66 protein-coding genes and 2 pseudogenes (1 of these 68 running past the window's edge) are annotated in these 57671 nt (G+C 40.1%); 19 read left to right on the forward strand and 49 right to left on the reverse strand.

Features of this window, described 5'->3' with window-relative positions; genetic code table 11:
* Positions 1–36: 36 nt before the first annotated feature.
* From B9T33_RS02245 to B9T33_RS02385, 30 genes are all read right to left on the reverse strand, one after another.
* Positions 37–477: a hypothetical protein gene (locus B9T33_RS02245; RefSeq protein ID WP_086177339.1), complete on the reverse strand. Its 441-nt coding sequence runs from the start codon at positions 475–477 to the stop codon at positions 37–39.
* Complete coding sequence (locus B9T33_RS02250) at positions 470–952, reverse strand: hypothetical protein (protein WP_086177340.1); 483 nt, start codon at positions 950–952, stop codon at positions 470–472. The genes B9T33_RS02245 and B9T33_RS02250 overlap by 8 nt, the downstream gene beginning before the upstream one ends.
* Before the next feature lie 7 nt (positions 953–959).
* A complete protein-coding gene (locus tag B9T33_RS02255; protein ID WP_086177341.1) occupies positions 960–1154 on the reverse strand; it encodes a hypothetical protein in 195 nt (64 codons plus the stop codon).
* A gap of 9 nt (positions 1155–1163) precedes the next feature.
* Positions 1164–1547, reverse strand: coding sequence for a DUF4054 domain-containing protein (locus B9T33_RS02260; protein WP_086177342.1), 384 nt, complete (start codon positions 1545–1547; stop codon positions 1164–1166).
* An 8-nt stretch (positions 1548–1555) separates the two neighbouring features.
* Positions 1556–1942: a hypothetical protein gene (locus B9T33_RS02265; protein ID WP_086177343.1), complete on the reverse strand. Its 387-nt coding sequence runs from the start codon at positions 1940–1942 to the stop codon at positions 1556–1558.
* A gap of 13 nt (positions 1943–1955) precedes the next feature.
* On the reverse strand, positions 1956–2951 hold the full coding sequence (locus B9T33_RS02270; protein ID WP_086177344.1) for a DUF2184 domain-containing protein: 996 nt from the start codon (positions 2949–2951) through the stop codon (positions 1956–1958).
* Between the two features lie 6 nt (positions 2952–2957).
* Positions 2958–3428 (reverse strand): hypothetical protein, encoded by a 471-nt coding sequence (locus tag B9T33_RS02275; protein ID WP_086177345.1) that lies wholly within the window; start codon positions 3426–3428, stop codon positions 2958–2960.
* Positions 3429–3442: 14 nt separating this feature from the next.
* Positions 3443–4630, reverse strand: coding sequence for a DUF2213 domain-containing protein (locus tag B9T33_RS02280; RefSeq protein ID WP_086177346.1), 1188 nt, complete (start codon positions 4628–4630; stop codon positions 3443–3445).
* Between the two features lie 71 nt (positions 4631–4701).
* Positions 4702–5064, reverse strand: a complete 363-nt coding sequence (locus B9T33_RS02285) for a hypothetical protein (RefSeq protein WP_086177347.1) — start codon at positions 5062–5064, stop codon at positions 4702–4704.
* Positions 5065–5127: 63 nt separating this feature from the next.
* Positions 5128–5937 carry a phage minor head protein gene (locus B9T33_RS02290; protein WP_086177348.1) on the reverse strand — a complete coding sequence of 270 codons (810 nt, stop codon included), beginning with the start codon at positions 5935–5937 and terminating at the stop codon, positions 5128–5130.
* Positions 5912–7270 carry a DUF1073 domain-containing protein gene (locus B9T33_RS02295; protein WP_086177349.1) on the reverse strand — a complete coding sequence of 453 codons (1359 nt, stop codon included), beginning with the start codon at positions 7268–7270 and terminating at the stop codon, positions 5912–5914. The genes B9T33_RS02290 and B9T33_RS02295 overlap by 26 nt, the downstream gene beginning before the upstream one ends.
* An 8-nt stretch (positions 7271–7278) precedes the next feature.
* Positions 7279–8805: a phage terminase large subunit gene (terL, locus tag B9T33_RS02300; RefSeq protein WP_086177350.1), complete on the reverse strand. Its 1527-nt coding sequence runs from the start codon at positions 8803–8805 to the stop codon at positions 7279–7281.
* On the reverse strand, positions 8783–9262 hold the full coding sequence (locus B9T33_RS02305) for a DUF2280 domain-containing protein (protein WP_086177351.1): 480 nt from the start codon (positions 9260–9262) through the stop codon (positions 8783–8785). Before B9T33_RS02305 ends, terL begins: the two co-directional genes overlap by 23 nt.
* A 53-nt stretch (positions 9263–9315) precedes the next feature.
* Positions 9316–9957, reverse strand: coding sequence for a putative metallopeptidase (locus B9T33_RS02310; RefSeq protein ID WP_086177352.1), 642 nt, complete (start codon positions 9955–9957; stop codon positions 9316–9318).
* Positions 9958–9971: 14 nt separating this feature from the next.
* Complete coding sequence (locus B9T33_RS16435) at positions 9972–10127, reverse strand: hypothetical protein (protein ID WP_171263555.1); 156 nt, start codon at positions 10125–10127, stop codon at positions 9972–9974.
* A gap of 119 nt (positions 10128–10246) precedes the next feature.
* Complete coding sequence (locus B9T33_RS02320; protein ID WP_086177354.1) at positions 10247–10456, reverse strand: cold-shock protein; 210 nt, start codon at positions 10454–10456, stop codon at positions 10247–10249.
* Positions 10457–10825: 369 nt separating this feature from the next.
* Positions 10826–11095, reverse strand: a complete 270-nt coding sequence (locus B9T33_RS02325) for a hypothetical protein (protein ID WP_086177355.1) — start codon at positions 11093–11095, stop codon at positions 10826–10828.
* 115 nt (positions 11096–11210) lie between these two features.
* A complete protein-coding gene (locus B9T33_RS02330; RefSeq protein WP_086177356.1) occupies positions 11211–11609 on the reverse strand; it encodes a hypothetical protein in 399 nt (132 codons plus the stop codon).
* Between the two features lie 58 nt (positions 11610–11667).
* A complete protein-coding gene (locus tag B9T33_RS02335) occupies positions 11668–12420 on the reverse strand; it encodes a hypothetical protein (protein WP_086177357.1) in 753 nt (250 codons plus the stop codon).
* 119 nt (positions 12421–12539) lie between these two features.
* Complete coding sequence (locus B9T33_RS16440) at positions 12540–12686, reverse strand: hypothetical protein (protein ID WP_171263556.1); 147 nt, start codon at positions 12684–12686, stop codon at positions 12540–12542.
* Between the two features lie 499 nt (positions 12687–13185).
* Positions 13186–13455, reverse strand: coding sequence for a hypothetical protein (locus tag B9T33_RS02340; protein ID WP_086177358.1), 270 nt, complete (start codon positions 13453–13455; stop codon positions 13186–13188).
* A gap of 393 nt (positions 13456–13848) precedes the next feature.
* Positions 13849–14268 carry a hypothetical protein gene (locus B9T33_RS02345; RefSeq protein WP_086177359.1) on the reverse strand — a complete coding sequence of 140 codons (420 nt, stop codon included), beginning with the start codon at positions 14266–14268 and terminating at the stop codon, positions 13849–13851.
* 242 nt (positions 14269–14510) lie between these two features.
* Positions 14511–15008 carry a hypothetical protein gene (locus B9T33_RS02350; RefSeq protein WP_086177360.1) on the reverse strand — a complete coding sequence of 166 codons (498 nt, stop codon included), beginning with the start codon at positions 15006–15008 and terminating at the stop codon, positions 14511–14513.
* Complete coding sequence (locus B9T33_RS02355; RefSeq protein WP_086177361.1) at positions 15005–15415, reverse strand: DUF559 domain-containing protein; 411 nt, start codon at positions 15413–15415, stop codon at positions 15005–15007. The genes B9T33_RS02350 and B9T33_RS02355 overlap by 4 nt, the downstream gene beginning before the upstream one ends.
* Positions 15415–15699 carry a helix-turn-helix domain-containing protein gene (locus tag B9T33_RS02360; protein ID WP_086177362.1) on the reverse strand — a complete coding sequence of 95 codons (285 nt, stop codon included), beginning with the start codon at positions 15697–15699 and terminating at the stop codon, positions 15415–15417. The genes B9T33_RS02355 and B9T33_RS02360 overlap by 1 nt, the downstream gene beginning before the upstream one ends.
* Complete coding sequence (locus B9T33_RS02365; RefSeq protein WP_086177363.1) at positions 15696–16643, reverse strand: helix-turn-helix domain-containing protein; 948 nt, start codon at positions 16641–16643, stop codon at positions 15696–15698. Before B9T33_RS02365 ends, B9T33_RS02360 begins: the two co-directional genes overlap by 4 nt.
* The gene (locus B9T33_RS02370; RefSeq protein WP_086177364.1) at positions 16640–16945 is read right to left on the reverse strand and encodes a hypothetical protein; all 306 of its coding nucleotides are present in this window, start codon (positions 16943–16945) and stop codon (positions 16640–16642) included. Before B9T33_RS02370 ends, B9T33_RS02365 begins: the two co-directional genes overlap by 4 nt.
* Positions 16942–17205: a hypothetical protein gene (locus B9T33_RS02375; RefSeq protein WP_086177365.1), complete on the reverse strand. Its 264-nt coding sequence runs from the start codon at positions 17203–17205 to the stop codon at positions 16942–16944. The genes B9T33_RS02370 and B9T33_RS02375 overlap by 4 nt, the downstream gene beginning before the upstream one ends.
* Before the next feature lie 60 nt (positions 17206–17265).
* Positions 17266–17712 (reverse strand): phage regulatory CII family protein, encoded by a 447-nt coding sequence (locus B9T33_RS02380; RefSeq protein WP_086177366.1) that lies wholly within the window; start codon positions 17710–17712, stop codon positions 17266–17268.
* A gap of 21 nt (positions 17713–17733) precedes the next feature.
* Positions 17734–17991 (reverse strand): hypothetical protein, encoded by a 258-nt coding sequence (locus tag B9T33_RS02385; RefSeq protein WP_086177601.1) that lies wholly within the window; start codon positions 17989–17991, stop codon positions 17734–17736.
* A gap of 100 nt (positions 17992–18091) precedes the next feature.
* Here B9T33_RS02385 and B9T33_RS02390 point away from each other — a divergent pair, with 100 nt between their 5' ends.
* From B9T33_RS02390 to B9T33_RS02420, 7 genes are all read left to right on the forward strand, one after another.
* Positions 18092–18799, forward strand: a complete 708-nt coding sequence (locus tag B9T33_RS02390; RefSeq protein WP_143223989.1) for a LexA family protein — start codon at positions 18092–18094, stop codon at positions 18797–18799.
* Positions 18800–18892: 93 nt separating this feature from the next.
* Positions 18893–20026, forward strand: a complete 1134-nt coding sequence (locus B9T33_RS02395) for a DNA cytosine methyltransferase (protein WP_086177603.1) — start codon at positions 18893–18895, stop codon at positions 20024–20026.
* Between the two features lie 15 nt (positions 20027–20041).
* Positions 20042–21853 carry an ATP-binding protein gene (locus B9T33_RS02400; RefSeq protein WP_086177367.1) on the forward strand — a complete coding sequence of 604 codons (1812 nt, stop codon included), beginning with the start codon at positions 20042–20044 and terminating at the stop codon, positions 21851–21853.
* 282 nt (positions 21854–22135) lie between these two features.
* Positions 22136–22489 (forward strand): hypothetical protein, encoded by a 354-nt coding sequence (locus B9T33_RS02405; RefSeq protein WP_228145766.1) that lies wholly within the window; start codon positions 22136–22138, stop codon positions 22487–22489.
* Positions 22489–23166 (forward strand): ERF family protein, encoded by a 678-nt coding sequence (locus B9T33_RS02410; RefSeq protein ID WP_086177369.1) that lies wholly within the window; start codon positions 22489–22491, stop codon positions 23164–23166. The genes B9T33_RS02405 and B9T33_RS02410 overlap by 1 nt, the downstream gene beginning before the upstream one ends.
* A 15-nt stretch (positions 23167–23181) precedes the next feature.
* Entirely contained in the window at positions 23182–24363 is a 1182-nt protein-coding gene (locus tag B9T33_RS02415; protein ID WP_086177370.1) for a hypothetical protein, read from the forward strand.
* Between the two features lie 140 nt (positions 24364–24503).
* The gene (locus B9T33_RS02420) at positions 24504–24767 is read left to right on the forward strand and encodes a helix-turn-helix domain-containing protein (protein ID WP_086177371.1); all 264 of its coding nucleotides are present in this window, start codon (positions 24504–24506) and stop codon (positions 24765–24767) included.
* 12 nt (positions 24768–24779) lie between these two features.
* On the opposite strand, the gene B9T33_RS02425 is transcribed toward B9T33_RS02420, so the two are convergent.
* Together B9T33_RS02425 and B9T33_RS02430 are read right to left on the reverse strand one after the other, a co-directional pair.
* Positions 24780–26051, reverse strand: a complete 1272-nt coding sequence (locus B9T33_RS02425) for a tyrosine-type recombinase/integrase (protein WP_086177604.1) — start codon at positions 26049–26051, stop codon at positions 24780–24782.
* A gap of 617 nt (positions 26052–26668) precedes the next feature.
* Positions 26669–27082 (reverse strand): DNA breaking-rejoining protein, encoded by a 414-nt coding sequence (locus B9T33_RS02430; RefSeq protein ID WP_086177372.1) that lies wholly within the window; start codon positions 27080–27082, stop codon positions 26669–26671.
* Between the two features lie 237 nt (positions 27083–27319).
* Here B9T33_RS02430 and B9T33_RS02435 point away from each other — a divergent pair.
* Positions 27320–28272, forward strand: a pseudogene (locus tag B9T33_RS02435) (IS5 family transposase).
* A 60-nt stretch (positions 28273–28332) separates the two neighbouring features.
* Here the strand turns inward: B9T33_RS02435 and B9T33_RS02440 are convergent.
* Positions 28333–28761, reverse strand: coding sequence for an I78 family peptidase inhibitor (locus tag B9T33_RS02440; RefSeq protein ID WP_086177373.1), 429 nt, complete (start codon positions 28759–28761; stop codon positions 28333–28335).
* Between the two features lie 581 nt (positions 28762–29342).
* Complete coding sequence (locus B9T33_RS02450) at positions 29343–29573, reverse strand: hypothetical protein (protein ID WP_086177375.1); 231 nt, start codon at positions 29571–29573, stop codon at positions 29343–29345.
* 230 nt (positions 29574–29803) lie between these two features.
* Between B9T33_RS02450 and B9T33_RS02455 the strand changes: the two genes are divergently transcribed.
* Positions 29804–30280: a CinA family protein gene (locus tag B9T33_RS02455; protein WP_086177376.1), complete on the forward strand. Its 477-nt coding sequence runs from the start codon at positions 29804–29806 to the stop codon at positions 30278–30280.
* Positions 30281–30359: 79 nt separating this feature from the next.
* Entirely contained in the window at positions 30360–30977 is a 618-nt protein-coding gene (locus B9T33_RS02460) for an aminotransferase (protein WP_086177377.1), read from the forward strand.
* A gap of 58 nt (positions 30978–31035) precedes the next feature.
* Here the strand turns inward: B9T33_RS02460 and prpC are convergent, their stop codons facing one another.
* The 5 genes from prpC to B9T33_RS02485 form a co-directional block, all read right to left on the reverse strand.
* Positions 31036–32172, reverse strand: coding sequence for a 2-methylcitrate synthase (gene prpC, locus B9T33_RS02465; RefSeq protein ID WP_086177378.1), 1137 nt, complete (start codon positions 32170–32172; stop codon positions 31036–31038).
* A gap of 2 nt (positions 32173–32174) precedes the next feature.
* Positions 32175–33059, reverse strand: coding sequence for a methylisocitrate lyase (prpB, locus tag B9T33_RS02470; RefSeq protein WP_086177379.1), 885 nt, complete (start codon positions 33057–33059; stop codon positions 32175–32177).
* A 38-nt stretch (positions 33060–33097) separates the two neighbouring features.
* Positions 33098–34735 carry a long-chain fatty acid--CoA ligase gene (locus B9T33_RS02475; RefSeq protein ID WP_086177380.1) on the reverse strand — a complete coding sequence of 546 codons (1638 nt, stop codon included), beginning with the start codon at positions 34733–34735 and terminating at the stop codon, positions 33098–33100.
* A 232-nt stretch (positions 34736–34967) separates the two neighbouring features.
* The gene (locus B9T33_RS02480) at positions 34968–36803 is read right to left on the reverse strand and encodes a DUF1302 domain-containing protein (RefSeq protein WP_086177381.1); all 1836 of its coding nucleotides are present in this window, start codon (positions 36801–36803) and stop codon (positions 34968–34970) included.
* A gap of 133 nt (positions 36804–36936) precedes the next feature.
* Positions 36937–37530, reverse strand: a complete 594-nt coding sequence (locus B9T33_RS02485) for an RBBP9/YdeN family alpha/beta hydrolase (RefSeq protein WP_086177382.1) — start codon at positions 37528–37530, stop codon at positions 36937–36939.
* Between the two features lie 296 nt (positions 37531–37826).
* Here B9T33_RS02485 and B9T33_RS02490 point away from each other — a divergent pair, with 296 nt between their 5' ends.
* Complete coding sequence (locus B9T33_RS02490; protein WP_086177383.1) at positions 37827–38837, forward strand: AraC family transcriptional regulator; 1011 nt, start codon at positions 37827–37829, stop codon at positions 38835–38837.
* Between the two features lie 374 nt (positions 38838–39211).
* Here B9T33_RS02490 and B9T33_RS02495 read toward each other — a convergent pair whose 3' ends face one another.
* The 7 genes from B9T33_RS02495 to B9T33_RS02525 form a co-directional block, all read right to left on the reverse strand.
* Positions 39212–40240, reverse strand: coding sequence for a YeiH family protein (locus B9T33_RS02495; protein ID WP_416202577.1), 1029 nt, complete (start codon positions 40238–40240; stop codon positions 39212–39214).
* Positions 40237–40560 (reverse strand): Rieske (2Fe-2S) protein, encoded by a 324-nt coding sequence (locus B9T33_RS02500; protein ID WP_086177384.1) that lies wholly within the window; start codon positions 40558–40560, stop codon positions 40237–40239. The genes B9T33_RS02495 and B9T33_RS02500 overlap by 4 nt, the downstream gene beginning before the upstream one ends.
* A complete protein-coding gene (locus tag B9T33_RS02505; RefSeq protein WP_086177385.1) occupies positions 40557–41210 on the reverse strand; it encodes a DsbA family oxidoreductase in 654 nt (217 codons plus the stop codon). Before B9T33_RS02505 ends, B9T33_RS02500 begins: the two co-directional genes overlap by 4 nt.
* Entirely contained in the window at positions 41207–42553 is a 1347-nt protein-coding gene (locus B9T33_RS02510) for an MFS transporter (protein WP_086177386.1), read from the reverse strand. The genes B9T33_RS02505 and B9T33_RS02510 overlap by 4 nt, the downstream gene beginning before the upstream one ends.
* A 119-nt stretch (positions 42554–42672) precedes the next feature.
* On the reverse strand, positions 42673–43722 hold the full coding sequence (locus tag B9T33_RS02515; protein ID WP_086177387.1) for a 3-keto-5-aminohexanoate cleavage protein: 1050 nt from the start codon (positions 43720–43722) through the stop codon (positions 42673–42675).
* A 57-nt stretch (positions 43723–43779) separates the two neighbouring features.
* Positions 43780–44628 carry a TauD/TfdA dioxygenase family protein gene (locus tag B9T33_RS02520; RefSeq protein WP_086177388.1) on the reverse strand — a complete coding sequence of 283 codons (849 nt, stop codon included), beginning with the start codon at positions 44626–44628 and terminating at the stop codon, positions 43780–43782.
* 18 nt (positions 44629–44646) lie between these two features.
* Positions 44647–45633: a quinone oxidoreductase family protein gene (locus B9T33_RS02525; RefSeq protein ID WP_086177389.1), complete on the reverse strand. Its 987-nt coding sequence runs from the start codon at positions 45631–45633 to the stop codon at positions 44647–44649.
* Between the two features lie 345 nt (positions 45634–45978).
* Between B9T33_RS02525 and B9T33_RS02530 the strand changes: the two genes are divergently transcribed.
* The 3 genes from B9T33_RS02530 (at position 45979) to B9T33_RS02540 (ending at position 48414) form a co-directional block, all read left to right on the forward strand.
* Complete coding sequence (locus tag B9T33_RS02530; protein ID WP_086177390.1) at positions 45979–46860, forward strand: LysR family transcriptional regulator; 882 nt, start codon at positions 45979–45981, stop codon at positions 46858–46860.
* 201 nt (positions 46861–47061) lie between these two features.
* Positions 47062–47763 carry a CoA transferase subunit A gene (locus B9T33_RS02535; protein ID WP_086177391.1) on the forward strand — a complete coding sequence of 234 codons (702 nt, stop codon included), beginning with the start codon at positions 47062–47064 and terminating at the stop codon, positions 47761–47763.
* Positions 47764–47766: 3 nt separating this feature from the next.
* On the forward strand, positions 47767–48414 hold the full coding sequence (locus B9T33_RS02540) for a CoA transferase subunit B (protein ID WP_086177392.1): 648 nt from the start codon (positions 47767–47769) through the stop codon (positions 48412–48414).
* Positions 48415–48551: 137 nt separating this feature from the next.
* On the opposite strand, the pseudogene B9T33_RS16555 reads toward B9T33_RS02540, so the two are convergent.
* The 3 genes and pseudogenes from B9T33_RS16555 to B9T33_RS02550 all read right to left on the reverse strand — a co-directional run.
* Positions 48552–49054, reverse strand: a pseudogene (locus B9T33_RS16555) (transposase); the annotation flags it as partial.
* Positions 49055–49196: 142 nt separating this feature from the next.
* A complete protein-coding gene (locus B9T33_RS02545) occupies positions 49197–50885 on the reverse strand; it encodes an AMP-binding protein (protein WP_086177393.1) in 1689 nt (562 codons plus the stop codon).
* 97 nt (positions 50886–50982) lie between these two features.
* Positions 50983–51618, reverse strand: coding sequence for a TetR/AcrR family transcriptional regulator (locus tag B9T33_RS02550; protein ID WP_086177394.1), 636 nt, complete (start codon positions 51616–51618; stop codon positions 50983–50985).
* 145 nt (positions 51619–51763) lie between these two features.
* Between B9T33_RS02550 and B9T33_RS02555 the strand changes: the two genes are divergently transcribed.
* The 5 genes in view from B9T33_RS02555 to B9T33_RS02575 are tightly spaced (at most 35 nt apart) and all read left to right on the forward strand, a layout consistent with a single transcriptional unit that may run on beyond the window.
* A complete protein-coding gene (locus tag B9T33_RS02555) occupies positions 51764–52936 on the forward strand; it encodes an isovaleryl-CoA dehydrogenase (RefSeq protein ID WP_086177395.1) in 1173 nt (390 codons plus the stop codon).
* A 35-nt stretch (positions 52937–52971) separates the two neighbouring features.
* Positions 52972–54573: a carboxyl transferase domain-containing protein gene (locus B9T33_RS02560; protein WP_086177396.1), complete on the forward strand. Its 1602-nt coding sequence runs from the start codon at positions 52972–52974 to the stop codon at positions 54571–54573.
* Positions 54574–54585: 12 nt separating this feature from the next.
* Positions 54586–55380 (forward strand): enoyl-CoA hydratase/isomerase family protein, encoded by a 795-nt coding sequence (locus B9T33_RS02565; protein WP_086177397.1) that lies wholly within the window; start codon positions 54586–54588, stop codon positions 55378–55380.
* 19 nt (positions 55381–55399) lie between these two features.
* Complete coding sequence (locus tag B9T33_RS02570; RefSeq protein WP_086177398.1) at positions 55400–57394, forward strand: acetyl/propionyl/methylcrotonyl-CoA carboxylase subunit alpha; 1995 nt, start codon at positions 55400–55402, stop codon at positions 57392–57394.
* Positions 57391–57671, forward strand: the beginning of a protein-coding gene (locus B9T33_RS02575; RefSeq protein ID WP_086177399.1) for a hydroxymethylglutaryl-CoA lyase. The gene runs 619 nt beyond the window's last position; only the first 281 of its 900 coding nucleotides appear in the window; its start codon is at positions 57391–57393; its stop codon lies beyond the right edge, outside the window. Before B9T33_RS02570 ends, B9T33_RS02575 begins: the two co-directional genes overlap by 4 nt.

Below are 57671 nucleotides of genomic sequence, written 5' to 3' on the forward strand. Positions count from 1 at the left end.
CCGCCGTATTGGCGGTTATGAAATTTATGAATTGCTTTAGGTAGTGGTGAGGATCCGAATCGGAATGATGGCAATCCCCTGATCATCGAGCATGTTTTCAACTGCTTCAAAAACTTCGATTGTGCCTTCGATCCAGCAATGTTCGACCAATCCACCTAAGGTTTGGTATTCACACACCTCTGGATGATCTGGTGCAACGGCTAGGCGAACCTGATCAATCATCTGATTTAACTGAACAGACGGCGGAATAGTGGAATCTGGTTCATAAATGTAGATATACACTTCTGCTTCAAGTTCAACCTTAGCATCCAGGCCTTTTACTGGTACTTCAGTTTGATTGCCTTGCGTCACGAATAAAGCAGGACGGTCATCAGGTGCAACGTGATTGAAGTGCTTTAAGCGCCGACTGGTGGTTTTAATCCCCTCGATGCCTGACAAGCGATTAAACAATGCCTGGTAAATGGCTTCACTATTCACTGCTCAATCCCCTTTCAATTGCAGCATCAATATTCTTCGGCACGATCTTCGCCACTTCATCCAATGAATCACGCATAAAACGGCGCTCTTCCATATCCACTTTACGTGAATGGGCTTTGATCATGATTTGACGTGGTGTGATCGGCTGACCAAAGACTTTCTTGATCATCCGAAGATGCGCCTTAATGGCCATCGCACCTTTAAGCCCAAATTCATGAGCAAAGGCATACGGTACCAAAGCACCACCTGCACCGACTGTACCCTCGATCCAGTCCTTATCCTCTTCCACCTTAGATGAAACGGATCCTCTTAAACGCCCAGACTGCACATTCAAACGCTGACCTGTCAGCATGTCTTCTTGAATGGTGCGCTGAAGTTTAAGTGTGAGTGCATTTACCGTGCGCCGTATTTCAGCACGTACACGTTCATTGACCTCGTTAAAATCAACATCAGCATCAACACGGTAATCACTCATACATCACCTACTTTGCAGCAGCAGTTTCCTTTTTAGGTTCTGCTTTGGTTTCAGGTACCGCACGTGTAAAACCATGTGGTGCCAAGATGTGCGCAATGTCAGCATCTGACTCGATCACACCTTTTTCAACCTTGTATGTGGTGCCTGCAATTTCGAGCGCAGTCGCTTTGAAATTTTCAGGCGCTTGATACTTAAATGACATGCCTTGCTCCTAAACAACGAAAGCACCAACGCCCAAACGATTGGGATTGGTACCATCATTGCCAACTGGAATTGAATTTTTTAATGCCAAGTAACGCTGGCCATAAATGCTTTGGTTATAAAACGCATCGGTACCCGAACGTGAAAAGCTCACGCTCTGACCTGCAATGGTCATACTCGACGCATCTGAAAAGCTGTTACCTGACTTTGATTTGAGTGCAACCTTGAGAATATGTGCTGCATATAGACCCACAGCACGTTCTTTCAGATCACCAAATTCAAGTGACTTCACAACGAGATCCGCTTCTTCTAATGCGTCTGCAATTTCTGCATCCGATAGATTCATCAGCGCCGTGTCGTACTTAAACTTCAACTTAAAAGCTTGTGGGTCCATAGCTCACCTTATTCAGTCACTTGAGCAAGTTTTTCTTGCAACTGCTCAAGGGTTTCATCTTCAGCAAAGGTGATTTCAAGATCAGTCAGTGCCTTACGCACATCATCAATTGTGAGCTCAGCAGGTTTGGATTCATCCTTGCCTTTGCCATCGTCAGTTTTACCTGATTGAGCACCTTTACCACGACCTGAAGCAGGTTTTGAATCACCAACTTCTGCAATTTCTTGAATGCTTAGCTCACCAGCATCAATCAAATGCTTAGCAAATTTATTCTTTTGCAAAGCTTTGTGGTGATTGGCTTCAACTACTACGGCGATACCTTTAGGTAAAGTCACCAGGCCTGCAAAAACAAAAGCGGCATTAGAGCCGCTGTATGTGTATGAATATTTAGCCATATTGTTTTTATCCTTATGCATGGTCAAGGTAGCGAAGCGAATCAACACGCTTCAACCAAACGCCTTGGTATTTATAGTGGCCTGGCACAAGTACATCCAGGCCTTTAGGTTGCGCCGTCAAGAACTCAACGCTGTTTCCTTTGAATTGGATACATGATGGATCACGGCGATAGATGATTGAACGGTCAGCATTTGCAGTACCTTTGCCATTACCACGACCAGAACCACGGATGGTTAATGGCTTGCCCTGAGTTGTGAAGATGTTATTTTCTTCAATGTACTTTAGGAATGTTTTACCGCCTGAATCTGGCACGACACGTGTCGATAGATGCGTATATTGTGCTGATGCCATGAGATAGGTATCAGGCTCAATAGATGCATCACTATCAAACAAGTCTGAAGAATCGGCCAATGAGCTATTGAAGTCAGATAACACCTCTTCAATAGTCGCCGTAGCCCAATCATGCTGACCTGTCACAATGGTTACGCCTGTTTGGTTCAAGAAGCCGTTCACTTGCTCAAGCTGTCCACTGGCATTGGCTTTGCTATAGCCATACCAGGCCACATTAGACATGTGCTTTTCAGCCGCTAAATTTGCGGCCTGGACTTTGTCAGTATCAAGCTGAACATTCATTTTCTGCGCAGTGGCTAATTCAACAATTGAATACTGATAGCCAATTACACCAATTTTTACTGGCAGGCTTACAGTGTCGTATTCCACTTCTGCAAGCGGGATATCATCACCAGTACCCGCATAGTCTTCACCTAAGCCCACGCCTTTTTTACGAGACAGAATTTCGCCGCCACCATAAACAGCCTGGACGTCAGTCACAGGAATGTACTTGGCATAATCAAGAACCTGTGCAAGTTGTGGGGTGATTTCATTCTGCTCTTCAATCTTGACGAAGAGCTGTGCTAATGCATCCATATTGAAAGCATCACCGACCTGGTACTGAATCGCGCTTGCTACAGGCGTTAAACGCGCTTTCATTTTTGCTAATTTGCTCATGTGTTATTAAGCTCCACGAAGATTAAGAAGGGCTAGGCCATCGACACCAGTCACGGATTCCCATGCTGCACCAGGTAATTCGGTGCCATCTGCCGATGCTGAGGAAAGTGAACCTAACGGCGCTGCAGTCGTACCATTGGCAGTTTTCACATAAACCTTGGCAGTGATGTCTGTGACAGGTGCTGTAGGTTTGACCCAAATCGCACCTTCAAACATGACTGGCAACATATCAGCCGCTTTATAGGCTTCTTTACCAGCCGCCGTTTTGCCTGTTTTGCCTACGCCGTGGCGTACCACGACACCAAAACGTGTCGGTGTAGCGCCTGCCACAGCCGTTACAGATTTGCCATCAGTCGTGCGGACAACCACATTACCTTCATTGACTAGAGTTAGACCTGAAAGCGGTAATGACAGTACGACTTCTTTACTGGTCAAGCGGCCACGCTGACCGACAACCGCATTTAATTGCTGAACCATGATTCAAGTTCCCCTTAAATTGTTTTGTATGCCGCAGACTTGTCAAAACCTGTCTTTTCATTCGGGTCTTGATTGTTGTTTTGCTGCTGTTGCTGTTGATGTAGTGCATCACCGACTGCATTGCCTGGTGTGGTTGATTTCAGTGCTGACAACGCACGGAATACCGTGTCGACCTGATCAGGCTTAGCGTCACCCACGGCGATACCACCCAATACAGCAGTCACTAACGCATCACCTGCTTTGGCTGCAATCACATCACGTTTGATTTGTTCACATGAACAACCTTCTGTTTTAAGGCCTGGTACCAATGCAATCGCGTCCGCTACAACTGACGCACGCTCAGCCACGACCTGATCAAGCTTTTCAGGCGTGATTTGGTTTTTCTCAAGATCACCCACTTTTTGTTTAAGTTCTGAATTTTCAGTCTGCAAGGTATTAACCACTGCTTGCACAGCTGGTAATTCATCACCGATAGCAAATTGCTTGTCACCAACATTAAGTTTTGCTGATTTCAAGTTTTCGATCTGGTCTTGCTGGATTTTTAAGGCATCCGCTAAAGGCTTGTTATCGCCAATGTCAAAACGAATACCGTTTACAACTACTTCCATTGTTTTTCCCTCTGTTGGGTTTGGGTTTTGGTCACCGATGCGACAATCACCGCCACAGCGACCGTATTTCACCAGCGCAACGTGATTGCCTATAAAATTGATAAATTTGGCTTGATACGGTGTACCATCTGGCGCAACACCAGACTCAAGTACTAAATCAGCCGCATAACCGAGCGACATTTCAATGCGCTCATTTTTTTGAATTGAATTGATACTGTTCTGATCTTTAATGATCAGATCACCAAGCATGAACTCACCCTCTTGGCGTACGTTCTCGCAGTCGCCAATGTGGTATTCCTTCCAATTGGAAGCATTGATTTCATTTTTGGGTGGGTGATAGTCCGTAGCATCTACGCCGTCGAATCCTTTCATCACATCCGGTTTAAACAGGTCTTCAGCTGCCACATAGACATTGATGACCTGATCTGCTGAATAGCCTTCCAAGTTTGGAAATTCAAATGCGTAGTACTGGCGTACCTGAGGCGCTTTGGCCAAGCGCACGTTGACGCATTTCAGATACCCTTCTTGAGTAAATGAGCGTGTACTTTCGCTTGGTGCAAAGTCACCAATTTTGAGTTGGTAAATGAGTTTCATAAATTATGACCAATAAAAAAACCCACCGTATGGTGGGTTTTAGTTGTAAACCGATGAGTTAAAAGTATAAATTATTCACCTTTTAAATCATTTACCGAGGCAAAGACTTGCATATCAACATTTTCTGTAGCAATAAGTTTTAAAGCTAATTTAGATAACTCGTCATTAGGTAAACTTGGTTGAACTGCAAGCTTATCTTGTTCAAAAACATGAATTGTTTCTGCATACGTACCATCTTCAGAAACATATAGCTGTATATCATCAGCAGGTGTCTTAATATGAATATATTTATCAACACCAATGTTTATTTTTGGTTTTTCAATTAAAAGCTCATAACCCTCTGGAAGATTTTCCTTCAAGGCGTCCAAAACATGTTGATCATGATTTGGTTTAATCACAGCACTACGATATGAATGAATGTGTTCTTCTGTCATTAGTTTTTCTCAAGTGGTTGATGTTGAATTAATATAGTGCTGTTGGAATTATTTTTTTCAAGCTTAATCCACTAAAATATCCTCATAATTCGGCACCGCCGTGCATCGACATTTAATCTTTTGACCAGGATGACCACCCTTTGGCGGTGAATCCCATCGAAAGGTTTTACCATGATGGCTTCGGCATAACGGACGTACACGATCATCGTTGGAATCTTGCCAATCGTATGTTTCCACACCCATGGATTCCTGACGTTTCTTATTGATAGCGCCGTTGATCTTGCCCATCTGATCACGTGCAATGAGTCGTGCACGTATATCCGTACTATGACCCAGCTTTTTAATTTCCTGAGCCAATTCCTCGTTGGTCTGCCCTGTTTGCAAGGCAAACAACACCAATGCTTCTAGCTTGTCGGTGTACTGACTTGGAATGGACTTAATCAAAGAGACGTTTGCAGCAATCTGAGTATCAATCTCATCCTGAATGTCAGCACCACGGAAGAACGGCGTAAGGTCCACACTAAGAATGGTCTTGGTATGACTTGCAATCTGCTTATCCACTTCCTTGCTGGTATCCATCACCACCTTAGTGGCCAATGATACCGACACTTCCATGGTGTACTTGACCATCTTTTCACGTAACGCCGTGAATAGATCCGTCACCCAGCTATCACCCATGTTCTGGCCAACGGTAGGTAAAACGAAATCCTTGGTTTGTTCCTGGCAATACTTGGAGATTTCCAAAAGCTGACGTGTGTAGAACAACTCAACACGGCGATTGACCTTAACTGCCTTGGGCTTAGCCTTGCGACCTTTCTTGCGTTTCTTGATCTGCTGAAGCTGAGGCTTAAGGATCTGTATGATCGTCGTCATTGGCTGTCACCATGGTTTCCAGCAATTTGATGTGATCTTCACTAATCACAGAGTAAACGCCGTCGATATTAAGCTGACGTGCGATCTGTGGTTCAGTGATGATGCCCATATCGAGATACTTTTCATCACGTTCAGCATTGGCTTTTTCCACCTCTGAACGGACTTTTGCATCCAGCTGCCAGAGTGGATTGAATACTATATCCAGGCCTGGTATCTGTCCTCCAAATGTGGATTGACAGATCACTGCGAGGAACTTCATCAAGATCGGCTTGACGTGCCATTCTTGTTTAGTGGCGATCGTATCGTAATAGTTCCGTGTGTCATATTCACCCGTGGCATTCATACCTGCAGGAGACTGCATAAACAGCATCGTATAAGGAATCTCTGCAGCGCCCGCCGTCTGGACTGAGAATTCACGCATCATGTCAGGCAAGCCTGCGAAGTTATACGTCTTAGAGCTGTATTCTTCCTCAGCATCAAGGACTAGCATACCATTAAGGCTTTTCATTAAACCCACGGACATGAAGCGCTCCATGACGCCTTTCATATCCTCTTTGATCTTATCGACCAAGTTAGGCGTTTGAATGACGTCAATCTTCGACTCATGGATCAGGCTGGCAGAACCACGCTTCACACTAGCGTGATCAAGTAGATCCTCATAGACTTCTTGCAAGATGCTTTGGGGCTCTTCATTCACAACATCGGCATGAGCAATACGAATTAAGCGAGTATGGTGAATGCGCTTTTTCGTCTCATTCCCCATTTTCATGTCGTAAAATTCAGGCTGTTTCAACAGTCCACAACAAGCTGAAGGTGGTAAATACGAGTATTTATCTGGCTTGATATATTTCTTCTTGATGACCGTAAAGAACTCCAAACGACCTTGACCAAGTTTTGATATATCCAAAGGCTGATCTAGTGCACCACCGTCTGCCGTTCCAAGCAGAATATACACAACGCCGTATAGGCGAGAAAGGATTAAGCCTGATAAAAGCACATGCTCTAAGTGAAACGCCTTACACGCTTCCTCAAGCCGTTTTAAAACATCACCCTGAATACCTTCATAGAACCAACCTGCACGAAGCATGTCTGATGCAGGACGATTGACAATACGGCGTGCAAGCCAATTCTGATACACAGCTTCAAGCTGTTCATCATCAATGTCTTTACGGACGAACTTGCCACCTGTGGCTTTGTCACGCTCGGTACCAATATTGGATACCAAGTTTGTATATGCACCTGCATCACCAATGGCGTTGATTGCCTGTTTTACTGCATCTGCTACAAGCGTCTTAATTTTACCGCCTGTATCAGACTTTTTATCTTTAGCCATAAATACCTCTAATCAAATACAGTCGGCTTTTTCGCAAGTGAATCGTTAATCGCATCGATGGTCGGGTCCCACTGGTCATCATGCTCATGTGACATGCTGGCAGTCAGCCCTTCGATCTCTTCCACATAGTTCAATAGCCACGGCGCGCTCACAGGCAACATGACACGACCATCTTCAACGTAGAACACAACGTCCATGGTACGAGTCAGTTTGTCCGTATCACGCTGGATTGCCTTAATCGGTAATGTGGTTTCACGCGAAATATTTTGGATCAGCATCGTGCCTGATGCCTTGTCCTCGATAGCCATGTATCGAAGCTTGCCGATCTTAGTATTGCTTTCCTTGTGCTTATTGATGAAAGCCTTAGCTTCCTTAATCAACTCTGGTGCTTCCCATTTGCCACGGCGCACATCGATGATGTAAAGGCGGTTGTCATGCCCCAGACCTGCACATAAAAATACCGAGTAGTCGTTATGCTCTTTGGTTTTTTGTGCCGTATCTACCCATATCGCACGCCACTTAAGGACTGGCAATTCATGATAGCGATCAAACCATTCGGCCTTAACAAGATCACCACCGAGCTTTTTAGGTTCCTGCTGGTACTGACTGCTGAACGTATAACGCGATACCGTAGCACCATCTTTATCTTTACCACCTCTCTCCAGTTGCAGTAAAGATTGAAGCAACTCTTTAAGCGGCCAATAACTTTGACGACCCTTTTCATCACGTTCCACATCACGTGGCACCTTGCGGCGTATATGCTCAGGCAGCGCATTGATATATTCATCATCAATCAATGCTGGAATAGATATCTGATGCCACTGGCCTGGCACGTTACCAGTCATCACAAAATTAGTTGGATCCTCAACGTGTAAACGTTGCATGATCAAAATAATTGGTGTCGATGACTTAGCCTTACGTGAGTTGACCGTGTTCAGAATCTTACGATTCGCCTTGTTACGCGCCATCTTACTGAATGCATCTTCAGGCTTGAGCGGATCGTCTAGGATAATTGCACCGGTAAAGCCAGCATCTGCCAAAGTACCTGCACGGCGACCTGTAACCTGACCACCCATCGAAGCGGAATAAACATGCCCCGCTTCATAACCATCCACAGTCGTTTTCCAACTTGCCTTAGCATCGGTACTGGTCGAAATCTTCACAGGCCATAAGCCCTGAAAATCATCCGATTTCACGATGTTTCGTGCTGTGGATGAAACATCCTCTACAAGTGATTGTGAAAACGACAAATACAAGAACCGTGAACGCTGGTTTCGTGCAATTCCCCGTGCAATCAGATTGGTCAGTAATTCAGTCTTACCTGAACCCGGTGGAACGTTAATGACTAAGTTCTCAATGCGACCAGCAATGACTTCATCAATCGCCCAGGCCACATACTCATGATGCCAGTTGATCGAGAACTTAAAGCCCATACGAGGCTTAAAGAAAGCTCGTGTGAAAAATAAATGCTCATCCTGACATTTGATGCGCTTTGCTCTGATTTTTACAGGATCAATATTCGTTTTCGAGTTCATCTATTGCCTGCCTTACTTGCTCATCAGTAGCAGTCACATAGGTAACATTTTCACTTTGTAGTGGCCCACCATCTTTACCGGTGATTTCTATTTTCTTCTCGTAATAACCTTTAACAATCTTTTGAATCTGATCGGAAAGCTTGATTGCATCGCGGGTATTATTTTGCTTCTTGATAAATAGAGAGCTCAAGACTTTTAACTGCACAATATCGTTTGCACCCTCAATATTGCAGATGGGTTGCTCGATATATTTTTTTCGTGCCTCATTAAACATATCAACAAATTCTTGCGATAAATCTGCACCTGCCACTTTAGTTGGGTCGTAGCATTCGACCTGCTGCCTTGATACTTCTACTTTAAAATTTTCCTTGACGGCATCTACTACCTGAGATGGTTCCATAAACTGTGCAAGTGACCGCACGATAAAGGCTTTTTCTAATTTTTTAAGTCTTGCCATAAGTCACAATCCGTCAAGGTACGTCAAGGAAGGTGGGCAAAAAAATTTTGAAGCTAACCGATTACACAGTTCCCACAACAAGCTGCAATGCTTGTCTCCGATACGAATGGAGCATTTTTAGTAATATCCAATAATCGTTGCACTGAGCTATCAATTCCGTGCTGACGTATTTCACCAAAGAAAACTTCAACATCATGACCTGCTAAGTAGTGCTTCGGTAAGCCTGTCATATCGCTATAAATGATTTCCCCATCTTCATCGCGCTCTACACCGATGTGATAAAGCTCATGTTCAATCAAACGGCAGAATTCACGATCAGAAGTTTGCTCACAAAATGCAGCATCAATAGTGATTAAGTACTGAGGCACAAAGCCAAACCAGTCCCGCATCTGTTGTTCTTGCCGTGCTTTCTTCCATCCGCCCTGGTTAAACATCACTTTTTCACATTGACCAAGTACCATGCGCTTTTTAGCCATAGCCGCAGATGATGCCCATGCAAATGCTAGAAACTCTTCATTGTCGTGAATTAGCTCGGCAATATGGTCATGGTCTGGGTTGTGTAGTTGACCACCCATAGTTAGATAATTATCTTTCACCCAGGCCTTTAAATCTGGAGCTGGCGCTAGACGTATAGCGTCTTCTTCCTCAGCCTGATCTATAAGTTCAGTCGGTGGGAATGGTCTAAAGTATTCCACAAGTTTAGCTCCTGTTATTGAGCGGGACTTAATCCTGCTCTAGCTTCGATGATGATTTTTTGGATTTCTTCACGACGTTGTTTTTTCTTTTCTTGGTAGATCCATATTGTAGAAATAAAGACACTTATAATTAAGCCACCAATCAATAATTGCATTCTAGTAAAGGTCACTTTTATTGCTCTTTTAATGTCATTTTCACCTAACTTAAGCATTTCAATATTAAAACTTAATGGCAATTAATGACAAAAACCCGTCAATTAATGACGGGTCATTTAAAGAGAAATTAGATTTAAATAATGTTGATATTACTAGCTTGCTTTCCTTTTTTTCCATTTATGATTTCAAACTCTACTCTTTGGCCTTCACGTAAAACCTTAAAACCGTCAATTTTAACCTCACTATAATGTGCAAAAAGATCCTCTCCTGCATCACTAAGAATGAACCCATAGCCTTTTGCTTCGTTGAACCATTTGACGGTGCCAGTAGTTAAATTAGTCATTACTTATCCTTAGATGTTTTAAATATTAATGATGAATACGCTTGTTTAATCTGATTAATAATCAAGCTATACCAATATAAACAATCAATCTAAAACATCCTGATACATATGTTATTCGTGTGTTGAAAATTGGATTTTAAAAGTAACCTACCAAGAGCAAAATCGTTGTTTAGTTCAATAAATTATGCCGAAATACTAAACAGTTCAAATTAATTATTCTGCATTAAATATAAGGTTTCAGCATAAAAAGCCCCACATATTCATGTGAGGCTTCACCCAATTCATTTGCGCTGATATGAGCCAGCGTATTATAGGGCTATTTAATCAAATATACATTTAAAATATATCTTTAAAGCATATTGATATTAACTATCGATTCACCTGCGTGTATGCCCATTTTAAAAATCTATCTTTATCATCAAAGTTTGGGACATTGACTAAGTGTATGAAATTTACTGCACCAAATTTACCCGCAATCTTTTTAGGATCGACGATTTCAAAATCATCGTCATTACCTAAATTCAGTTCTTTAAAAAACTCAAGAACCTTATTATGCAAACCTTGATGTGAATGTTCAGTTCGCTCTATTAGAAAATCATAAATCTGGCTTAAAACATGTAATTCAAAATTTTTATTCATAACTTTCTTCTCATAATTGTTAAGGTTGAAATCCCAAACTAACGGATATTATGAGAAAGTTAAAGTAATCAAACATCCTGAAACAATAAGCTTTGAAATATATAATTTAAAATAATTAATCTTTTTTTAAATCTTTTAACCAGGCCTTTGCACGTCCCATTTTGATATCAGCTAATTCAAACCTGTGAAATCGATACCCCATTTCCTCAGCATGATCGTAACGATCCACACTCCAAGCTTTCGTTGCAAGTTTGCCTTTACGACCACCAGACCATGGACCAGTTGCGATTTCAATTAACATGCGATGTTCAATCAGGTGCAAGTCAAAACGCCAATGTTTCGTGCTTTTGAAATGAAAGTATTCTTCATATTTCATTTCCATGCGGTCTAATATTTCTTTTAACCGCTCGAATGCTTCTAAGTATTTTTCACTGGCTTTAGGTAGTGGCCTGGAGCGTGGTTTCTTCTTGAGAGGTATCTTTTTAGTTAGGGTTTTATAGGCATCAAGTTCCATACTTCACCCATTAAAAAAACCTCCCGAAGGAGGTTTTTGTTGTATGTTAAATCTAATGTTATGAGCTAGCACTTATCATTTCTTGCAGAGATTGCCTTAATTCGGGTATAGAAAAAGCCTCAATATATGGCATCTTCAAAATTCTTTTATTCTTATTCAAAATTCCTAGTCCAATTTTTCTAAGATTCGGTTTTGTATGTAGGAAAATCTCAAAACAGTACCCCTCCATTACAAAAAGAATTTCAATAAAATCACCATCAATCACACTGAAGGACAGAGTTGTAATAAAACTTAGATCCATATTCTTAAATTCTGGAATAGCAGTAATAAGTTTTGAAATTCTGACTGTGAAACTTTGTTGCTTTGGTAGTGAATTTTTATAAACGCATTCGTTAAAATGGTCTGTTATAAGATTGTTAATGCCTAAAGCTTTAAGATATCTAAATTTTTCATGGTCAGACTCAATAGCTCTCCAAAGTATCGAAATAACAAAGTTGATAATTCTTTTCTGGTCCACTCCCACAATTTGAATATATTCATTTTTAAATTGAAGCTTTGTACTTTTTGAATTACCTCTTAATGCTTCTAGTGAATATTTCTCATACCTTGCACTCAGAATTTGCTCACATTCTCCACAGAGCATATGTGCTGCCCATTGATCTTGAGTATTTACAACTATTCCTTTAGCTCTATCAAGTATTTTCCCATAGGGTTGACCCTTTAGGGCATTTTTGAATACTGATCTCGGAATCACATGAGATTTTTTTAGGACTTTATCTTCATTACATAACTTACAAACGTTTAATTTCATTTTAAATATTTACTTTTTTATATATTAGTCCGCTATGTTAGATTATTCCCTAATTATATGCAGCTACATAATCTTAACCAACCACTTTGAACTACATATACAAAGCTTCGCGTAAATTCTTAATCCGCTCTTATTAGTCGAACCATTACGTTATCAATTGCAATCAGCTCACTATGTCTTAAACCTATACGACTCAAGTTCTGATACTTTGACAGCTCAGCACTGCAAACTTCTAAGTCTTTTTTCACTTGCACCTTGTCTGTCATAGCTCAATCTTCTTTTTAGATGCTACATATATGCCTTCGTTAAACGCGATTGGCTTACCTTCAACAATGTCTTTTTTAAACCATTTAAAGCACAACCCATACCCAAATAAGAACGACATTACACCTATAACGATACAACCCATACCTACCACCAAATAAGAAAAGAAAAAGCCCCATCAAATAACAAGGCTTTTGTGTACCGTAATACGTTCTGCAAAATGGAGTTATTTAACTTTCTTCAAACAACTACGACAAACTTTTATCTCATCACCATCGATCGTGTGGTCAATCTCCGTCGCACCATGCAATCCAAATAAACACATCAGAACTTGGAACATTGTTTCCCCCTATATAAAAAAAAGCCTACTTTCAGGGAAGTAGGCTTGAAGGATTACCCGTTAGGGTGACAGAAACTACAGCGGTTTCTATTGATTATTTTCCAATCTGTTACATAACTTTACACTGGCAAAATATTACAATATTAATGAATACATAGATTTTAATTTATTGATTTTACGACCCAATTTATAAATTTTACTTTATCAAAAAATTCTGGAGCCGCATCAGCATATATCTTTTTTTCACCCCCATTAAACACACCAAAGTAAGTAAATGGTTTGTAAGCAATGAACCTATCTTTGGTTGATTCGTGAAGCTCTTCAAAGAAGATATACATTTGCATGTATTTACTTTTAGATTTAATGCTTGGCTTCATGCATACAAAATTATAGATTTGCTCAATCATCAAATGAGAATTCTTATCTGGCATTTTTATCTAAAACCATACTAAATTAGTCAACTATATATAACACTTCTTTTATCAAAATAACTCTTTATTTTATATAATTTTTTCTTAAGGCATTTATAATTTTTTTTATTAATAACTCATTCTTTACCAATAGGTAACCACTGATAATTTTTTAACATTATTAAAGGTAATTTTAAATTTTTGGCAAAAAAATACCCGCCTAGGAAAGTCGGGTATATCAACTATTAAATTTCATTAAAAAGCCTAATCAGCAGACTAGGCTAGGCTATTAGCTTGCATATTGAACTAAATAGGATCAGTGAATTACTATAACTTCGTCCACTATAGCAGAAATATGCCATATACCTTGTACAAGGTCAAGCAGCATTTTTCGTCGAAATCTATCTAAAGTCGTTACTTTATTTTTATAGTTTCTGCTATTTGAGCAGCACTAAGGCCAGATCCAAAAAAAACAAAAATCAAAACACCAATCGTTAAAATTATGATGCATGTATATTCAAGAGCGAGCCTTCTATCTGCTTTCCAAATATCACTTACCATTAGTTTATCTGTGGCTTTATCCAAATTTGGAAGTTTGGATTTCAGGTAAAGTTGGTATGATCCAATAAATTCCTTGTAAGTACTAATTATCCAAAATGCAAATAAGACCCATAAGAAAAAAGTAAAGGAATAAAACACTACTGTTTTGAATTCCACTGGGAGTTTTGTTGCCCTATATAAAACTAACAATGAAATACCCCCATATATAATTTGGGTAAGTACTGTTGTCATAAACTTATTAAATGCTTCTCGGCCTTCATTCAAAATAAACATAATTCACCATAATATTTATAAATTTCAGAATGTTAAAGTTGTTATGTTTGCAAACATGTTGAATAAGATATCGATAGTTTTTTTGACATGCAAGGATGTAAATCGTTGTTTATTAATAATTTTAATACAAATAACCAACTGATAAATTACAATTTTTTTGCTCTAATACATATTAGTAGCGCCAATTTTTCGAATTTGGCGCTTTTTTTGTTTACAAATCTAGGTCATTTTTTTCAATTTTTTTAAGTACCTTGCGATAACCCAATAAACCCATACCGCACATGCAATGCCGCCAAACCACACTTAACATCCATGCGCGCATCCATCTGTGTACGTTCTTCATTTGCCATGACTGCCCATGAATTACCATAAAAATAGCGATCAATAATTGCTTCTAGCCATTCATCCAACACTTCTGACTGCCCTTGCATATCCAAGATTAAGCGCTGTACGGCCCGAGCTTCATTATCATCTATCTGGCAAGTGATCTTAGTGTGAGACAACTGAGGCTTAGTTTCTGAGAGAAAATGAGCTGCTATGATCTCCTTCTTTTGCTCTTCCGTGAGTTTCTTGATTTTCTGTTTCACTACGGCCTGATCCATAGCCACTGCAATAGGATTGACGCTCTTCCCACATGTCCCAGATACGGTATTCATCCAAGCCCCAAACTGATAAAGCCATCCCTCTAAATCAAAACGTGTCCAATCAACTGCCTGAATAATTGTTACCGCTGCCGTCATTTAAAATCCCCTACCATCTTCTCAATCTGCTGTATTGCTAAACCTGACTTCACTTGCTCTGTACTAAACCGTATTACTTGATAACCCAACATGGTTGCCGCGTTATATTTCTCCATATCCCCTAAATAACCCTTACCCCTTGTATGCCGACCGTTACTCCAGATCCCACCTTCAATCTCAACCAAAATCTTTTTATCAATTAAATGAAAATCAGCTCTCCATTTACGGCTCGGGTGAAACTTAAATTCCTGTTCGAAATCTATCTTTAATGCTTTAAGCTCCAGCGCAAATTTCGCGTCAAACTCATTGGGTACCTTTTGACTTTTAACCTTAGGTCTTTTGGTACCTCGTTTAGGTTTGGCATCACCGATCATTTTTTTGTATTCAGCAATTGAGTAGCTGGTCACTACTTCACTCCAAATAACTGTCTAGCTTTCTCGGTTGCAACGTATGTCCAGATAGACTCTTTTTCGACATATCCAAGCTGAAGCAGATCTGTTAAATATCCACGAATTAACGGTGCGCTTTTATCTGTCTCAGCAGTCTGTATATCAGCGATACTTACTGCTTGATTAGCATGAGCCACATATCTCAACACACCTAGTCTGACCTCAAACTGTTCAGCCGTTTTAGGTACGTTGATATGAAGCTTGAGCATTCGGTCATCCACAGAATCTTTTTTAGTATTCATGCCGTCTCCCCTGCGATCGTTCCTGTGAAGCCCACCTGCTTGAGGTATTTCTCCCATTTTTTGGCTTGTGCTGGATCTTCGAGTTTGACAGCAATTTTGGCAGCCAGTTTTTCGTAGCTGTCACCGGGTTCGCTGTACTTGCTGGAGAACTCACTGTGATGAGCTAGTTTCTGTGCAAATGCAGCAATCTGTTTTTCAGTGAGGTGCTGCTGTTTTGAATCTCCCGCTTTGGCTTGTAGGCCAGCTGCAGGTTTTGAATACTTGGTTCGGTAAGCGTGAATCAGCCAATCTGCAAAATGGAAATTCATCAGTGCATCACAGAGATTCTTGTCAGCGTTGTAAATTTCAAATGCGCGTTTTTCCCGATCTCCCCAGCTTGCCGTCATGAGATATTCAAAATCCAAATCGGGATCTGCCAGATAAATTTCTTCACGAAGTTTTTTAAAGCAAAGCCAGTCTTTTTTATTTTTAGATTCTTCTGGTAGGTTCTTTGGTAGATTCCGTGTCCCAACGTTGGGACCCTTTGACGGAATTGTTGGTACCCTTTCATGGAATTGTTGGAACTGTTCCTTTGTTGGTACTGTTCCATTGTTGGTACCCTTTAAATCGGTATTTTCATCCTTAAAGGGTTCCATCTTTGGGCCTCTTTCACGGCCTTTAACACCCACTAATTGATAGACTTTGACTTGCTTGGTTCTACCTTTACGCTCACCTGTATCTTCTATTAATCCATCTTCAATCAGCTCATCGATGATCTTAAGAACTGTTTTGCGGTCCATTGCTGTGTCATCGACCAATCTAGACATGCTTGGGTATGCGCAATGATCTTCACCAGCGCGGTCGGCCAGTGAGAGCAATACAAGTTTTTTAAGCGGTTTTAGAGCGCCGCCTTTCTTGGTGGGCATTTCAATTTCCCAAGCCCATTTACTGGCATCTAAACTCATTGACCTTCACCTTGGTTAATCCATATAAAACGACCAAACATCAAAATCATGTTGGCTCTTAATAGACTCGAGATAATTTCACCGGCATACCAGGCCGAGATCCGATGTTCATTGGTGAGCATCTCGATAAACTCATCCCGTGTGACTGCAGCATTGGCTTCGTCACGGTTAATCTTGCGTAAGTTGGCCTTACGGATATCCAATAATCCATTGAGCGTGCGTAGCGCTGGGTCATACCAACTCTGAACGCCTTGCAGATGTTTATGCTCAGGCTGCTTTTTAATTGCCTTGTTGGTGATCATGGAACCTCCGCCAATGCTTGTTCAGCCGCAGTCAATCGACGCTTAGCCAAGACCTCTGCAACAGTTGCCTGTCGCACTAGATGGCTCAGTGCAAAGTTGTGATTTCCATCCAGTAAAACGCCACCACTTTGTACTTTGTGTACGGTCATTAGGTGGTCTGGTTTATTTGAATCTGTGAAGACCACGACATCCCCAGTTAGGAACTCGGCACTTTCATTAGTGCGTATGCCTTTGTTTTGTGGTACATTTAATTCGTTCATTAATTTCCCCTCTAAAGAAGTTTGTGAATACAAAAGCCTGATTTCCGAGATCAGGCTTTTTTATTGCTCGACACATTTGTTTATTTGCACTTCTAGCTCTGCCAAGATTTCATGCAATGCATGAATGACCTTCGACATGTCTATGGCTTCCCCACGAGTGATCCGGCCATCTGCCATCATTTCTTTGAACAGTGTGTAGATATCCCCGCCGCCCATTCCAAAACTCAGAACTAAATCCGTCAGCGCTGTATCTCGACATTCGGGAATATTCGGCAAGTTAATGGCCACTTTTCCGTGTTGAGCATTCAGTCTTTGCAGAATTCGGTAATCCCCTGTCAGCTCCATAAGTTTTGAAGCCTCAAGCAAGGTGATGTGGTGTGTTTCCGTATTGGGATTCACTTTGCTGTTCAGTACCGCTGGGCTTTTAATGCCCATTCGTGGCGCCAATGCATTCGCTCCACCTTGGTAGTCATGAACAGTGTTGTAAGCAGCATCCAATATGTTCATATCGGTATCCTTTGAACGTGGTTATTGGACACTAAGGAGGTTAGATTTAATTTTTGTTTTGGCTTTACAGGGATTACCAATTTCTAAAATTACTTTCCTTGTAAATTTTTTACTCAATGTAGCTATATGAGTGGCATAGTCCGTTTCACCCGTATATTCAGAACGTGGTAAAGAGTTTTTCTCAATCCACTTATAAACTGAACGATCTGTGATATTCACAGCTATTGCTACTGCCGATACTCCGCCAGCATCGTTAATAATTTCTTTAACAGTGCTCATCACCAAACCATAAATTTGAACTAATAGTTCAACATTAACACGAACTGATAGTTCCTTCAATATTTATTAAGATTGAACCAATGGTTCATAAAGGTTTCCTATGACAACCCAAACAGAGAAAGTAAAAGAAAATTTTGCAAAACGACTTCATACAGCAATGGATGCAGCAGGTTACCCTGTACGTGGAAGAGCACGAGTATTAAGTAAAGCATTCTCAATTTCAGATAAAGGTGCTGGGAAATGGTTAAATGCCGATGCAATTCCTGAGACGTCTAAAATTCCACTGATTTCAAACTTTTTAAATGTAAATTCTGAGTGGTTAATCTCAGGAATGGGTGAAATGAATGCAAACTCAAAAAATATAAAATCCATAGATGACAATATTTCAAAGCCATTACCTATTTCTGGCAAACTAATACCTGTTATATCTTGGGTCCAAGCAGGTGCTTGGACAACGGTTGAAGCAGTACCCGCAGGAACACAGTTTGAAGAGTGGCTACCATCCAATCCTAAATGTGGAAAACATGGCTACGGGTTAGAGGTATCTGGAGAGTCCATGCTTCCAGACTTCCGCCCTGGTGACAAAATATATGTAAATCCTGACTTTCAAATAAGTGATTTAAAAACAGGTGATTTAGTTATCGTTGCCTGTAATAGTGAAACCGAAGCAACATTCAAAAAACTTATCGTTGAAAGTGGCAATATGTATTTACAACCATTAAATCCAAACTGGCCTGAACAAACAATTCCTTTAATTAATGACAGTAGGTTAGTAGGAAAAGTAGTTGGTTTATATCGAGATGTTTAACCATATGTTATTAAAAAATATTTTAAACGATCGACAAAAACTAATAACGTTGCTAACATTAGTTTTGAAATTCTATTTTTGGGGTATGAAATTTTGAATAAGAAGCCAACATTAGTTGACCTCTTCTGTGGCTGTGGGGGATTCGGCTTAGGCGGAGAGTTAGCGGGATTTCATTCAGTTGCAGCTATTGATATTGATCCAACTTTACAATCTGCTTACAAAAACAACTTTCCCAATACTAAAGTCATTAATACAGATTTAACTAAAATCAATGATGTCGATTGGAAAGAAATAACTAATAACATTGAAATTGATGGTGTAATCGGCGGCCCACCGTGCCAAGGTTATAGTCGAATGGGTGCCGGAGATATTAATGATCCTAGACGTAAACTTTTAGATGAGTTTTTTAGGCATGTTAATATTCTATTACCTAAATTTTTTGTAATGGAAAATGTTGAAGGTTTAATGGACCGAAATAATCGCCCACAGCTGGACAAAGCGATATCAATAGTCGATAAACGATATAAAATATTAGATCCAATTATTATTGACGCTTCAAAATGTGGAGCACCTACTACGCGAAAACGTGTGATTGTTATTGGATATGATCCAAAGCGGATGAAAACATTATCAAAAGAAGATTTTGTATTTAATGAGCCTACTACTACCGTAGCAGATGCCATTTCAGATTTATCATCTCCTATTTTACAATCGAAAGATTCTAATGATTTTGGATTCTCACCATATAGATTTAACAACAATTTATCTAAGTATGCTCTCATTATGAGAGAGCAACCTCCTAAAGGGTTAGGTACAAATGAAGCAAAGCTTGAATTAAAATTTCATAACACTTCTGGTTACTTCGAAACCATACATAATGGAAAAGTTAAAGAAAGGTATAAAAGTATTATTCCGGGAAAAACTGATCCAATCAGCCGCTCAAAAAAATTAGCATGGGATGGTTTATGCCCTACATTAAGAGCAGGCACTGGCTCAGATAAAGGGAGTCATCAAGCAGTGAGACCTTTACACCCTGAAGAGGGGCGCGTAATTACTGTTAGAGAAGCAGCTCGACTACAAGGGTTCCCAGACTGGTTTACATTTCATCCAACAAAATGGCACAGCTTTAGAATGATAGGAAATAGTGTCTCTCCAATCGTATCCAATAAAATTCTTACCATTATATATGCGAATCTTGAAAATAAATTACTTAAGAAATCAGCTTAAGGTTTTGAGGAAATTATGACTAAGCAATTAGAACTTAAAATAGGCACTTCTGCAAATTTCATTGAACTAATCCTAACAAAGGATGTTTCAACTTTAGAAGCAATATATGATTTAATTGATAATTCTATTGACGCAGCTAGAAATGATCTTTTTTTAAAAAATAAAAATGAGCTTGATAAGTTTGGATTACCCAAAAGCTATAAAGGCTATGAAGTATATATTGATATTAAAGAAAACTATTTTTCAATTACAGATAATTGTTTTGGAGTTTCAAAAGAATCACTAATTAATAAAACCTTTGTAATTGCTGAACCATCAAATCATGATTATGGTATTGGTCAATATGGCATAGGTTTAAAAAGATCTCTATTAAAAATAGGAAATAAATACAGTTTTAAAATTGATAATGGTCAAGAATGCTATGTTGCCAATTTTGATAATCACAGTTTCGGTATTAAAAAAAATCTTATTGCTGAAATTACTAATTCAACAGGCAAACCCTATACTTTCTTTGCCGTTAGTGAACTTAAAGATGAAGTTAAAAAAGACATACTCAACAAAAAATGGATAGATAAAGCCATCCAAGGGTTACAAGACAGATATTCTATTTATTTTTCAAAAGGATTTAGTGTCAGCCTACGCTATTTAGATAAAGATGTATTACTATCATTAAAAAACAGCATACCAAGTTTAAGGACAGACGGTAAATTTTTACCTAAAACAACTCCTTTAACTTTTGGTGATGTAAATGTAACTATTGAATCTGGAATTCATGAGCAATATTATTTCCCTACTGAAAGTAAATATTCTTTAAGTATTAATAGAAAGCTAACAAATGACTTTGGTATTTACTTTATTTGTAATGACCGCGTGATTGTCAAATCTAGTACTGAACAAAAACATGGCTGGAAAACAAAATGGCACTCTGAATATAATGGTTTTGTGTGTTTAGTTCGTTTCACATCTAAAGATCCTAGTAATTTACCTTGGAATACTGCTAAAAGTGCAATGAGAGAAGATGCTTCCCTCTTTTTAGATGTAATTGAAGAAATTCAGCCTATTGCTGATAATTACCGATCTGAAATTAAGAATCGCTATATAAAAAATAAGGATGTGAAGACAGAAACAGATGCTGGAGCAGATACCGAGTCTGGAACAGATGCTGGAGCAGATACCGAGTCTGGAACAGATGCTGGAGCAGATACCGAGTCTGGAACAGATGCTGGAGCAGATACCGAGTCTGGAACAGATGCTGGAGCAGATACCGAGTCTGGAACAGATGCTGGAGCAGATACCGAGTCTGGAACAGATGCTGGAGCAGATACCGAGTCTGGAACAGATGCTGGAGTTGAAACGGAAACTGAGCGAAAAGAGAAAATACGAAAAGAAAGACTTAAAAAACCTCAGCTAGCCAAGTCAATAGTTGAGTATGAACCATTAGTTAAAATGATCAACAGATTAGATATAGCTAAATTTAATAACTTATATAAGTCTCTTTTGGATATTGATCCACAACAACATACTTTATTAACAATCGTCGGGATTTGGTCATTTCTAGATAGTCTAGCTAGAATAGATAAAGCGTATAGTGGTGACAATTTTAGTGGATATTTTAATGGTAAGCTCCAACATTATCCATTTTCTGATAAAGAAGAAATCAAAGTAATTAAAAAACAATTTGAATGGTTTATGCATGAAGGAAATTTCAACAAACATGATAAAGATTATGCAACCTTAAATGGGATTGATGTTGTTTATAAATTTAATAAATTACAACCCGTAATTGCACACATTATGGAAATGCATACCTTAAAAAGTATTAAGTAAAGCCCATTTCTATAACCATTAAGCCTACAATTTTAGGCTTAATGGTTCTTAAAGATATTATTTTAATTAAAACTTATAGATCTACCGCCAAAACAGAACTATTGGTTCTTGACTAAATTGAACTATTGGTTCATATTTATCTCACAGACAACAAAAAAGCGCACTGACCTGAGAAACCCGTGCGCTTTTACAGAAACCTGCGAGATAAGTATGAACAAAACATTAACCCCTTTCAATAGCCTCAAGGTAACACTTGTCGCTGCAACCGTAACAATCGGTGCATTGGCATTCGCCTACAAACCTCATGCTACCAATACTCAAGCGCTTAACAAAAGCATTCCTGAAGTTACTACCGTCGCTGCAATGGAACTCACTTCCAAAACTTCAGGTAGTGCTGTTATCCGTTTAGATAACTTCACCCTAGACGTAAGCTTTGACTTTGAACCATTTGAAGACAGTTACGGCGTACCCGGTAGTGAATTTGATACGGCTGAAATTACCCAGCTATCTGTAGATCACATCACTGATGAATACGGCAATCCATTCCCCGACTTCACGGACTACAACGACCACCGCAACATCAATGAAATGTTGGTGCAGCACATGATTAAAAACCGTTTGTTGGGAGAAGTGTGATGAATGCCTTACAACAAATCCAGTTAGAACTTAAAGCACCAAAAAGTAAGTACAACAATTTCGGTAAATTTCACTACCGTAGCTGCGAAGATATCCTTGAAGCTGTTAAACCACTACTCCAGGCCACAAACTCCACGTTAATTATCACTGATGAAGTTCAGCAAGTTGGTCCAGTGGTGGTGGTTACTGCCAAAGTAGTTTTTACAGATGCTGAGGGTAAAGAAACTGTTGTCACGGCACATGCTGGAGTGGAAATTGAAAAGAAAGGTATGGATGTAGCACAGACATTTGGTACCTCTAGTTCGTATGCAAGGAAATATGCGCTTAACGGCATGTTCCTAATTGACGACACAAAAGACTATGACACTGATGAATATCATAACCAAGTAAACCAGCAGTCCAACCGAGGCCAATCCAATCAAGGTCAGCAGCGTCAATCAGCTCCGGTAAACACTGCACAGCAAAAGCCGTTAGATCAGCGCTATCAAGATGCGTTGGTATCTATTCGAAATGCGAAGAAGCCTGAAACTTTAGATAAAGCCATTAATACCTTTGGTAATACTAAATTCAACAATCAAATTCGTCAGGCATGTCGTGCTCGTGCGGATCAGATGGATTGGTCGGAAGCGCCTCCACAGCAAAATAATCATCAACAGCAAAGTAATGTTCGACATTAAGGGAGTGAACTATAAATGAATAATATTATTACGAGCTCTCTTGCATATGAAGCACTAATGGCTGGTAAGCATGTTATGTGTCGCCCTGTTGGTGACATGCTAAATTTTAATGACTTGGATCAATTTCCAGCGACAATTTTTGCTAAAGAGGGTTATGAGTTTTGCATCAAAATTGAAACTATAGAAGTTGCAGGCATCACCTTTACTAAACCTCTTAAGCTGGATGAAGTTCAGGTTGGTGATGATATTTATATTGTCCAGGCCAGCGGTGAAATTCATCACTATAAATATGTGGAATGCCATGAAATTTTGAATCAATCAATTGCTCGAGGCTTTGCACAACGTGATTTGGAAAACGCCAAGTTACAAGCCGAAGCTTTTTGTAAGCTATTCGACCGTGAATACCGTACATCGAATGTTATTGATATACCAGAGCAATCTAAAAAACGCACGCGTAAATCTAAAATTGACGAATCAAATAAGGTTCAAACTCAAACAGCAAATGATGTTGAAGAAAAGCCATTTAAGCAATCTGCAGTTGAAGAAATTGAAACTGATCCAGTGAAACTGGTTGAAAAGTTCACAATGCAAATTAATGCATGTAACACCAATGACGCGGTCTTGGCCTTACGACCGGTGTTCATGGCTAATGGTCACTTGGAACGTGAACACACTCAGCACTTGTGTAAATTAACTGAGGACAAGCTACTTGAACTAGATCCTAAGCAATACACCCCTAAGCCAAACCATACGGCTGACAACTTAAGTGTTGAAGAACTTAAAAGTTTGCAGATTGAGGCTGAAAAGTTAGCAGCAGATAAAAAGTTAGCTTGTGATTCAGCTGAGGCTGACTATCAAAATCTTTTAAATGATCTACTAACACGTGCAACAAATGCTCCATCGCCTAGAGAAGCCACCGCCCTTACCGGCTATACACGCAACTGGACTGAAGCACAGCGCAAACCATTGTTGGATGCTATTCATAAGCGCCTCCGTGAGCTTGCACCTACGGAAGCAGAAATAAAGACTCCACCTTCACTGATGGTTCAGATTCAAAATGCACCAGACTTAACGGCATTAAATGCTTTGGAAATTGATGTTTCAGCGCGTAGTCCTGAAATTCAACCAAAATTAATGGACTATGTTAAAAAGCGTCGCTTCGAGCTTGAGAATCAAGTAAGCGAGGCTGCTCAATGAAATTCAAATACTCAACAATCACTCGAATACTGACTGTATACGGAGCAAAAATGACTCACATATTTAACAATGTAGGTGCTGGTGAAATTGAAGAGCTCATCATCGATGCAAAATTTAAGGAAGCTACTTGGAGATAAGGCATGACATTAAGAACATATTCAAAAGCATCAGACGATGAGAAAAATTTGGTCTTAGAGCGGTTTCTGAATGCACATGAAGAACAGCTTTTCCCTCAGGAAGTCGTCGCACTTTATCTTCAATGTTCTCCTTGGACTTTGGCCAAGATGCGCTGTGAAGATCAATCACTTCCGTTTTCAAAGATTGGCCAACGAATTGCCTACAAGAAAAAAGATGTGATGGCTTATCTTGAGTCTAAAACAGTCACGAATACGGCTCAATATTAATACTAAGGCGGGTTATCCCGCCTTTTTCAACTCATCTAATCGACTATTCCATACATTTTCATAATTAAAACAATCAATTTTTTGCTGATAAACGCCTTCAATCATATTCATACATACGCGCAATTCCTCCAATGGGATTTGCACATAGCCACCAGTAACATCTACTCGAGGCTTTGCAGTATGGTTCAGTAGGCGCTTAGTCACATAAATATTAAATCTTAATAAATTGCACAATGTGGCGAACGTCCTTCGGAAGTCATGTGTAGACACATAAAATCCAACCTGATCACCAATTTCTTTTAATGTGCGATCGATAGTCGTTGCATGTATATTCCATGAAGTAGGCAACTTGGTCGCTGGGAATACCCAATCATTTTCCTTAAGCAAAAATCTTGCTTTTAATATTGAAATGAGATGTTCACCTAAAGGTAGTAAATGACTTTTACCATTTTTGGTATTGTTAAATGCGACGGTACCATTTTCTAGATCCACATTATCCCAACGTAAGCTACAAGCCTCTACACGACGACAGCCCGTATACATGACAAATAAAATGATATCTCGGTGGGTGTTACTACGAGCAGTATCTTCTAAGTTCAGCTCATTAAAATAATTCATAACCGCCTGATAATATTTAAAGATTACATCTTTACTGAGGTAACGCTCACGGGGTGCAATTTTATTCCATCCAATCGTTACTGAAATCACATCTACAGGGTTTGATTTGAGAATTGGATTTTCGTTAGTTGAATAAAGTACATGCATATACTTCCAGAGTGTACCAACCAAAGAAACTGCACCATTCGCACTGGATGGACTCACTTCTGTTGCATCTAAAAACTTATTCAGCAATTCGTCTTTGGAAATTTCGAAAATTTTTCGCTCTCTCCAACCCTTCACATACAGATCTATATACTTATTGTATTGCCTTACTGTTTTAGGCTTAAAGGCATTCTTACTTAGATAAATTTCCAGAGCATCACCTACAGTGAGATTCAGTGGATTGAAACCATCCTCATTACTTTTCATTTTATGTTCGTATTGGCCATTATAAATTTGAGCCAAAATGATCTGTGCTTTCTTTCTCGCTCCCGCAGCAGTAATATTTTCTAGAGTGCCAATGACGATTCTATACAATTTATTGTTGAACTTTTTGTCGACAATAAAAGTTTTACTGTTAGGTGTTACCCTTATACAAAAGCCAGTAAGTTCACTGTCACGATAAATTTTTTGCCCTGATGTCGTGAACTCTAATTCATCTACGTATTGCTTATTAATTTTGATGCTCATAGACTTAACCCATCCCGCTAAAAACGAGAATTAAATTATTTTTTGGGAGAGTATACAAATCGTATACATCGGCAATTTTTAATAATTTTAACCGATAATTTTTTAATTTAAGTATTTGTTTTTATTTATTATATTATTTTATGTAAGCCCACAATAGTGCTATAAAAAAAGTAGAATCCACCTAGTTTGGACTGGATTGGAATTGATTGCATCAGGTTGTATTCACTTGTATTTTCAATCACTTAATAAATTTAAAGATTGTATAAGTTTGCACTCATTTGGCTATATCTGTAACTCAATAGTCTACAAATTGCAAAAATATAATTTTTTTGATTTTTTGTAGACTTCTCTAAAAACTCATTAATTTTCACAATTTTATCACTGTTTCTCTCATAAATAAAAAATCACCCGAAGGCGGTCTCTTCCTTACTTCAATAATCTGTATCTTGCATGTGGAAGTGTCTATAGTTCAAACATAAGAAAAGGCCAATCTCTTACGATTAGCCCTTTTCAAAAAACTATTACTTAAGAATACTTTCTAATCTCCTTAGAAGACTTAGAGCAAAGCTCCTAGTCTGCCAAGATTAAGGACTTTATTGTTAATAACGTGTTTAGCGAACTACTTCAACATGCAATTTATAATTAACCGTTCTATTATTACGTGCCGTATTTCTCATTTGATAGATCTGAATCAAATAATTTCCTGATTTTGGCAGCTTGAATTTTCCAGATGTTTCTGTTGTAGATCCAATCACTAAAGCTTCTGCTTTTCCAGGTTTATCACCAGGAGCATATATATTGATTTGGGCTAAATCATGATTGCTTGTCAGCTTATAGCTTAAAGTCTGCCCAGCTTTAGCATTCAAACTATACTGAATATCGTCATAGCCCTTAAATGACCCTGCAACTGTAGTACCTATTGCACCTTTTGCAAACTGAATAGGTTTTACAGGCGTGGCAGATACGCTTAGTGAAACCGCGGACAAAGCTAAGATTATTGAACCTAACAAAGTTATTTTTTTCATCACTGTATACCATTTTAAAACTAGTCATTTTAAATCATGTGAAATTCCAAACATCAACAATGATTTATCATTTATATCGTAAGACGTACGGATATCATGATCAATCCAATCAACAAGATTGGTCTATTTACTTTGGTATGTTATTGATGTGGTTGAGATTTTTTTATTTCACTCTCTAAAACTGGCTTTGTTGCACAAACCTATTGTTAAAGCTTTTTTTAACAATATACTTTCAAAATGAATAAGCTTGCCCCTAAAATTTATCGTATAACCAATTGATCCTCTTATAATCAAGCTTTAATTAACCGAGGCAATATTTCACAATTTAGTTTGATCCAAAGATGCAGTGGTACTGCACAATCACAAGGCAAACAAGGCCGAAATCAAACTTACTCCGATACAGCTATTCAATGCTGTTTAATGATCAAATCTCTCATTCGGCTCTCTCTACAGATGGTTACAGGCTTTGTTCAAAGTCTGATTAAACTTTACGGATTAGACTAGACAGCCCCAAATTACACTACGCTTTGTAGAATGCAAAAGCTTATTAATTTTGCTATTGGCTATCAAAAAAAGTCGTGATGGTCTCCTTCTACTCGTGGACTCTACTGGCTTGAAGTTTTTAGGTGAAGGTGAATGGAAACGAAAGAAACATGGACCTGAATATCGTCGCCAATGGCGTAAGCTTCATTTTGCTATAGATGCAGAAACCCTGCAAATACGTGCAGTACAACTCACCACAAATAATGTCAGTGATTCACAAGCACTAGATGATTTACTTGCTCAAATTCCCCAGAATGAACGAATTGATTCAGTCTATACAGACGGGGCTTATGATACAAAACGATGTCGTCAGGTTATTTCAGATCGTTAAGCGAATGCAGTGATTCCACCCAGAAAAAATGCAAGACATTGGAAAGATACAAAAGTACATTCTCAGGAGATAAATGAATTACTTCGAATAGTTAAACATGTAGGCAGAACACTATGGAAAAAATAGTCAGGCTATCATTGCCGAAGCTTGGTCGAAACCAAGATGCATTGCATCAAATCTTACGAAGCAGTGCTTCTCAGGTGAGAAATTAACGGCAATGAGTTTTCCTAGTCAAGTGAATGAGATCCATGCACGCATAGCCATATTAAATAAATTTACTGAATTAGGCAGACCTCATACCCAAGTTGTAACTTAAATTTTAGCAATTTAGGAGAAATTTACCTTTAAAGGATTTATGCAACAAAGCCCTTTGCATTTACCCACACGAAGCATTCATAATCACTTTATTAATCGGATTAACACTCACCGTAACACGCTCAACACGATAATCCATAGTCACAGGTTGTCCTGGTTTCACTATTCGAACAATTGAAGCTTTTGAAATTTGTTGAATTTGGAGCTCTGTTAAATTTTTTTGACCTATTAAAATCTTAGCTAGCTCAGGCTCACAATTAGTCTGACCCTTTCTGAATAACTCCCACTCATCAACAACACTACCATTCGTAAGTTTACATAACCCAACATCACCTTGAGTTGTATGTTGAATGATTGATTTACCTCCATGTTGCTGACAATACACACTAGCGGGATTAGCTAAAGAAAGATTAGGATTTGATTGAGGCTTGCTCGCGGTACAGCCTACAGAGCCCAATGTAAATACAAAAATGTATAACAATTTTTTCATTATAATTCCTTCTTTAGAATATGCTGCGAAACATTTAAGCAAGCGTGAAATACAATACAACCAACTTAAAATTAAACTACCCTATTTGACCAACATTTATGATTCATATTAAATTTAAAACTTATGAATCGTTATAAAATAATGAAAATCAGTTACATAAAAAAAGGGGAATAATTTCAAATAAAATCAAGTTAAGGCGATTAAATCTCTTGGAATTTGATTATATTTTTTAAACCAATATTTTAAATTGGTTCAACAAAATAGAAATAAATTACTAGAAATATCAAAAAAACAAAAGAAAAGGCAAGATAAGTGCCAGTTGTATTAAAACTTTTGAAAAATTTTAAAAAATCCATTAATTCAACACCAAACAATATAACGAATTAATTATAGTAAATATTCTTGGCTATGTTGATAAAAAAGCGACGAATTTGCAATCAACCACATTAAAAACAATTAAATGATCAAATAATATACTTTTATTTTATTATAAAATAGTTATCGATTAATATACTTATCTTACTATATAAAAAAATAATAAATACTCCCATTTAATAATGAGAGTATTTCTTATTTAACAATTAAATAGCTAAGACTTTAACGATAATCGTTTGTGTATCTTCATTCTCTTCAGCTAAAAATATACGTTTTAATTCTTTGCTTTTCACTTTGAATTGATGGTTTTGATATTGGATCACTGATGGAATTTGATCAAAATACGAACCCTCCGCATCAAGTTCTTCTTGAAAAAGTGGCGTGCCTAATTGATAGTCTAGGCTTTTTAATACTACATATTTAACAATCGTTTTCATTGAAATAAACCCACTTTTGATACGCTCTTTATTTTAAGTTTTAACATCGTTTCTCTTTGGATGAAACCTTTAATTCGTAATTTCGTTTATGGACTAATCAATCAGTTTGTTTTGTTCCTAAAATTCGTACAAACCGTCCAAATTTAATTTGTATCAGCTATTAAGCCGTTATGAATGTTAAAATTAAACTCAAAAATTAAGATTTGATATTACACTTTAGGGGAAGTTCGATGCTTAAACAGTGCTGTGATGCTTTAGAACAAAGAAATTTAACGGTGGCTTTTATTGAAAGTGCCAGTTCAGGATATCTTTGTAGTCAATTTTCTATTTATAAAAATAGTGGTGCAGATATCTTACTTGGTGGACTGATCAGCTATGATCCTTCAATCAAACGAGAAATCCTAAAAGTCAGTCCTAAATTGATTGAGCAATATACAGCTGAATCCCAAGAAGTTACGGAAGCCATGGCCAAACAAGGCAAGTTACTTTTTAGCCATGCAAATTTTGTGGTGGCGTGTACAGGACTACTAAAACCTGGCGGTAGTGCAACTATAGAGAAGCCTGAAGGCACATTTTATATTTCAATTTATTATAATTATCAAATTTTTAATTATGATTATTCTATTTCAGGAACACCTTTAGATCGTTTAAATATATTAACCGAGCACGTTGCTGAAAATATATTAACTTTGTTAAATGCTGGGTAAACGATACACAAAATTCATATTTTATTGTTTATCCAAGCCTATGATAATGTAAATAAATAATATTATAGGAGCGCTAGCTATGCTTTTTCGTCAATTCTCTAGTTTTGCGCTATTTTCAGTACTCTCATGCTCAGTTTTTGCTACGGTTGGCGGACCACAAAATATTGAAGTCCTTGGTTATGACTCCAAGGATCAAAAAATTTATTTGATGCGACATTTTGAAGACGGTCGAGGTCGCTTACCACAACTTTATTATTATCAATTAAATAGCAAAAAACCCACACAGTTAATTACAGTAAGATCGCTTTATATTAATCCGGTAACAAAACGAATTGATTATGACCAAGACAGCACTCAATTTGATAAAAGCATCGCTAATATAAAAAAGCGATTAATTAAGTTGACTCCAATTAGTAATAGTAATGCACAAATTCAACTGATTACAACAATGAATGGCACAGCCAAGTCTTGGTACGATCCCAGTGAGACGATTGATAAATGGAACTATCAATATCAAGTCAAAAGTTTTCAGTATAAAAGTTCAGTTCAATCCGCTGAAACCTATAAAGAAGGTATTAATATTTCTAAAACTTATAAAATCGCACAGCTTCCTTACCGTTTGGTGACTGTAAAATATCTAGGTATTCCATTTGAAACTGGGTATACCGTTGAAGATCCAGTACTTTTATCGAAATAAGAGTCCATTATTTTTGTATAAAAAAAGCCTCCGAAGAGGCTTTTTAAATTTACAGTACTTAAGCGGCTGAACGTTCAGCAATTGGTACAACTTTACGTAACTCAGGGCCTGTATAATCCGCACTTGGACGGATAATACGGTTGTCGGCACGCTGCTCCATCACGTGTGCAGCCCATCCTGTGACACGWCTCATCACAAAGATCGGCGTGAATAACTTAGTTGCAATATCCATGAAGTGATATGCCGATGCATGGAAGAAGTCTGCATTACAGAATAATTTCTTCTCGCGCCACATCACTTCTTCACAGCGTACAGAGACTGGATAAAGTACGGTATCACCTACGTCTTTTGCTAGGCGCTCAGACCAGATTTTGATGATGCCGTTACGTGGGTCATTGTCTTTATAAATCGCATGACCAAAGCCCATGATCTTTTCTTTACGTTCCAATTTGCCGAGCATTTCACGCTCAGCTTCTTCAGGTGACGTCCAGTTTTCGATCATTTCCATCGCAGCTTCGTTCGCACCACCGTGTAATGGACCACGCAGTGAACCAATCGCACCAGTAATACATGAATGCATGTCTGATAGTGTTGAAGCACATACACGCGCTGTAAATGTAGACGCGTTAAACTCATGCTCTGCATACAGAATTAACGATACATTCATCACTTGTTCATGCAATTCATTTGGTTTTTCACCGCGAAGTAAGTGCAGGAATTGCGCACCGATTGAATCATCATCGGTGTTTTCTTCTACACGCACGCCATCGTGGCTGAAACGGTACCAGTAGCAAATAATTGCAGGGAGTGTCGCTAAAATGCGATCGGCTACATCTTGCTGCTCATCAAATGATTTTTCAGTTTCAAGATTACCCAACATTGAAACGCCTGTACGCATCACATCCATAGGGTGTGAGTCAGCAGGAATGCGCTCAAGTACTTCTTTCAATGCCTGTGGCAATTGACGTAGTGATTTCAGCTTGGCTTTATAAGCTTTGAGTTGTTCTGTCGTTGGTAATTCACCAAAGAAAATCAGGTACGCAACTTCTTCAAATTGGCAATTTTCCGCCAAGTCTTGAACGTCATAACCACGATAGGTTAAGCCCGCACCACTTTTGCCTACAGTTGACAATGCTGTTTTACCTGCAACTTGTCCGCGCAATCCTGCGCCCGTGAGTACTTTTCCTTCAGCCATTTTTATTTTCCTTCAGTGAAGAGTTTATCTAATGTGTTTTCAAATGTGTGGTAATCAAGGAATTGATAGAGTTCTTTGCGTTGCTGCATTTTGTCTAATACATTTACTTGTGTACCATCATTGCGAATTGCATGCATCACTTCTAATGCTGCTTTTTGCATTGCACGTGTCGCTGACAATGGATATAGCACCATCGAAATGCCTTGTTCACCTAATTCTTCTTTGGTGTAATACGGGGTATCGCCAAATTCGGTAATGTTGGCCAATACGGGTACACCAACCGCATCGCATACTGTTTTATACATGGTGATATCGGTCATCGCTTCAGCAAAAATCGCATCAGCACCTGCTTCTACGCATGCACATGCACGATCAATCACTGCTTGCAGACCTTCTTTTTGCAAAGCATCTGTACGTGCCATTACAACAAAATTTGAGTCAGTCTTTGCATCTACCGCAGATTTAATACGGTCAACCATTTCTTGTTGTGAAACGATTTCTTTATTTGGACGGTGACCACATCGTTTTTGTGCCACTTGGTCTTCAATATGTACGGCTGCCGCGCCAGCTGCAATCATTTGTTTCACAGAACGTGCAATGTTAAACGCACCACCCCAACCAGTATCAATATCCACTAAAAGTGGCGTATCAACACGCTCAGTAATACGACGCACATCTTCAAGTACATTGTCTAGACTGGTCATACCCAAGTCAGGTAAACCGTATGAATAGTTCGCAACACCTGCACCAGATAAATAAATTGCTTTATAGCCAACTTCTTTGGCCATCATCGCGGCATAGGCATTTACCGTCCCAATGATTTGTAATGGTTTTTCTACTTCCAGTGCTTGTCTAAATCTTAAGCCTGCAGATGTTTGTTGTGTCATATTCCTTTCCATGAATATCAGTTGTGAATGTTAAATCGTTAGGCAACAACGTTGTTCAATAAAATTGAACCATACGTTTCACGTAAGTCTTTCTTTAAAATTTTTCCAGTCCCGCCCACAGGAATTGTATCTACAAAAATCACTTTGTCAGGAATTTGCCATTTGGCGATTTTATTTGAATAGAAGTCCAATATTTCTGTTTCAGAAATGCTGCTTTCAATTAATTTTTTCGCAATTAAAATTGGTCGCTCATCCCACTTTGGATGTGTCGCAGCAATCACGGCAACCATCTCTAATTCTGGATGTGCAATCGCAATATTTTCTAGCTCGACAGAAGAAATCCACTCTCCACCAGATTTAATTAAATCCTTAGAGCGGTCGCAGATCTGCATATAACCATCTTCATTAAGTGTGGCGATATCACCTGTATCAAACCAGCCATCTTCCGTCAGACTATGCTTAAATGCATCAAAGTAAGATTCTACAATCCAGTGACCTTTAATCTGTAAATGCCCTGATAAATGACCATCACGCGCTGACTCGACTGTACCCATTTCATCCTGACAAACGCGTACGCTGACACCATACGGCGGACGACCTTGAGCAAAGCGAAGCTTAAATTTGTCAGACGCATTAAGTTCAATATGTTTTGCTTTCAATTGATTGACGACACCCAAAGGACTGGTTTCCGTCATGCCCCACGCGTGAATCGTTTCACAATTAAAGTCATCTTTAAATGCTTTCAGCATAGACGGCGGACAAGCTGCACCGCCGACAATATTGCGGACCAAACTTTCAAGTTTGCTGCCAGACTGATAAGCTGCATTTAACAGCCCTTGCCAAATGGTCGGCACACCTAAAGCATTGGTGACTTTATATTGATCTATTAAATTAACCAAACTTTCGCCATCTAGCATTGGCCCCGGTAAAACCATACTGCATCCCACCATTGCCGCAGAATATGGCGTACCCCAAGCATTCACATGGAACATTGGGACCACTGGCATAATTCGATCTTGTGCCGAAAAATGAAACGAGTCCGGTAGACTAGCTGCATAGCTATGTAAAACTGTTGAACGGTGGCTATACAAAACCCCTTTCGGATTTCCTGTGGTTCCAGAGGTATAGCACAGAGAACTGGCCTTGGTTTCATCCAGATCTGGCCATTCAAAGACATCACTCTGCTTTGCAATTAAATCGTCATAAAATAAGACTTCTGGGAAGGCGCGATGAATTTCTTCATTATATGCATCGAGACAAATGTATTCTTCTACAGATAAAAGCGAGTCCTTAATAGATAACACTAAATTTAAAAATGTTTTATCGAAAATCAATACCTTATCATTGGCATCATTTACAATGTATTTATGCTGTTCAGGGAATAATCTTGGATTAATCGTATGACAAACTAAACCGCTGCCTGAGATCCCATACCAAGTCTCTATATGGCGATGGTTATTCCATGCGATCGTAGCAACACGATCACTGACCGTTAAGCCAAAAGACTGAAGAACATTTGCAAAACGTTTTGAATTTTTTGCAATTTCCCCCCAATTCGTTTCAGTTATGGAGCCATCTGTATTTTTAGAAATAATTGCGGTATCGGCATGATACTGCGCGGCATGCTCAATAAGGCTACTAATTAGCAGTGGCTGAAACATCATATTTCCGATCATCTAAAACATCCCTATTCACATTGTTTAGACTAATTTATTGGTATCCTTAGACTGCTATTTGGCGGTCATCTGCCCCTTAAATTACCCAGTTTTGTGTTCCTCCATTTATCTTTTCACGACAAATCCTTATCATTTGGACACACAATGGAGATAAAATGTACAATTCATGCAATAAAAAACCGAGATCAAATCAATAATCTCGGCAGAATAAACAGCACAGCAGTTTCATGAATTAAAAATTCATTTTAAACACTAGAGATGCAAAATCACGGTCGTCTAATACGCTGAATTCATTTGAGCCAAAGAAATTGGTATATGACAATTCAGCAGTATATTTTTGTTGATAGGTAGCAGAAACACCTGCGCTTATTGCAATTTGATCTTCTTGAAAATTTGGTCCATAGCCTTTGACATCATGTCTAAATACTAAACTTGGACTCACAATAGTTTGCGGTAGCGCATCATTGTAATTTAACGCCGCTCTTAAGCGGTAACCTGCTGACCATTCCTCAAAGAAACCTTTATCATTACAATATTTTTTATTCAAATTACGAACCTCTTCATCTGATAAATCCCCCGTATTAGGTGCAATACAATAGGTATTTACATCATTTGGATCATAAGCTCCTGTCGTGAGTCCGCTACGCCCAAATGCACCGCTTCGTCCAAAATGATACTTATCAGTATCACCAATATGGTTTACGCCTAATTCACCAACTAAGGACAATGTACTTGCGCCCAATACATTTGGAATATTAGTCGCAGCACCTAGTGTAAACTGAGTCACTGGAACTCGTGCATAACCATTAATCCGTTCCCCTAATTCAAGCGTCTCCCCCGGTGCTGTCAGTGGCGTGTCATTAAATAAAGCTTGAGCATAGACCATATCGGTACTGTTAAAATGCAGTGGCATATCTGGCTTGTAATTTAACTCACTGAAATAAGCGACTTTCCCAACTTTTCCAGTCAGACTCAGCCCGTACATTTTGATGTCTTCGGGATATACCGAAAGAATGCGCGCAGTATGATAATTTTGAGCACCGGGCGCAGTGACAACTATGCCGTCAAAATGCATCATACGGCTATGATAATTAGCAAAATATGCACCAAGCTCGGCATTATTCAACTGCGGGATAATTTGCTTAATTGCTACACCATATTGACCGCTGTCTTTGGCATATTCACTGGCTAAACGGGATACTGTAAAATCCAAAGGACCATTAATCGCTTCATCCGTTGTAAAACCAGGCCCACCAATTAATAAAGGCCCGCAGTTTTCAGCAAATACATCCGAAATTTCAAAGAATGTACCGCAGCCATCAATGACAGATGGACGAAACTTGAACTGATAAAAACCTTCTACTTTAAGTTTGTCATTTAATGCTAATGAAAAAGAAAACATTTCTACAGGGATAATACGCTCCTTTGCCTCACCACCAGGCCGATTCATTGCTGCATAATCCACAGCATTTACTGAATTAATTCCGTTTTGGAAAAATTGAGATTTCCCCCAATTCAAGGCATGCTTCCCTAGCTTCAGTTCTAAATTTTTTGAATTATCAAAACTAAAGTTTTTCCAAATATAGGCATCCCACAAATCAATACCTTTAAATTTTGCCAAACGTGGCCAAGTTGAATCATCAAAAGAAGTGAAGTCACCTCGCCCTGTTTCATATGCATGGTCATACCAGTATTTTGCGCTCAAAACCGCACCTTGCTGCTGTCCATTTAAACGAAATTCAGTTAGGCCTTTAACTATTTGTGAAATTGCATCGCCTTTTTCAAAGTTTAAACGCCCATTATCCCCATTAATATCAATACTTGTTCCCTCTTTACCAATACTCGATGCATCAGGACGATACAATAAAGCTGAGTCAGCATCCTGTGTGCTCCAGCTATGACCAAAACTAAGATTCGTTTTAGTTTCTAATTTCCATTGCTCATTTAAATCAAAACTTTTGGCGGAAGCCGTAGACACCACTGCTGCTGTACACATCAACATACCTGCTCGCTGTACAGATAATGCTAATTTTTTTTGAGTACATACACGCTTCTTATAACCGTTCATATCATTTCCTTATCGATATGTTAAAAATGGATTTGTTTTATTGTTCAGCTTGGTCATCATTGGACGCAGCTTTGTTTAAAATCGATGAGTTGAAAATACCGCTTTATAAAAATGTATCCGCTGAAAAAATGTGCTAAGCAGATTGCATGCTGTCTCTATAACTTTGATCGAGTTTTAGAATTAACTCTTCCGCCAAAGGCCAGTCACCATAACCAGATGCAGGGTTTAAATGTCCTACCGCGCCTGCATTGACCAAATCACTGCCCCATAAAGCTGCCAAATAGGCCACAGATTCGAAACTCGCGAGATGATCATTGGTACTTGCCACGACGATGCTCGGAAAAGACAGCTTTTCTTGCGGTAATGGGTCCCAACCTTCTTCACGTAATGATTCTGAACTTGGATAATTTTCTGGCCACTTTTGTGACAAGTCTGGCGGAGCCACCAATAATGCACCTTGGATATTCGCCTGATGTTTAAATGCCCAATGAACGGTCATGAGCACACCTGCGCTATGTGCAACCAAAATGACAGGTCCCTGTATTTTCTTTAACTCGGCTTCTATACGTGCCACGCGATTCGCACAGTTCAACTTATTTGTTTCTGCTGGTTCAACCGTTCGTACTTTTTGCAATTTAGTGGATAAATGTGTTTGCCAATGTTCCTCTACGTGATCACGTAAACCGGGGATAATCAGTACTGTTGAATTTGTGAATAGTTTTGCCATAAATACACCCTAAGCAAGCTGTTTAATCAGAACGAGTTGGTATAGCTTTCATATTCACAATAAATTGCTGCTTAATTATGCAGTTGACTTGAGACGTCACAGGCTTTTCATTTGACGACAAAAACTCGAAATCGATTTCATAGATTTCAATAAGTTTTGCAGAAATACTGCGTTCTAAACCTGCTCCACCAATGGCATGCTTTCGCTATATACCTTTCTCTACTTTTCGTCAGCGCTTAATTTCGCTATAACTGAAGTCTGACCAGGAAGGTTCAAATAAGAAAGGGAGATGCTCAGTGGTTCCACTAGCCCATACTGCTGTCCTGAAAAACTATATGGATATCAGTCAGCAATTTAATCTGAATCCTTACCATTTACTGTCTGATGCAGGCATATACCCTGCGCAACTCAAAGACAGTAAACAGCGAATCTCTGTTGATAAAGCAATTCAATTGCTTGAACTGTCTGCCTTAAATAGCCACTGCGATACTTTTGGCTTACTCATGGCGGAACAGCGGCAGCTTGCAGACTTTGGCGAATTGAGTTTATTGCTCAGTTATCAGCACACCTTACGTGATGCTTTACAGACCATTGTCCGATATCGCAATGTGATTAACAGTGCATTAGAAATGCACATCGAAGAAATTGATGGTACGGTTATTATCCGTGTAGAGGTTATTGCAGGTTCAATTCAGTATAGTCGTCAGGCAATTGAACTCGCTGTTGGTATTACCCACCGTTTTTGCGCAGCTTTACTGTCACAAAAATGGCGTCCTCTGGCTGTGCATTTTACTCATGAAGCACCACGTGATCTGAGTGTTCATCAACGCATATTCGGCTGCTCCTTAGAATTTGGCAGTGAATTCAATGGTATAGTCTGTACGACTGCTGAATTAGATAAAGCTAATCCGCATGCAGACAAAGGGATGGCAAATCATGCTCAGCGCTACTTAGATATTGATATTCTGCAAAATGAAAATGAATCATCGATCATTTTTGATATCCGCAAAAGTATTTATCTGCTTTTACCAATGGGACGTGCAACCATCGACCAAGTTGCCATAACCCATGGCATAAATGTCAGAACTTTACAACGTCGTTTAGAAGCGGCTGAAACCAGTTTTAGTATCTTAATTAATGAAGTACGAAAAACCTTAGTCTTCAGATATTTAAAAAACCTCAATTACTCATTGGGTCAAGTTTCTGATATTTTGGGTTACTCAATGCCAAGCTCATTTACCCGTTGGTTTATCAGTCAGTTTGGTATTTCTCCAACGACTTGGCGCAACAATCACATCGGCCATTAAATACAAACTTCTAAATAATAGATGTCTTTCATACTCAAAAAATGATCATTCATTCGTAGCAAGATTAATTCTGAAAGTTCCTTCTTCTAGGATGAGGGGCATGCTTCGCAAGAGGATGAGGGAAATTTTTCATATTAATTCTCTTCCTCTTGTGCGTAATAATGCTCATCCTTGTAAATGAGAGAATATTTTTTGTGAATGAAGTATTGATTAAAAATTGACTTATGAAAGAAGTCTAATGAAGCATAAATAAGGATCTATTTAGCTTGATCATTGGTTATAAAAATCTGCTGACGGCCCAATAAAAAAGCCTTTTTTCCCAAAGGCTTTTTTATTTAACACCGCATTCATGAATGCACTGAAAATACGTCTTTTTAAAAAAGAAAATGCATTACAGTCAGCACCAATAACACCAAGAATATGCTTTCCCCGACCATCAAAATAATCGGTTTTATACCCACAGTCGCCAACTCTTTTAATTGCGTTTTCATGCCTAGCGCACTAATGGCAATCACTAAACACCAGCGCGATAGTTCATTCATACCGCTTTGTCCCATGACCGGCACCCAACCTGTACTATTAATACATGCGAGCAATAAAAAGCAGACTGCAAACCAAGGTAAAAGCGGTGGACGTTTTCCTGTACTTTCGACACCTTGCATACGTGTGATCATCACAGCACAGACAATAACAGGTAATAACATCGCAACACGCATCAACTTCACTACGGTTGCAGTATCACCCGTTTCAGCAGACATGCTGTAGCCTGCTCCGACCACTTGCGCCACGTCATGAATCGTTGCGCCCAAGAAAATACCTGCTTCTTGTGGTGACAAGGCCAGCCATTTGGCAATCATCGGATAAACAATCATGGCCAGCGTAGACAGTGCAGATACACCAATAATCGTAAATAAAGTCGCTTTTTCTTTTTGTGGATGATTGGGCAAAGCAACGGACAAGGCTAAAGCTGCCGATGCACCGCAAATTGCTGTTGCGCCGCCAGTTAACATACCAAATAAACGCTGAAAGCCCATATATTTCGCCGCAATCATTGAAGCAGAAATAGTCACAATGATGAGAGTGATCACCAAAGCAATAGGCTGCCAGCCCAAAGCGGTCATCTGATCCAAAGTGATCCGCATACCAAGTAATGCTATACCAAGACGCATCACCGTCCGTGCTGTGAATTCAATGCCAGCTTTGCATCGTCCTTCTGTGGCTAAAAAACTTAGTCCCATGCCAAGTAGCAAGGCAAACAACATGACTGGCGCTGTATAATGCTCTGACAAAAATGTAGCTGCGGCGGCAACCACCAAACTGACTGAAAAGCCTGGCACAAGTTCCCGAATGCGCTGTCCTAAACTAACGGATGAATTCACTTCAATCTGTTCTGCTTGAGTCATACTTGCACCTCACTCTCAAGTACAATGAATACGCGTTCATCTTTGTGTTCTATGGCACAGGTCTTCAGTTTCAGCAGTGCTGAATTGACCATACAGCCATCAGTTAAATTAAAGCGTAATCCATGCGCTGGGCACTGAATCGTGCAGCCATCTAATTTTCCGCTGAAGAAAGATGCACCCTGATGTGGACATTGGTCTTCTATGGCATATAAATGGCGATCTACATTAAATAATATGAATGTTTGCTCACCGATTTTTAAATAGCTTCGCTGACCTGCGCTCGGAATTTTGTCTTGGGGTACTTCGAAATAGAGAGTCATACTTCAACCTCCTTTGCCTCAAGTGATTCCAGCATGACCTGATACAACATCGTTGCAGGCTGTGCTCCAGCAAGTGCAAAAGTTCCATCAAATACAAAATATGGAACTCCCTTACCTCCGGTGCTTGCCGAAACAAAAGGAACATTCGGTGAATCTAAAATCGCTTTAATCGCTCCTGCTTCATAACCACAATAGGTTGCGATTTTTTCTAAAGTTGAAGCATCTGAAATATTTTCAGAATGATGAAAGTAAGCCGAAAAAATTCCCTCAAGCAGTAAATCATGCCGCTTAGCATCTGCTAACTTCAACGCATTACTCAATAAGCTATGTGCTTTCGCGGTATTAGGCATGCGTGGTATGCGTTCAAAATCAATATCAACCCCGACAACCTTTGCGGCTTGACGAACTTGTTCTTGTCGAAGACGCACAGCCATAGAGCTACCTAAGCGTTGTAAATAAAAAGCCTTAAATGGAATTCCATCTATAGGCATTGCTGGAAGTAACTGAACGCCGTACCATTTGATATTCACATCTACTTTTGGATGCATTCGTTTCAACTTATCGATAGCAAGCTGTAGCTGACGTTTGCCAATTAAGCACCAAGGGCAAATAAAATCAAAATATACGTCAATATCAATCTTTGATTTCATTTATGTTCACCTGCTTCTGATGATGAGTGACGTGCTGCAAGTTGTTCTGATGCCACCTGCAAATTAAACCGTGTGACATCTTTTAAATAATGTCTTTTTGCATAAAAGAACACTGCTGCAGATAAAATACTCACCACAGGCATGATCTGAAATGCATTATGCAAACCTATGACATCGGATAATTTTCCAATAACCAAAGGCCCTAAAGCTAAACCAAGAAAATTATTGGCTAAGGTTAAAGTGGCAAAAGCAGTACTATGCACAGCGTTGTGAGTTAAATTGGCAACCATTGCACTTGAGGGTCCATTGGTTCCTAAAGCCATAAACATACCAAGCGCAATCATCACCAATTGAGCAGTTCCTGTAGGCAATGCAAAAGCGATGGATAATAAAATGCAGCCCAATAAACAATAGATAATGGCTAAGGTCACTTTACGATCTGGACGATCCTTACCTAAGCGGTCGCACAACATACCGCATAAAATTGTGCCGACTGCACTACTTAACACGATGACCGCTGCTAGCACCCCGGCTTTATCTGTTGCCATGCCATAATAGCGATTTAAATAGCTTGGGAACCAAACGATGACTGAGCCGCCAACAAACAGCTGTAGACCACTGGCAATATAGGTCGCAATCACTGAACGACTTGAATAGATGGTTCTTAAATGATTCTTCTGCGTTTCTTTTTTCTGTGTAGCCAATTCTTCTTTTGGAATTGTTCCGATTTTCTTTTCTTTGACTAAAATCGGATATAAAGTCGCCAAAATCAAACCAAATATCGCCATCCCGCCAAATGCCCAGCGCCAGCCAAAATGCTGAGCAAGTACACCGCCAAGTGCCATACCTAGAAATGAGCCGAAAACACCACCTGCCATAAATGAACTGGCTAAAGTCGCTCGCATATCCCGTGGAAAAACTGCCACAACTACGGCAATACCCACACTGCCATAAGCCGCTTCGCCTACACCGACAAGAAAGCGGGCTATCAGCATATGCTCATAACTTTCTGCAATCGCACAACCTAATGTTGCCAAGCTCCATAGTACAGCCATGAGGGTTAAGCTTTTCACTTTACCGAATTTGTCAGCCAAAATAGATAATGGCAATGTTAATAAACCGACCATCAAAGCGACAATACCGCTCAATAAACCGAGCTGACTATCTGTTAATGTCCATTCATTTTTAATCAACGGGAAAACGGCGTTTAAGACCTGACGTGACATGTAGTCTGAAATTAGCAGACCAAAGGTCAAGGCAAAAACAATCCAAGCATAACGGCGTGGAATACCAATAGACGTATCGATACCAGTTGCTGGAGCAGAATACTCATGTGCACCCATAACAACCTCCTTGTATTTTAATTGGTGTATTTGAAACTGAAGAACGGCGATTTAATTTTGTGCGCTCTTCAGTTTTGACTTGAGTTCAAAAATCCGTCTCACTCAAGTCTGAGGTTGGCTTAACGCTGAGGTACACCTTTTTGACCCGGCTTGCGGTTTGGTGCCATGCCATTAGCCAATAAGGTTTCTTCAATCGTGCCGTATTGCACACCAATACGGTAGATTTCGCGTGCTTCTTTACCATTTGCAACTTCACGGCCAAGCTCATGCGCAATACGAACAGTTTGCTTAATTTGCTCAACTGAAGAGAAACGCTCACCTTTATGATCAATGATCGTATCTTCATTACCCACACGTGCATGCAAGCCCATCGCCATTGAAATGGTATTTAAAGGCAATACATTTTTTAGCAAAGACTCAGAGGTTAAGGTGCAGCCGTCTGGAACGCGGTGTACAAAATTAAAGAAGTTAAATGGATTCGGGCCATCAAAACCACCGCCTATACCAATCCAAGTAATGTTCATTGGACCTTTATATAATCCTTTGCGTACAAGACGTTCTAAGGTTTCTAAACCGTGCATGCCTGTAAGCTGGAAATGTGGCTGAATACCATTTACGCTTAAGCGCTTAAGATGTTCAATCAGCCATTCTGGACCTGCAGGAACAGTCATTTCTGCATAAGCGGCTTGAATCGCTGGATGTTCTAAAGATGTGCCTTTCAAATATTCAGGATATAAAAGCTCCATAATATTCATTTGCGTGGTATTTACTGCAACGGTCACTTGATCTGGTTTTGGATCAAGTTCAGCGAGTTTATGACGTGTATCATCACTCAGCCAAAGTGCAGCCTCACCCTCAGTTTCAGGTGCAAACGAAATAGAACCACCGACCTGAATAATCATGTCAGGTACAGCTTTACGTACACCTGCAATCAGCTCATTAAATTTTGATAAACGCTTCGAGCCTTTGCCATCGAGTTCACGTACATGCAAATGCAAAACCGATGCACCCGCCTCATAGCATTCTACTGCTTTTTGAATTTGCTCTTCCATCGTCACAGGAATGTCTTCAGGAAAATCTTCAGGCATCCACTCAGGGCCATAAGGCGCAACAGTAATCACCACTTTTTCCATGTTTTCTGGGTGCAAAGAATCATCAAAGAATTGCATGTGCATCTCCTTATATATTTTAAATCGTTAAATAAATGAAAAGTAATGCGGTACTACTTAGTAAGTGGCATCACCAATAATGCCTGCTCGCTCCATTTTGCGATGGCAAGCTGGATAATCCATCACCGCATAATGCTGTGTGCTGCGATTATCCCAAATGGCAATGCTGTTTGGCTGCCAACGCCAGCGCACCTGATACTCCGGGATATAGGCCTGAGTAATCAGATAGCGTAGCAACTCAGATGCCCCCGGATTGGCATCCTGCCCATAACGCACATGTTCTTTGGTATGAAAATTACTGATATGTGTGGTGAAGGCATTCACATACAAAATTTTCTCACCCGATTCAGGGTGTGTACGCACAATAGGATGTTCCGCATCTGGAAACTGTGCTTTTAATGCCAAACGCTTTTCGATTGGCATCGCTGCACCAAAACTTGCTTCAATGCTGTGATAAGCACGCAGATCTGCAATTTGTTCTTTAATATGTTCAGGTAAGTTTGCATAAGCCATGACCATATTGGTCCACATAGTATCGCCACCAACAGTTGGACACTCAATACAGCGTAGTACGCAACCCATCGGTGGGACTTTTCGCCAGCTTGCATCGCTATGCCATGCATTTTCATAACGGTCAATTGGGCTATCTGGACTTTTATAAATCTGCACCAAGCCGGGATGATCTGGATGACTACCAACAGCAGGATGATCTTCCAATTGACCAAAACGCTCTGCAAATGCCACATGCTCTGCACGGCTAATATTTTGGTCTCTTAAAAATAAAACCCGATGCTTGAGTAAATGGCTACGAATTTCAGTGAATAAGCCATCATCCTGAATCGCATCCGCAATATTGATACCTTTGAGTTCGGCACCAATATGACAGCTTAATTGTTCAACTTGCATATGAAATCCTTTTCAAATTCAAATCACAAAAATGGATGATCCTGTGGTTTTACGTGCTTCTAAATCGCGATGTGCCTGAACTGCTTCCTTGAGTTCATAACGCTGATTAATTTCGATTTTGATACGGCCACTGCTGACATGCTCAAAGATTTCATCTGCCAAAGCCTGTTTTTCCGCAGGATCTGCAATGTAGTCTGCCAACGCAGGACGTGTGATAAAGAGTGAACCTTTCATTGCCAACAAAACAGGATTGAAATCTGGAATTGGACCTGAAGCCGTACCTACACAAACCAACAAACCACGGCGTTTCAGTGAATCTAATGACGACATAAAGGTGTCTTTTCCAACACTGTCAAATACCACATGCACACCTGCACCATCGGTGAGTTCACGTACACGCTCTGCGACATTTTCATGGCTATAATTAATCACGTGATCACAGCCATGTGCGCGGGCAATCGCAGCTTTCTCTTCCGATGAAGTTGTACCAATGACGGTTAAACCAAGCAGTTTTGCCCATTGAGAAACAATCAGACCTACACCGCCTGCTGCTGCATGCAATAAAATGGTGTCGCCTTTTTTAAAGTCATATATGCGGCGCATTAAATAGGCTGAGGTTAAGCCGCGCATGGTCATTGCTGCTGCCGTTTCACAAGAAATGCCTTCTGGCAATTTGATCAATACGTTGGCATCAACCAGTCGAGCTGTACTGTATGCGCCCAATGTATTGATGAAACCTGTATAGGTAACTTTATCGCCCACTTGAACATTGGTCACGCCTTCACCGACTGCATCGACAACACCTGAAGCTTCTACGCCCATCCCATTTGGCAGCGGAATCTTGTACGTTCCATCACGAAAGTAGGTATCTGCATAATTCAGACCCACTGCAACATGGCGTACACGAACCTGACCTGCTGCTGGCTCACCGACTTCAATTTCTTCTAGGTACATGACATCTGGTGCGCCGACTTCATTAAAGCGTACTGCTTGATTGCTGCTCATCTTCTATCCCTGCTGTTTTTATTTCATGCCATAAACGATTTAGCAAAACTACATCACACAGAAGACAGACCACTTTACATATCACGACATCGACTTAGCATTTTGCGACACCATTATTTGATAAATTCAGATATCTAATTTAAAAATAAAGATTTAGTTTTTTATTTTATAAATTTCAATTATTTAAAACTTTAATATTTTTAAAATTTTCACTGTAAATATTGATCTATAGATGTATCTGAAAGACAAAAATGTCTATAAATCATGCCAAATGGATGTAATAATCCATGAAATATTAAAACGATATATTTCACTCAATAAGCAAATAAACACTGAGAGAAGCACATGACTCTTAAACAATTAAAAGCTTTTTTAATCTTGGCACGCAGCTTAAATTATGCCCATGCATCTGATGAGCTATGTATTAGTCAATCTGCACTCAGTATCACCATCAAAACCTTAGAAGAAGAACTAGGTGGAAAATTATTTAAACGAAATACCCGCCGTGTGGAAATTACACCCGAGGGTGAATCTCTCATCCCTTATGCCAAAAAACTTTTGGCCAATTGGGACGACATGGAAAAAGATCTTAAACAGCGCTTTAAATTACAGCGCGGCACTTTAAATATTGCCTCAATGCCTTTTGCGACACATTCTGTATTACCCGAAATATTGCATGAATTTTCCACACAATATCCCAATATTCATTTTTCCATCCATGATGTACCCAATGAAAAAATTATTGAAAAAATCCAAGAAGGCGTATTTGAAATAGGGATTTGCTTTAAACCAGATAATATTAATCAGCTTAATTTTCAGTGTTTGTTCCAAGAAACCTTTTTTGCACTTGTACCCAAGCATCACCCGTTGGCCGAACATGCACAAGTCACATGGAAGCAGTTGCTGTCATACCCTTTTATTACTTTACAAAGTCCATCTATCATCCGGCAGATCGTTGAAACAAAAGCGATGGAACATGGTATGACCTTAGATTTAAAACTTGAATGCCATCAAATTAGTTCATTAGCACACTTTGTCGCGTCAGGTTTGGGTGTTAGCGTGATTCCAAATCGCTTTGAAAAGATGATTCAATCCGATCAAAATATTGTGTTGCAGATTTCCGATGCAGAGATCACTTTAGATTTTGGTATCTTGTATAAAAAAGATCTGCAACTGTCGAATATATCGGCTCAATTTCTCGACATGATCACTAGTTATTATCGTTGATTTTTTTTCTTTTGTCTGAGTGGCTTTACTTCTCATGCACTTAATAATTTCAGTATTTCAAGTCGTATCCTGAGCATTGCAGTAAATATGCGCATTGAACGATTGTTTAGTTTTTTTCATTACACCTTAAAAAATATCAATTTCTAAAAATCAACTGTAAGTGTTAGTTATAAGACATCAATAAAAAAATGGATTCATGGAATGAATAAAGTCTTTGCAACAGCAGAAAAAGCATTAGCCGATATTGTCAAAGATCATCAAAGTATTGCTGTCGGTGGTTTTGGTTTATGTGGCATTCCCGAAATGCTAATTGATGCTTTAAAGGAAACACAGGTTAAAGGCTTAACTTGTATTTCAAACAATGCGGGTACTGATGGTATTGGCTTAGGAAAGCTTTTAAGCAGTAAGCAAATTAAGAAAATGATTGCTTCTTATGTCGGTGAAAATAAAGAGTTTGAGCGTCAGTTTTTAACAGGTGAGCTTGAGGTCGAATTAACACCGCAAGGCACCTTAGCTGAAAAACTCCGTTCAGGTGGAGCAGGTATTCCTGCATTTTATACTCAAACTGGAGTCGGTACTTTAATTGCAGAAGGTAAAGAAGTCCGTAACTTTAACGGTAAAGATTATATTTTAGAACCGAGCATCATCACAGACATTGCCTTGGTGAAGGCCTATAAAGCAGACACAGCTGGAAATTTAGTATTTAGAAAAACCGCAAGAAACTTTAATCCAGAATGTGCCATGGCTGGCAAAATCACAATTGTTGAAGTTGAACAGATTGTCGAAATTGGTGAGCTAGACCCTGATGAGATTCATTTACCAGGCATATACGTCAATCGCTTAGTGCTCAATGCCACCCCAAATAAACATATTGAACAAATGACACTGAAAGTGGAGGCATAAATCATGGCTTGGACACGTAATCAAATGGCGCAACGCACTGCTCAAGAACTTGAAGATGGTTTTTATGTCAATTTAGGTATTGGCCTGCCAACGCTAGTCGCTAATTATATTCCTGAAGACATTAATGTCTGGCTGCAATCTGAAAATGGCTTATTGGGTATTGGAGAATTTCCGACTCAAGAAACAGTTGATGCAGATTTAATTAATGCAGGCAAACAAACAGTAACTGCACGTTCAGGTGCTGCCTTTTTTTCTAGCTCTGAATCATTTGCCATGATTCGCGGCGGTCATGTCAATGTGGCAATTTTAGGCGCAATGGAGGTTTCAGTAAGCGGTGATTTAGCCAACTGGATGATTCCCGGTAAAAAAGTCAAAGGTATGGGCGGTGCAATGGATTTGGTTGCAGGCGTACAAAAGATTGTTGTTCTGATGGAACATACCGCCAAAGATGGCAGTCCGAAAATTCTAAAACAGTGTACGCTTCCATTAACTGGCAAAGGTGTGGTCAGCAGAGTGATCACAGACCTAGGCGTTTTAGATATTACCGATGCTGGTATTGAACTTATTGAACTTGCTACAGATGTAAGTTTGGAACAAATTCAAAAAGCGACAGGTGTAACGCTAATAACGACAAATATTCAGGTTGCTTAAAGCTGCGGATATTTTATATTGATTTCTTAAACCCGACATTATTATCTAAAGGGCTTTTGAAATGAGTATCAATGTACTTTGTTGCATAAAGAACTGAAAGATAGAGTTTCCCTAATTGACTAAATTTAGGATGCAACTTAAGTGTCAGGTCTGCCTAATTCTGTAAATTTATTCAGAACTGCAATCCTCACATGTATCTCGTGGAACTGACTTGAAAAATTCATAGTTGATATTTTATCACCTGAAAAACGCTGCCTCGTACAGTTTGATGCAATGCATTTTTGTTTTGAGCAAACTGCGTTGCTGAGAGCCTAACCACTTTTTCCCAAATGCTCTTCCTTAGCGTTTGACTGTTATCAAAAATTCATTTCTCTCATGAAAAGAACTTTTGTATCTTTTCTAGGTCTCGCTGTATTTCTAGATGGAATCACTACATCTGCTTGCCGATATACAATGACCTGACGACATCGTTTTGCGCCATACACCCTATCTATATAAACAGACTCAATTCGCTCAACAGGTGAACTTTGATTTAATAAATCACTAAGAAGCTGTAGATCACTGACGTTTTTTACGTATTCACTGAAACGGCACAGCTCTCCCGCATTTGTACAGGTTCTAAAAATATATCAATATGTAACAAATACTTACATAGATAAAAGATTACTTTTGACTCAACAAAGTAACCAAAAACCCATGTTTCAGTGTATGGCATCCATGACATACACTGAAACTGTGACAAACATGCCGCCAGATCATCTGATCAAATACGGTCTCATCATTTAGGCAATCTCTTTTAAATTCAACTTTTCACGCATCACTTCACGTAATTTGAACTTCTGAGCCTTGCCTGATGCCGTCATCGGGAATTCATAGAAGAAGCGCACGTAGCGTGGCACTTTATTGTGTGAAATATGCTCAGTACAATACTGACGGATTTCCTCTTCGGTACACGGATCATTTTCATGCAGAATGATACAGGCACAGAGTTCTTCACCATAACGTTGGTCTGGCACACCAACCACCTGCACATCTGAAACTGCCGGATGGGTATATAGGAAATCTTCAATTTCTTTCGGGAATAGGTTTTCACCACCACGAATCACCACATCCTTTATGCGGCCCTTGATTTTAATAAAGCCTTCATCGTCCATTTGTGCGATATCACCAGTATGCATCCAGCGTGCTGCGTCAATCACTTCCTGAGTTTTATCCTGATCTTCCCAATAACCAAGCATCACGGAATATCCACGCACACAGAGTTCACCCAATTGGCCACGTGGAACGACCATACCATTTTCATCGACAATTTTAACTTCCAGATGCGGATGAACCTGACCAACGGTACTGACACGTTGCTCTACACTGTCTTCAGTAGAACTTTGAGCACTCACTGGAGCAGTTTCCGTCATACCATAACAGATGGTAATTTCAGTCATATGCATACGTTCAATCACACGTTGCATAATTTCCTGTGGGCATGGGCTACCCGCCATAATGCCTGTACGCAAGCTTGATAGATCAAATTCATCAAACTGTTCATGTTCCAACACGGCAATAAACATGGTTGGTACACCATAAGCTGCTGTACATTTTTCTAGCTGAATGGCTTTCAAGGTTTCAAGCGGATTAAACACAGCTGAAGGATAAATCATGGCTGAACCATGGCTAATACACGCCAGATTACCCATCACCATACCAAAGCAGTGGAACAATGGTACGGAAATACAGACACGGTCTTCAGGAGTTAAATGAATAGCTTCTCCAACAAAATAACCATTATTCAAAATATTGTTATGGGTCAGCATGGTCCCTTTAGGATTACCAGTCGTCCCCGAAGTAAACTGGATATTGATGGTTTCATCGAACTGCAATTCACTGGAGATCTGTTGCAGTATTTCCAGTGCTTTAGCATCTGGCGGGGTCAGTAAATCCTGAAAACAATGGATGCCATTATGCTGCTGGTCATCAATTTTAATAACATGCTTTAAATGTGGCAGCCGTTCTGCTTTTAATAATTTGCTTTCAGACTGCTTCAGCTCAGGGGCAATTTTGGTCAGAATTTCCTGATAGTCTGTGGTCTTAAACTGTGATGCAATCACCAGCCCCTTACAGGACACCTTGTTCAGGACATATTCTAGCTCATTACTTTTATAAGCTGGATTCAGGTTGACCAGAATAATACCCGCCTTAAAAGCTGCAAACTGCGTAATGGTCCATTCCACACAGTTCGGCGACCAGATCGCCAGACGGTCACCTTTTTTCATACCCAGTTTAAGCAGCTGACAAGCAAAGGCATTGACTTGTTCCTGTAACTGCTGATAACTCAAGCGTATATTCTGATGAATACTGACGACTGCATCGCGATCTGCATACTGCTCGCAAGCCTGATCAAATTTTTCGCCAATCGTCATGCCCAATAAAGGTTGACTGCTGGTTCCATAGGCATAGCTTAACCGTGCTTGTGTCATTGAATCGATCTCCTTGATTCTTTGTAATTCTGATTTTCAACTTTACTAATTGTTTTAAAACCACGACGACCTTATCTATATGCCTATTTTTGTGTGCTTATGCTTCTGAATTTACCTCCTGTCGACGTACTGCGTTAACACAAAAATTGGCAATCTGTGTGACAAAGTGATCCTTATACTTCTGATCAAACATGACATTACGGGACGGATTCAAAGGTTCAATTACCACAAAGGTCATGGCACCTACCACGCCTAAAGCGGCAGTATTTAAATCTTCAAATTCGAACTCTCCGTTCACCTTCCCTTCTGCCAAAATTTCCTTAAAGCTTTGTTTGAGCAACTGTTTACTGCGAAAACGCTCATGTTCCATTTCCGGATCAACTGGTTCAAACATGAGTGAATACGCCAATTGGGGGCTGTTCATGGCACGCTTCACAAAAGTTGTAACAGATTTTTGTAATTTCAGTTTTGGTGACAAATCTGACCCAGCAATATGGTTCAAAATTCCGACTTCATGCTGAATCGCTGCGGATAAAACCTCAATCAAAATCTGGTTTTTGTTTTCGAAATATCGATATACCAGCCCTGTAGAAACACCTGAACGTTCTGCAATCGCCTGAATCGATGCCTCCTTAAAGCCCCCTTGAGTAATCAGTTCACGAGCAGACTGTAAAATCGACAAGCGATTTTGTTCCATTCGTTCCCGCATCAGTGACGATCTTTTATAACTCATAAAATTATTCTCAACAAGATAAAATGAATTCTAAATCATTTTGTGAATTATAGTTCACTTTTTTAAATTTTCGTTGTATGTTTAAAAACAAGCACAACAAAAATGCTTTTGGACACAACAAATATAACCTCAGGATGGAAGAAGAATGAATTTGCAAAGCTTGGATTTCGGTTTGGATGAAACTCTTATTGCGCTTCGTGATTCAGTGGCTGCTTTTTGCGCCAAGGAAGTTGCCCCTATTGCTCAACAGGTTGACCGTGACAACGAGTTCCCAGCTCATCTCTGGAAAAAATTTGGTGATATGGGGTTGCTCGGTTTAACGGTCAGTGAAGAATATGGCGGCACGAATTTGGGTTATCTGGCGCACATTATTGCCATGCAAGAGATTTCCCGGGCTTCAGCATCCATTGGTTTGTCCTATGGCGCACATTCTAACCTATGTGTAAATCAAATTAATCGAAATGGAAATGAAGCACAAAAGCAGCGCTATCTGCCTAAACTAATTTCTGGTGAATATGTGGGTGCACTCGCGATGTCAGAACCAAATGCTGGCTCAGATGTCGTCAGCATGAAGCTGAAAGCCGAAGACAAAGGCGATCATTACCTGTTGAATGGTTCAAAAATGTGGATCACCAATGGTGGCGATGCGGATGTACTGGTGGTCTATGCCAAAACCGATTTACATGCTGGTGCCAAAGGCATGACCGCTTTCCTAGTTGAAAAAAATATGCCGGGGTTCAGTCACGGCACCCATTTGGACAAACTGGGCATGCGTGGTTCCAATACCTATCCATTGTTTTTTGACAATGTTGAGGTACCAAAGGAAAACGTACTCGGTGGAGTTGGCAACGGTACTAAAGTGCTCATGAGCGGCTTGGACTATGAACGTGCGGTTTTAAGTGCTGGTCCACTCGGCATCATGGATGCCTGCATGGATACCGTGATTCCCTATATTCACGACCGTAAACAGTTTGGTCAGGCACTCGGTGAATTCCAACTGATGCAAGGAAAAATCGCTGACATGTACTCAACTTGGCTTGCATGTAAAGCACTGGTATATGCGGTTGGTGCTGAATGTGATAAGGCCGATCATAAACGTAGCCTGCGTAAAGATGCGGCCAGTGCCATTTTATATGCCGCTGAAAAAGCTACATGGATGGCAGGTGAAACCATTCAGGCCTTTGGGGGCAATGGTTATATCAACGAATTTTCTGCTGGCCGTCTATGGCGTGATGCCAAACTCTATGAAATTGGTGCCGGTACTTCAGAAATCCGCCGTATGCTGATTGGCCGTGAACTTTTCAATGAAACAGCCTAAATCTTAATAATCAGAATAAAACAAGGATGTTCGTCATGAATCAGTTACAGAGCAAGATCAATATTCGTAGTGAAGAATTTAAGATCAATCAAAATGCCATGCTGCACCTAGTCGATGACCTTAAACAGAAAGTCGAAAAAATTGCACTTGGTGGTGGAGAAACTGCTCGCCAGAAACATTTGGATCGCGGCAAACTGTTACCACGTGAGCGGATTAACCACCTGATTGATCCAGGGACTGCTTTTCTGGAAATTGGTCAGCTCGCTGCCTATCAGGTTTATCAGGATGATGTACCTGCGGCCAGCGTTATTGCGGGTGTAGGACAGGTCAATGGTGTGACCTGCATGATTTTAGCCAATGATGCCACAGTTAAAGGCGGAACCTATTATCCCCTCACTGTAAAAAAGCATTTGCGTGCTCAGGAAATTGCTGAACAGAATCATCTGCCATGTATTTATCTGGTGGATTCTGGGGGTGCTTACCTGCCTTTACAGGATGAAGTTTTCCCAGATCGCGATCACTTTGGTCGTATCTTCTACAATCAGGCACGTATGTCAAGTCAAGGCATTGCCCAAATTGCCGTGGTGATGGGTAGTTGTACTGCTGGTGGTGCTTATGTGCCTGCAATGTCTGATGAAACTATTATTGTCCGTAATCAGGGCACTATTTTCCTAGGTGGCCCTCCTTTGGTCAAAGCCGCAACAGGTGAAGTCGTTTCTAGTGAAGATCTAGGTGGTGGTGATGTCCATACCCGCCTCTCTGGTGTGGCCGATCATTTAGCAGAAAATGATGAACATGCCATCGCGATTGCGCGCAATATTGTGGCCAATTTAAATAAAAAACCGAACAAAACTGCGGATGATATCGAAGCACCGCGTTTTGATAGTTCAGAGCTGTATGGCATTGTGCCCAGTGATACACGTAAGCCTTTTGATATCCGTGAAGTGATTGCCCGTATTGTCGATGGTTCACGTTTTGATGAGTTCAAGGCTCGTTACGGCACGACATTAGTCACTGGCTTTGCCAAACTCTATGGTATGTCTGTCGGGATTATTGCCAATAACGGGATTCTATTTTCAGAGTCGGCACAAAAAGGCGCTCATTTTATTGAACTGTGTACCCAGCGCAATATTCCGCTGATTTTCCTTCAAAACATTACCGGTTTTATGGTTGGTCGCCAGTATGAGAATGAAGGTATTGCCAAAAATGGTGCCAAGTTGGTAATGGCAGTAGCGACAGCCAATGTTCCGAAACTGACTTTGGTAATTGGCGGTTCTTTCGGTGCCGGCAACTATGGTATGTGTGGTCGCGCCTACTCGCCGCGCTTTATGTGGACTTGGCCAAACTCGCGTATTTCAGTCATGGGTGGTGAACAGGCATCTAGCGTATTGTCTACCTTGAAGCGTGATCAAATTGAGCAAAAAGGTGGCACTTGGTCTGCTGAAGAAGAAGACCAATTTAAGCAACCGATTCGTGATCAGTATGAACGTCAAGGCCATCCTTATTATGCATCTGCACGTTTATGGGATGACGGTGTGATTGACCCGATACAATCGCGTGAAGTATTGGGTTTGAGCTTGGCTGCAGCGCTGAATGCACCAATTCAACCAACCAAATTCGGCGTGTTCCGCATGTAAGAGGTGACAAAAATGACATATCAATTTTTACAACTCGAACAGAAAAATCAGGTAGCAACAGTCTGGATTAACCGCGCTGAAATGCACAATGCTTTTAATACCCATGTGATTGAAGAGCTACATGCCTGCTTTCAATCTTTAAATGAGCGTGATGATGTACGTGTTGTAATTCTGGCGGGACGAGGCAAAAATTTCTCTGCTGGTGCTGACCTGAACTGGATGAAACAGGCGGGGCTCGCTTCACAAGCAGACAACGAAGCCGATGCCTTAAAACTTGCAAAAATGTTGCAAAGTTTAGCGACGTTGAAGCAGCCGACGATTGCTCGGGTTCAAGGAATTGCCTTTGGCGGTGGCATGGGTCTGGCATCTGCCTGTGATATTTGCGTAGCCAGTACAGATGCCAAGTTTGCCACTTCAGAAGTACGCTTAGGGCTAGCCCCTTCGACCATCAGCCCGTATGTAATTCGTGCGATTGGTGCGCGTCAGGCGTCACGTTATTTCCTAACTGCAGAGCGTATTTCTGCGGAACAAGCTAAAACGATTGGACTTGCGCATGAGGTCGCTACACTGGAACAGCTCGACTGCAAAATTGATGAGATAGTTGAAGCACTATTACTTGGTGGTCCTGAGGCACAAAACGCATCAAAACAGCTCATTCAACTGGTCGATCAGCAAGTCCTGACCGAAGATCTCCTGCTTAAAACAGCACAGCATATTGCCCATGTTCGTCAGGGTGATGAAGCAAAAAATGGACTGAATGCATTTTTAAACAAACAAATCCCGGTCTGGATCAGGACCACAGCATAACAACAAGAAGGATCGTACGATGTTTGAAAAGATTTTAATTGCCAACCGTGGTGAAATTGCGTGCCGTGTGATTCGTACAGCGAAAAAGTTAGGCATCGCCACCGTTGCAGTCTATTCCGATGCCGATGCTCAAGCACAGCATGTCAAATTGGCTGATGAAGCGATCTATATCGGTGAATCACCCGCAGCACAAAGCTACTTACAAATTGAACGTATCATTCAGGCCGCCAAAAGCACCGGTGCTCAGGCGATCCACCCTGGTTATGGCTTCTTGTCTGAAAATGATCAATTTGCCCTCGCCTGTCAGGATAACAATATTGTCTTCATTGGTCCGCCAGTGGATGCCATTCTGGCGATGGGTTTGAAAGCGACTTCTAAAGCCTTAATGGAAAAAGCTGGTGTGCCATTAACTCCGGGTTATCATGGCACCAATCAGGATGCCGACTTCCTGAAACAACAGGCAGATAATATTGGCTATCCAGTACTGATCAAAGCCAGTGCTGGTGGTGGCGGTAAAGGCATGCGTCTGGTAGAACGCAGTGAGGATTTCCTTAGCCTGCTTACTTCATGTAAGAGCGAAGCACGTTCAAGTTTTGGTAATGAAGATGTACTGATTGAACGCTATGTACTTCAACCGCGTCATATTGAAGTACAGGTTTTCGGAGACACTCACGGCAATTATGTGCATCTGTTCGAGCGTGATTGTTCGGTGCAACGCCGTCACCAGAAAGTGCTAGAAGAAGCTCCTGCACCAAAAATGCAAGAACATAAACTTGAAGCCATGCGTCAGGCTGCAATCGATGCTGCACGTGCAGTCCACTATGTGGGTGCTGGTACAGTGGAGTTCATCGTTGAACAGGATGGTACGGCTTATTTCATGGAAATGAATACCCGTTTGCAGGTAGAACATCCGGTCACTGAAATGATTACTGGTCAGGATCTGGTGGAATGGCAATTACGTGTCGCCTACGGTGAGCCCTTGCCGAAGCAACAACACGAATTACAGATTTACGGTCATGCACTTGAAGCGCGTGTCTATGCCGAAGAACCTGAAAAAGGCTTTATTCCAGCAATCGGTCAGATCAGTTATTTGCACTATCCAGAGCAAAATGACTGTGTACGTGTTGATAGCGGCATTGTCGAAGGTGATGAAATCAGCACCTATTATGATCCGATGATTGCCAAACTGATCGTCTGGGGCAAAAACCGTGAAGCTGCTTTAACCCAAATGCATCATGCACTTGGCCAGTTTCATGTTGATGGCTTAGGAAATAACATTGCATTTCTAGATCGCCTAGTGCTGTGTGACTCTTTTAAAAATGCACAATTAGATACGGGCCTGATTCAGCGTGAAGAGGATTTTTTACTCAAGCCTTTGATTGAACTCAGTGCTGAGTTAGTTGCCAGTGCTGCACTGATTGAACTGCTGTCACGCCAAGCACAAAATCCTGTTCCGACTAATCCAGTCTGGCAGCAGAAACCATTCTGGCGCCTGAATCAGCAAAATGCATATACAGTACAATTACAACACAATGACATCACTCTAAAAGTTCAGTTCAGCACACAAGATCAAGGTTTTGTGGCCAACTACAATGGTCAGCAGATTCAGCTTCAAGGCCAGTTGATTGATGCACACACCTTAGCGCTACAAATGGCGTGTAAACAGCAAAAATTGGCCTTTAGCCAAACCGAACATGGCATTACCCTATTCCACAATGGTCAAACGTATAAATTTGATTATCTAAAATCTAATTTTAATAGTCAGGATGAACAAAGTACTGCAAATAACCTGACTGCGCCAATGCCTGGTGTGATCACGCAAGTACTTGTGGCAGCCAATGATAAAGTCAAAAAAGACGATGTACTAATGACTTTGGAAGCCATGAAAATCGAATATTCGATTCGTGCACCGCATGACGGCATCATTGCAAGCTCATACTTCCAGAAAGGCGATCAGGTCAAGGCTGGCGATGAGCTGGTGGAGTTCAAGCCACTGACGGAGGAAGTTGCATGACTGATTTCGTTAAAATTGTAGAAGTCGGGCCACGCGATGGCCTGCAAAACGAAAAAACACCTTTGACACTGGATAATCGTAAAAATCTAATTCTTGATCTGATGAAAACTGGCCTACAAGCGATTGAAGTCGGCTCCTGTGTTTCGGCGAAATGGGTTCCACAAATGGCAGACAGCGATGTACTGTTTGCCAGCTTACCCAAAGCCCCAAATATTCAGTTCAGTTTGCTCACGCCGAACCTAAAGGGTTTTGAAGCGGCTTTGGCCGTAGGTTGCAA

It is taken from the genome of Acinetobacter sp. ANC 5054 (assembly GCF_002135295.1).
Taxonomy (GTDB): Bacteria; Pseudomonadota; Gammaproteobacteria; order Pseudomonadales; family Moraxellaceae; genus Acinetobacter.

Bases quoted from the DNA above. Each gene is read 5' to 3' on its own strand.
- B9T33_RS02250 (WP_086177340.1), bottom strand. From the start codon at position 952: ATGAGTGATTACCGTGTTGATGCTGATGTTGATTTTAACGAGGTCAAT.
- B9T33_RS02255 (WP_086177341.1), bottom strand. From the start codon at position 1,154: ATGTCATTTAAGTATCAAGCGCCTGAAAATTTCAAAGCGACTGCGCTC.
- B9T33_RS02260 (WP_086177342.1), bottom strand. From the start codon at position 1,547: ATGGACCCACAAGCTTTTAAGTTGAAGTTTAAGTACGACACGGCGCTG.
- B9T33_RS02265 (WP_086177343.1), bottom strand. From the start codon at position 1,942: ATGGCTAAATATTCATACACATACAGCGGCTCTAATGCCGCTTTTGTT.
- B9T33_RS02270 (WP_086177344.1), bottom strand. From the start codon at position 2,951: ATGAGCAAATTAGCAAAAATGAAAGCGCGTTTAACGCCTGTAGCAAGC.
- B9T33_RS02275 (WP_086177345.1), bottom strand. From the start codon at position 3,428: ATGGTTCAGCAATTAAATGCGGTTGTCGGTCAGCGTGGCCGCTTGACC.
- B9T33_RS02280 (WP_086177346.1), bottom strand. From the start codon at position 4,630: ATGAAACTCATTTACCAACTCAAAATTGGTGACTTTGCACCAAGCGAA.
- B9T33_RS02285 (WP_086177347.1), bottom strand. From the start codon at position 5,064: ATGACAGAAGAACACATTCATTCATATCGTAGTGCTGTGATTAAACCA.
- B9T33_RS02290 (WP_086177348.1), bottom strand. From the start codon at position 5,937: ATGACGACGATCATACAGATCCTTAAGCCTCAGCTTCAGCAGATCAAG.
- B9T33_RS02295 (WP_086177349.1), bottom strand. From the start codon at position 7,270: ATGGCTAAAGATAAAAAGTCTGATACAGGCGGTAAAATTAAGACGCTT.
- terL (WP_086177350.1), bottom strand. From the start codon at position 8,805: ATGAACTCGAAAACGAATATTGATCCTGTAAAAATCAGAGCAAAGCGC.
- B9T33_RS02305 (WP_086177351.1), bottom strand. From the start codon at position 9,262: ATGGCAAGACTTAAAAAATTAGAAAAAGCCTTTATCGTGCGGTCACTT.
- B9T33_RS02320 (WP_086177354.1), bottom strand. From the start codon at position 10,456: ATGACTAATTTAACTACTGGCACCGTCAAATGGTTCAACGAAGCAAAA.
- B9T33_RS02325 (WP_086177355.1), bottom strand. From the start codon at position 11,095: ATGAATAAAAATTTTGAATTACATGTTTTAAGCCAGATTTATGATTTT.
- B9T33_RS02330 (WP_086177356.1), bottom strand. From the start codon at position 11,609: ATGGAACTTGATGCCTATAAAACCCTAACTAAAAAGATACCTCTCAAG.
- B9T33_RS02335 (WP_086177357.1), bottom strand. From the start codon at position 12,420: ATGAAATTAAACGTTTGTAAGTTATGTAATGAAGATAAAGTCCTAAAA.
- B9T33_RS16440 (WP_171263556.1), bottom strand. From the start codon at position 12,686: ATGACAGACAAGGTGCAAGTGAAAAAAGACTTAGAAGTTTGCAGTGCT.
- B9T33_RS02340 (WP_086177358.1), bottom strand. From the start codon at position 13,455: ATGCCAGATAAGAATTCTCATTTGATGATTGAGCAAATCTATAATTTT.
- B9T33_RS02345 (WP_086177359.1), bottom strand. From the start codon at position 14,268: ATGTTTATTTTGAATGAAGGCCGAGAAGCATTTAATAAGTTTATGACA.
- B9T33_RS02350 (WP_086177360.1), bottom strand. From the start codon at position 15,008: ATGACGGCAGCGGTAACAATTATTCAGGCAGTTGATTGGACACGTTTT.
- B9T33_RS02360 (WP_086177362.1), bottom strand. From the start codon at position 15,699: ATGAATACTAAAAAAGATTCTGTGGATGACCGAATGCTCAAGCTTCAT.
- B9T33_RS02365 (WP_086177363.1), bottom strand. From the start codon at position 16,643: ATGAGTTTAGATGCCAGTAAATGGGCTTGGGAAATTGAAATGCCCACC.
- B9T33_RS02370 (WP_086177364.1), bottom strand. From the start codon at position 16,945: ATGATCACCAACAAGGCAATTAAAAAGCAGCCTGAGCATAAACATCTG.
- B9T33_RS02375 (WP_086177365.1), bottom strand. From the start codon at position 17,205: ATGAACGAATTAAATGTACCACAAAACAAAGGCATACGCACTAATGAA.
- B9T33_RS02380 (WP_086177366.1), bottom strand. From the start codon at position 17,712: ATGAACATATTGGATGCTGCTTACAACACTGTTCATGACTACCAAGGT.
- B9T33_RS02385 (WP_086177601.1), bottom strand. From the start codon at position 17,991: ATGAGCACTGTTAAAGAAATTATTAACGATGCTGGCGGAGTATCGGCA.
- B9T33_RS02390 (WP_143223989.1), top strand. From the start codon at position 18,092: ATGACAACCCAAACAGAGAAAGTAAAAGAAAATTTTGCAAAACGACTT.
- B9T33_RS02400 (WP_086177367.1), top strand. From the start codon at position 20,042: ATGACTAAGCAATTAGAACTTAAAATAGGCACTTCTGCAAATTTCATT.
- B9T33_RS02410 (WP_086177369.1), top strand. From the start codon at position 22,489: ATGAATGCCTTACAACAAATCCAGTTAGAACTTAAAGCACCAAAAAGT.
- B9T33_RS02415 (WP_086177370.1), top strand. From the start codon at position 23,182: ATGAATAATATTATTACGAGCTCTCTTGCATATGAAGCACTAATGGCT.
- B9T33_RS02420 (WP_086177371.1), top strand. From the start codon at position 24,504: ATGACATTAAGAACATATTCAAAAGCATCAGACGATGAGAAAAATTTG.
- B9T33_RS02430 (WP_086177372.1), bottom strand. From the start codon at position 27,082: ATGAAAAAAATAACTTTGTTAGGTTCAATAATCTTAGCTTTGTCCGCG.
- B9T33_RS02440 (WP_086177373.1), bottom strand. From the start codon at position 28,761: ATGAAAAAATTGTTATACATTTTTGTATTTACATTGGGCTCTGTAGGC.
- B9T33_RS02450 (WP_086177375.1), bottom strand. From the start codon at position 29,573: ATGAAAACGATTGTTAAATATGTAGTATTAAAAAGCCTAGACTATCAA.
- B9T33_RS02455 (WP_086177376.1), top strand. From the start codon at position 29,804: ATGCTTAAACAGTGCTGTGATGCTTTAGAACAAAGAAATTTAACGGTG.
- B9T33_RS02460 (WP_086177377.1), top strand. From the start codon at position 30,360: ATGCTTTTTCGTCAATTCTCTAGTTTTGCGCTATTTTCAGTACTCTCA.
- prpB (WP_086177379.1), bottom strand. From the start codon at position 33,059: ATGACACAACAAACATCTGCAGGCTTAAGATTTAGACAAGCACTGGAA.
- B9T33_RS02475 (WP_086177380.1), bottom strand. From the start codon at position 34,735: ATGATCGGAAATATGATGTTTCAGCCACTGCTAATTAGTAGCCTTATT.
- B9T33_RS02480 (WP_086177381.1), bottom strand. From the start codon at position 36,803: ATGAACGGTTATAAGAAGCGTGTATGTACTCAAAAAAAATTAGCATTA.
- B9T33_RS02485 (WP_086177382.1), bottom strand. From the start codon at position 37,530: ATGGCAAAACTATTCACAAATTCAACAGTACTGATTATCCCCGGTTTA.
- B9T33_RS02495 (WP_416202577.1), bottom strand. From the start codon at position 40,240: ATGACTCAAGCAGAACAGATTGAAGTGAATTCATCCGTTAGTTTAGGA.
- B9T33_RS02500 (WP_086177384.1), bottom strand. From the start codon at position 40,560: ATGACTCTCTATTTCGAAGTACCCCAAGACAAAATTCCGAGCGCAGGT.
- B9T33_RS02505 (WP_086177385.1), bottom strand. From the start codon at position 41,210: ATGAAATCAAAGATTGATATTGACGTATATTTTGATTTTATTTGCCCT.
- B9T33_RS02510 (WP_086177386.1), bottom strand. From the start codon at position 42,553: ATGGGTGCACATGAGTATTCTGCTCCAGCAACTGGTATCGATACGTCT.
- B9T33_RS02515 (WP_086177387.1), bottom strand. From the start codon at position 43,722: ATGCAATTCTTTGATGATTCTTTGCACCCAGAAAACATGGAAAAAGTG.
- B9T33_RS02520 (WP_086177388.1), bottom strand. From the start codon at position 44,628: ATGCAAGTTGAACAATTAAGCTGTCATATTGGTGCCGAACTCAAAGGT.
- B9T33_RS02525 (WP_086177389.1), bottom strand. From the start codon at position 45,633: ATGAGCAGCAATCAAGCAGTACGCTTTAATGAAGTCGGCGCACCAGAT.
- B9T33_RS02530 (WP_086177390.1), top strand. From the start codon at position 45,979: ATGACTCTTAAACAATTAAAAGCTTTTTTAATCTTGGCACGCAGCTTA.
- B9T33_RS02535 (WP_086177391.1), top strand. From the start codon at position 47,062: ATGAATAAAGTCTTTGCAACAGCAGAAAAAGCATTAGCCGATATTGTC.
- B9T33_RS02540 (WP_086177392.1), top strand. From the start codon at position 47,767: ATGGCTTGGACACGTAATCAAATGGCGCAACGCACTGCTCAAGAACTT.
- B9T33_RS02545 (WP_086177393.1), bottom strand. From the start codon at position 50,885: ATGACACAAGCACGGTTAAGCTATGCCTATGGAACCAGCAGTCAACCT.
- B9T33_RS02550 (WP_086177394.1), bottom strand. From the start codon at position 51,618: ATGAGTTATAAAAGATCGTCACTGATGCGGGAACGAATGGAACAAAAT.
- B9T33_RS02555 (WP_086177395.1), top strand. From the start codon at position 51,764: ATGAATTTGCAAAGCTTGGATTTCGGTTTGGATGAAACTCTTATTGCG.
- B9T33_RS02560 (WP_086177396.1), top strand. From the start codon at position 52,972: ATGAATCAGTTACAGAGCAAGATCAATATTCGTAGTGAAGAATTTAAG.
- B9T33_RS02565 (WP_086177397.1), top strand. From the start codon at position 54,586: ATGACATATCAATTTTTACAACTCGAACAGAAAAATCAGGTAGCAACA.
- B9T33_RS02570 (WP_086177398.1), top strand. From the start codon at position 55,400: ATGTTTGAAAAGATTTTAATTGCCAACCGTGGTGAAATTGCGTGCCGT.